Here is a 53,204-nt window from a genome sequence, read left to right on the forward strand (position 1 = left end):
ACCAACCAGAAAAACTGGCCAGCCCGGGAATCAAACAAATTTGGCACTGGCTTATCAAGCACCCTGTTGAGTTCTCAAAGAACAACCACACACCAAACTCGGCTTCACTTGGTGAAACCGCGTCCGGGGCAACCGCTCCAAACTATCCGAACCGCGCTTCGAGGTCAACCCGAGAGATCAGGCGTCTCGTAACTAGCTCGGGGCCCACGCCATCGCTCGCCTTTCGGCGCTAGCATCTGTCGTGGAGAACCGCAGACCGGCCGATCATCACTCAAGACAACCCGCCCGGCTCCTGCCGGCTCCAGAACCTTACCCGGTCGGCTTCGCGATCGCAACTCCATCTTCAAAGTTGCTCCGCACCGCCCGGCCTCAGCCTCGCGTCGACATGGTCTTCGCGTTGCTGGCGCCCGTTGTCAGCCGGTTTGCTCCGGCCTCCCGCGTGCAGAGGGAAAGTTACGCGGACACCCCGGAGAAGGCAAATCATCCATCATCGATATCCGTCCAACGTTCGGCGAACGCTGGCCGGGCCGGCGCTCTCCGGGCGCGCGAACGGCCCCGGTCCAACGGCTCGGCTGACCGGACCCGGGTCGGGTGCAGCCCGCTGCCTCGCCCCCTACTGGCCAGCGCATCGGCATGGTCGCTAAGGAGTGGTCTTCGCGCCAACGACCACGAGAGGTTCCGACGTGCCAGAGTGTCTGGCATGGATGACGTGTCCCGGCCCCTAAGCCCGGTCCTCGCCGAGGACGCGCTACTCGGCCTCCTGTTACCGATATGGCAACTGCTCATCGGGGCTTTTGTGCTCTTCGCGGTCCTGGTCTCGATCGGCCGCCTGGCCCGGCGCGGCCCGTCCCGGATGAGTACCGCCCTGCTGATCACCGCCGCTGCCATCGCCGGCTTCGCGCTGGTCGGCGTACTGCTTCAGGGGTAAGGGCGTCAGAGACGGCGGTTCGCCAGACTTGGCAGCTCGGCACGGATCCGGTCCAGGCAGCTCAGGTCGATGTCGGTCACCGCGAGCCCCGGGCCGTCGGGCACCTGAGAGAGCACCGTCCCCCAAGGATCGATCACCATGCTCCGCCCGAAACAGGTCCGGCCGGGTTCGTGATCACCTGTCTGCCCGGCCGCCGCGACGAAACACTGGTTCTCGATCGCGCGGGCCCGCAGCAGCACCTCCCAGTGGTCCCTCCCGGTATGCATCATGAAGGCCGCCGGCACCACCAGCAGGTTGGCTGCGCCAACGGTGGCAAGCTGTCGGTAGAGCTCGGGGAAGCGCAGGTCATAGCAGATGGACAGGCCCACCCGTAGCCCCTCGACGTCCACCACGACCGGCCGGTCCCCGGGGGCCACTGTCGCGGACTCCCGATAGGAGACGCGGCCGGGAATCTCCACGTCGTACAGGTGGATCTTGCGGTAAGAGGCGGCGAGCGTGCCGGAACGGTCGAAGACCAGCGTGGTGTTCCAGGTGCGGTCCGGGTCGGGGCCCGCCTCGTGGAAGGAGCCGGCGATCAGCCAGACCCCGCGCCGGCGCGCGGCGGCGGCGAAGAACCGGCCCACCCGGCCGTCCACGGACTCCGGCGCCGGCATCCCGGCGCCTGGACCGAGATAGTCGACGTACTCAGGCAGCAGCACCAGGTCCGCGCCGGCCTCGGCGGCGCGATCGATCAGAGTCTCCGCAGCGGCGAGGTTCGCCTCTCGATCGTCCCGGGAGTTCAGCTGGCAGACGGCAACGCGCATGGCTGCCAGCGTACGGGTGGACGGCGGCCGGCCGCAGCGTGCGGTCGCGGCGCCGGCCGGGATCAGGCGGACTTCTCCTCGCGCTCGCGCCGGGCACGGCGACCCGTGAACTCACGCGGAACGATCGTCGGGTTTACGTTCTCCAGTACCGCCTCACGGCTGATCAGCACCCGGGCGGCATCAGGATTGCTGGGTACCTCGTACATCACGGAGAGCAGCACCTCCTCCATGATGGCGCGCAGCCCGCGAGCGCCGGTGCCGCGCAGCATGGCCTGGTCGGCGATTGCTTCGAGAGCGGGCCGCTCGAACTCCAGCTCGACGCCGTCCAGCTCGAACAGGCGTTGATACTGCCGGACCAGGGCGTTACGTGGCTCGGTGAGGATCCGTACCAGCGCGGTGCGGTCCAGGCTCCGGACACTCGTGATCACCGGCAGCCGGCCGATGAACTCGGGGATCAACCCGAACTTGAGCATGTCCTCCGGCATCACCTGGCTGAAGATGTCGTCGGTGGAGCGGTCGGAGACCGCGCGGAGCCGAGCGCCGAAGCCGGTGCCACCGTGCCCCGTACGTGCCTCGATGATCTGATCCAGACCGGCGAAGGCCCCACCGCAGATGAACAGCACGTTCGTCGTGTCGATCTGGATGAATTCCTGGTGGGGATGCTTGCGACCGCCCTGCGGGGGCACGTTTGCGACAGTGCCCTCAAGCATCTTCAGCAACGCCTGCTGGACGCCCTCACCGGAGACGTCACGAGTGATCGAGGGGTTCTCCGACTTGCGGGCGATCTTGTCGATCTCGTCGATGTAGATGATGCCGGTCTCGGCCCGCTTGATGTCGTAGTCGGCAGCCTGGATCAGCTTCAGGAGGATGTTCTCCACGTCCTCGCCGACGTAGCCAGCCTCGGTCAGGGCGGTGGCGTCGGCGACGGCGAAGGGGACGTTGAGCATCCGGGCGAGGGTCTGCGCCAGGTGGGTCTTGCCACACCCGGTCGGACCGAGCAGCAGGATGTTCGACTTGGCCAGTTCCACGCCGTCGTTACCGGCGCCCGGCGCATTGGCCGCCTCGGCCTGGATCCGCTTGTAGTGGTTGTAGACCGCGACGGCGAGCGCCTTCTTGGCCTGCTCCTGGCCCACGACGTAGTTGTCGAGGAACTGGCAGATCTCCATCGGCTTGGGAAGCTCTTCCCACTTCACCTCACCGGACTCGGCCAGCTCCTCTTCGATGATCTCGTTGCAGAGATCGATGCACTCGTCGCAGATGTAGACCCCGGGGCCCGCGATGAGCTTCTTGACCTGCTTCTGCGACTTCCCGCAGAAGGAGCACTTCAGTAGGTCGCCGCCGTCACCGATCCGTGCCACCTACGTTCTCCCTGCACTCATCGGCCGGAGCCCCGGCCACGACCTGCGGACGCTGACGCTCCGCTCGTCTTTCTCTCGCCCGCCGGTCGCCCGGCGAGGTGGTACGGACCCGACGTTACCCGCTGCCGCAGGTTTCTCCGACCCCCAAAACGGGTGTGTCAGAGGTCGGCCGGCAACGAGCCCGACCGACCTCTGACCCGGTAGCGGTCAGCTGGCCGCGTTCGCGGCCAACAGACCCTTCTTACGACTGGTGAGGATCGTGTCGACAAGCCCGTACTCGCGGGCCTCCTCCGCCGTCATGATCTTGTCACGGTCGATGTCTTTACGAACCAGGTCGACCGGGCGGTTGCAGTGCCGGGAGAGCATCTCCTCCAGCTGGGTGCGCATCCGCAGGATCTCCTTGGCCTGGATCTCGATGTCCGAGCCCTGCCCGTAGCCGCCCTCGGTGGCCGGCTGGTGGATGATGATGCGCGAGTTCGGCAGAGCCATCCGTTTGCCCGGGGTGCCCGCCGAGAGCAGCACCGCGGCGGCCGAGGCGGCCTGGCCGAGGCAGACCGTCGAGATGTCCGGCCGGACGTACTGCATCGTGTCGTAGATCGCCGTCATCGCGGTGAAGGAGCCACCCGGCGAGTTGATGTACATGATGATGTCCCGGTCGGGGTCCGTCCCCTCCAGGGTGAGCAGCTGGGCCATCACGTCGTTGGCCGACGCGTCGTCCACCTGCACGCCGAGGAAGATGATGCGGTCCTCGAAGAGCTTGTTGTACGGGTTGGACTCCTTGACCCCGTACGACGTGCGCTCGACGAACGACGGCAGAACATAGCGGTTGTGCACGGCCGCGAACTGGGGCGGCAGGCTCAGGTCGGTCATCGTCTGCTCCTCGATCAGCTCAGGGTCCCGGCGCCTTCGGGAACCTGAGCGGCCCCCGTGATCACCTTGTCGATGAAGCCGTAGTCGACGGCCTCCTGGGCGGTGAACCAGCGGTCCCGGTCCGAGTCCGCCTCGATCTGCGCCGGCTGCTGACCGGTGTGGAAGGCGACGCGCTCCTGGAACATCCGCTTGGTGTACAGCATCTGCTCGGCCTGAATCGCGATGTCGGCGGCGGTGCCGCCCATCCCGCCGGAAGGCTGGTGCATCATGATCCGGGCGTGCGGTAGGGCGTAGCGCTTGCCCTTCGTACCCGCGCAGAGCAGCAGCTGGCCCATGGACGCGGCCATGCCCATCGCCACGGTCGACACATCGTTGTCGATGAACTGCATCGTGTCGTAGATGGCCATGCCGGAGTAGACCGAGCCACCGGGCGAGTTGATCCAGAGGTTGATGTCGCGGTCCGGGTCTTCCGCGGCGAGCAGCAGCAGCTGCGCGCAGATGCGGTTGGCGACCTGGTCGGTCACCTCGCTGCCCAGGAAGACGATCCGCTCCTTGAGCAACCGGTTGTAGACCGAGTCGTCGAGGTTGCCAATGGTGTCACCGCCGCGGGCGTCGATCGCCCGAAGCGGCTTCGCTGGGATGTGCATGTCGGTCATGGCAGCCCTTCGCTCTCCGTACCGTCGTGTCCGACACTAACCGCTGGGCCGGTCGCCAGACTCCCGGTCCGGGCACTGTTCGCTCTCAGCGCAGCAGGCCGAAGGCGTACCCGGAAAAGGGATCGGGCCACCACCCACCGCGACCGGCGGACGGTGGCCCCACCCGGCGATCAGTGCTCGTGCGAGTGCTCCTGCTCGCTCGCCTCACGCAGCGCGTCCATGGTCACCACGTTGCCGGCCGAGTCCTTGATCGTGATGCGCTCCATCACCGAGGCCAGGGCCTTGCCCCGCCGGACGTCGCCGTAGACCGCACCGGCGGTGCCGGAGCGGACAAGCTGGTCGTAGTACTGCTGGGGGGCCATGCCGGCGCGCTGGGCGCGGTGGACGATCTCGTGACCGAACTCGTCGTCGGAGACCTGCACGTCCTCGGCGTCGGCGAGGGTGTCGAGCAGCAGCTGAACCTTGACGCCCTGGGTGGCGGCGTCGGTCAGCTCGGCGTCGATCTGCTCCTCGGTCTTCTCCTCGGCGGCGAGGTAGTCCTCCATCGAGGCGCCGATGCGCTCCAGCTGGTCGGCCATCGCCTCCTTGCGGCTCTCCACCTCGTCACGGATCACGCCCTCCGGCGCCGGTACGTCGGCGGCCTCGACGAGCTGCTCCAGGGCCTTGTCACGGGCGGCGTAGATCTGCTCGACCCGCTTGCCCCGGGTGACCCGCTCGCGCAGATCCGCCCGCAGCTCCTCGATGGTGTCGAACTCGCTGGCGAGCTGGGCGAACTCGTCGTTCAGCTCCGGCAGTTCCTTCTCCTTGACCGTACGCACGGTCACCAGGACCTCGGCGTCACGACCGGCGAAGTCGCCGCCCACGAGCTGGGTGGTGAAGGTGGTGTCCTCGCCGGCGGACAGACCCACGACCGCCTCGTCCAGGCCCGGCAGGAGCTGCTTGCTGCCCACCTCGTGCGAGATGTTGCTGGCCGAGCCGCCCGGCACCTCCTCGCCGTCGACGGTCGCCCGCAGGTCGATCTGGACGTAGTCGCCCTCGGCCGCGGCGCGCTCGACGGTCTTCAGGGTGGCGAAGCGCTCACGCAGGCCGTTCACCTGCTCGTCGATCTCGCTGTCGTCGATCTGCAGCTCGTCGACGGTGACCTCGATCGAGGCCAGGTCGGGCACGGTAATCTCCGGCCGGACGTCCACCTCGGCGGTGAAGTTGAGCGAGTCGCCGTCGTTGAACTCGGTGATCTCGACCTCGGGACGCCCCAGCGTCTTCAGGTCGTGCTCACGTACGGCGGAGAGGATGTTCTGCGGGATCGCCTCCTGCACCGCCTCGTTGAGCACGGTGCCCCGGCCGACCCGCTGGTCGATGATCGCCGGCGGCACCTTCCCCTTACGGAAGCCGGGGATCTGGATCTGCTGGCCGATCTCCCGGTACGCCTTCTTGAGGCTCGGCTCGAGCTCGACGAACGGCACCTCGATGGCGAGCCGCACGCGCGTCGGGCTCAGAGTCTCGACGGTGCTCTTCACAGGCGTACTCCTTGACGGATCTCGGTTGATTCTGGGCGCACTTTCGGCCCATCGAGTGTAGGCGAGCCGACACGGCGGACCAGCAGCACCCGGTACCGACGGCGGGCCTGCCCCGCGTGCCGGTCCCCCGGGTGCCGCCGTCCGGTGCTTGCGGCAGTCGGGGTGGCGGGATTTGAACCCACGGCCCCTCGCTCCCAAAGCGAGTGCGCTACCAAGCTGCGCCACACCCCGTGGCGACGAGCAGTCTATGCCGTCCCTCCGACAACCGGATGCCGGGGCGTCACCCAACGCGCCGAACGAGGACGAACCGGACACCAGCGCTCCGGGTCGCCGGGTCGGCGGGTCGGCGGGTCGGCGGGTCGGCGGGTCGGCGGGTCGGCGGGTCGGCGGGTCGGCGGGTCGCAGTTTGCGGGATGTTGCTGCCTCGAAGCGAGTGGCGGCGCGAGACGACAACTTCCCGCATGTTGCGAGGATCGACGCGGCGCGGGCGCGGCACGGGGATACGGCCGCGCGGCCGCCGTGGGTATTGGGTAGGCTGTCGGGCGCACCCGGTCGTTCGGGTGTACGCGGGCGTAGCTCAATGGCAGAGCTTCAGTCTTCCAAACTGACGGTGCGGGTTCGATTCCCGTCGCCCGCTCCACCGAACTCCGGCCCAGGTCAATGGCATGATCGCCGAATCTGGGTCGATCTCGTCTCAGCCTTCTTTGATCTTGCGTGCCAAGGGCGTGCCGGTAACGTCCGAGGCCGCTTCACGTGGCGTCCGAGCGGCCTTCTTGCCCTTGGCCGCCTTCCGCTTGGTCGACTCGTCGCCAGCCGCGCCGGTGGCCGCTGTGTCCTTGGGTTGCTTGGAGTTGGCCTTGCTCGTTGCGCTTGGTCTGCTTGGTGATTCAGCGGTCCACGACGTCGGCGATTTCCCGGTCACGCTCACTGTTGGCGTGCTGATAGATCAGCGCCGCGCATGCTGGCGTGCCCCATCCGGTGCATCATGTCCCGGGGTGCTGGCCCCGGTCGTCGCCGCCAGGTTGTTGCCCTTGTGCCGCAGGTCGTGGAGGTGGAATCCGGCTGGCATGCCAGCCGCCCGCAGCGCCGCCGCCTAGCCGACCGCTCGCCAGCTGCCAAAACGCAGCACCGCACCTTTCCCCAGCAAGACACCGCGCAAGCACGGGCAACCCGCCCCACTCGGCCTGCTCGCGGCCTGCGGGGCGGGCTTTCTGGTTATCCGCGTTGTTCTGACGCTCGACGACGATCCGCGTCCTCAAGGGCGTGGCGCACAGCTGTCCGGATCACGATGTACAGGACGGCCTGCCCGGCCAGCCATAAGACCATGGCGAAGAACATCTGTGTGAGCGGGAGACCATCAAACAGCATGGGCGGCACGATAGTTCGGAGCGGCCCTGCTTGCTGCCCCTGCGTGACCAGCGCCCACTTGCATCCGCTTTGCCCTCGAGACTGTCGATGTCAGGGCCGGGGGCGATCGCGGAAGTGGTCGTCCACCGCCGAGCTCAGAGCGATCGGCTGCCACGCCGCTCCGCGGCCTGCCACCTGGCTATATGGGTCCGGCCAGTTGCCGACCGCGCCAGCGTCAGTCACCGCCGTTCGCCTATGGCGGGCCGAAGGGGTGCAGCTACGAGACGTCGAACAGGCGTAAGCCGTCGTACTCGGCGAGGTCGGCGTAGTCCTTGCCGTTGAAGGTCGCCAGCGGCAGCCGGTCGAGCAGGCAGCAGGCCGCGATTTAGGAGTCGTTCGTCGGGCGGGGACGCCCCCGATGCTGCGCCCGTGCCTGGAGCCGGCCCCAGGTGGTCGTTACTGCCTCGTCAAAGGGCAGCAGCACGACCCCGGATCGCCACTGCGCGAGGTGCGTGGCCCCCAACTCCGCAGCACGGTCCACTTAGTCAACTCGCCGAGCGTGACGAACGTGATACACAGGGTCTTACCGGCCGGCCGAGCCCGAAGCCGATCATGCAGGCGGCCCCGCAGGATCGCCGACGCCACGTCGGTGTCCAGGACGACCAGGCTCACGCGGCGCTGGCCCGCCGAGAGGCGTACAGGTCGGCGAGGAAGTCGTCCAACTCTTCATCGGACTCGAACAGATCCGGCCGGGCCAGGTCGTCAACGGAGGACGACCGGCAACACACCCTGCCGGCGGGACAACTCCTCCGCCGGCACATGCTCAGCGGTCGGCCACTCGGGCATCCGCTCGGCGTTGCTCGACATCCCGGCCCACCTCCTCCAACGCACCGCCACTCATTGTCGCATGGTCAGCACCGGCACTACCGTCACTCGGCCGCGCGGAGAGCCGGCGACACGGCAAGCCGCCCCCGGCCCGACAGGCCGGGGCGGTGGGCCGCACACCGCCGGACAGCCACCCGCCCACCGCGCAACCGTGCCAGCCACGTGTCTGTCGCCGGTGTCCCAGGCGGTCAACAGCGGTCATGATCGGGCACGACCGCACCCCAGCTGACCAGGCGATCCGGGCAGATCAGGACAGCCGGAAACAATCGTTCAACTGACGGTGCGGGTTCGAGTCCCGTCGCCCGCTCCACTTCATCACCTGACCGGAAGAATCTGGTCGCCCCGGTCCGTATGGTGCTGCCACGATTGCCACCGTGACTGGCGACTCCCCGACCGGCGACTCCGGCACCTGGCGTAGCGCGCTTCTCGCTCGCGTGGTCGGTGAGATCGAGGCGGAGATTCGTCAGGCGTGGGAGCGACTTGCCGTCGACCTCGATGTCGACCCCGATTCGTCCGAGGCGATCGAATTGGCCTGGCTGGTGGTCAACGACCCGGCGGCGTACGACTGGCGGACCGTCGACGCCGCGATTGACCGGCTGCGCTGTCCGGCGTGTGGGTCACGGCTGACCCGGGGACCGGCCGCGTGCGAGACGTGCGAGTTCCATCATCGGATGCGGTTCGGTGCCCGGGAGGTGGACCGTCGGCAGGTTCCGCCGGGCAACGAACATGCTTTGCGGGTGGCGAGTGCGGTGGCGCGTACCCGTCATCGCTATTCGGCCAGGGCTCGGGTGGGTTACGAGTTGGTGCTGCCGGAACTCGTTGCCGGTGCGCTGCCCATCACCCGGCAGGCTCAGGCCGGCAAGGCCCTGATCAACAAGCTGACCGATGATGAGTGTGACCGCGTCGGGAGCTTCGCCCAGGTCGAGGAGTTGGCGCGCGGTCGCTGACCCCCACCGTCCACGACCTTCTGGAGCCGCCATGTCCGGCGAACCGGAGCCGGGTGTACAGCCCGAGTGGCTGCGGCCCGGCCACGAGCGGGGTGATCCGGTGATGCTGACGGTCGACGGGCAGGACTTCTTCCGGGTTCAGGCCAGGGCGGGCGCACCGGCTGCCAGTGGCGGAGCTGGCACCGTCACCGGGAGCAGAGCCGGCGTTGCAACCAGGTGACGACAAGTTCGTCGAAACCGGGAGCGCGGTCGGCACCGATCCGGAGGTTGTGGTCGGCACCGGGGAACACCACGATCTCGTGGTCGTCGTGGCCAGCCTCCCGAAGGACGGCGGCGACGACCCGGGCGCTCTCCCAGACCGGTACGAGCAGGTCCTCGGCGCCGTAGATGGCAAGCATCGGGCAGGTGAGTGCCCTGAGCGCAGCGGTCGGGTCGTGGTCGGCTATGCCGGCGAGGAAGGCGATCGACGGGGGTGTCGTGCCGGCCAGCAGCGCGTACCACGGTGCGGTGTGCCAGGGTGCCTGGGCGGCGTGGACGCGTACCGGATCCTCGCCGGACCGTACCCGGCGGACCTGCTCACGGAGCAGCGTCAACGCCTGCTCGACGTCCGCCTCGGTGAAACCCTCGGCGGGAAGCTGGTGGCGGAGCCGGTGCTCCTCCTGGGCCAGCACGCCCACGCCCGGGCCGGACACGCATACCACCGCCGCGACCGTGTCGCTGCGGGAGGCGGCGAGGGGGGCCACCCAACCACCCTGGCTGTGGCCGACCAGGGCGACCGCGTCGGCCCGTACGCCTGGCTGCTGGCGCAGGGTGCGGACCGCCGCCAGGGTCTCCTCGGCGCGGTCAGTGAGCCGCTGGCGGGTCCAGTCTCCGGTCGAAGCCCCCGAACCTGGCTTGTCGTAGGCGAGGCTGGCGAATCCGGCGGCGGCCAGCCGGGTCGGCCACTCCCCCAGGTCGCGCCCGCCGGGCCCCGAGCCCTCGACGAAGACCACCGCCGGGTACGGACCTGGCGCGGGCGGTCGAACCAGGTCACCGACCAGTTCGTCGCCGTCGTGCCGGAAGGACAGTTCCGTCGACACCGGCTCGAACAGCACACCGTCACGATATCCAGGCGGTGCCGGGGCTCAGCGTGCCGCGTGTTCGGCGCGGGCGGGGGCGCCGACCTCGTGCAGGTGTCGTAGGGCCTGGCGGTAGGAGTCGATGAGGCCGGTCTGTTCGTAGGGCACGCCGATCTCGGCACAGTACGCCTGCACGATCGGTTGGGCCTTGCGCAGGTTGGGTGTGGGCATGCCGGGGAACAGGTGGTGTTCGATCTGGTAGTTCAGGCCGCCGAGCGCCACGTCGGTGAGCCAGTTGCCACGGACGTTGCGGGAGGTCAGCACCTGCTTGCGCAGGAAGTCCTCGTCGCCGGTCGGGTGCGGCATGCCCTTGTGGTTGGGGGCGAACGTCAGACCCAGGTAGACGCCGAACAGAGCCTGGTGCAGCAGCAGGAAGGCGACGGCCTGGAGCGGCGTGAGGACCACCAGGAGCGCCGCGAGGTAGCCGACGGCATGCAGCACCAGCAGGGCGCTCTCGACACCGCGGCGCCGCACCGTGCCGTCGCGCAGGGCCTTGACGCTTGACACCTTGAGGCTGACGGCGAGCAGCGCGAGGAGCGGGAAGAACAGTGCGGCCTGGTGCCGGGTGATGAAGCCCTTCAGTCCGCGCCGGCCGGTGGCTGCCTCGGCGGCCCAGATGAGCACCTCGGGGGCCACGTCCGGGTCGAGGTCGTCGTGGTTGGGGTTGTTGTGGTGGCGGGTGTGCTTGTCCATCCACCAGCCGTAGCTCATCCCGACGCCGAGGTTCCCGGCGAGCAGTCCGGCGACTTCACTGGGTCGTTTGGTGCGGAACACCTGACGGTGCGCCAGGTCGTGCGCCACGAGTGCCACCTGGGCGAACGTGACGGCGAGGAAGACAGCCGTGATCATCTGCCACCAGGAGGAGCCGATGACGAGGAAAGCCGTCCAACCGCCGAGATACATGAGCGCGACGACGCCAAGCCGGAGGGCGTAGTAGGCGGGCCGGCGTTGCATAAGTCCAACTCCGATGATCCGGCGGGAGAGCGCGGCGAAGTCGCTGCCGGTCGTCGTGGTAGTCATGGCCTTAGCAAACCGTCTCACGACCTGCGTGTCAGGAGTTCTACCCTCTCTGCGGAGGGGGTGCTGGCACCACCGACGGACGGCTGCCACGGTGGGCAGAATATGACCCGTGGACGTGGCCGGAGCTTTCGAACGGATGGGCCCGTGGGTCCGCCGAGGGGTGCGTTCCGTGCTGGCCGGTGTGGCCGCGATCGGTCTGGCACTCACGAACTTTCCGCTGCTCGTCCTGTCGATTGTCGCGCTGGCGCTGATACCGGTGCCCTTCCTGGGCATGGCGCTGGTGACCTGGACGACGACGTTTGTCAGAAAGCGCACCGATCTTGAGCGGAGGCGCGCCTCCCGCGCTGGTGTCCCGGTGGCACGTCCGTACCATCCGCCTCCCGAGCGGGCCCTGCCCGGCGGTTGGCGCCGCTTCCGGTGGACCGTCACCGACCCGGCCACCTGGCGCGATCTCGCCTGGCTGGTGCCGGGTGCCATCGTCGGGATCGTCCTCGGCATGATCGCGCTGGCCATACCGCTTTACGGGCTGGCCGGGCTGACGCTGACGCCGTTGTGGATCTGGCTGGGTACCGGCTGGTACGGCTACGGCACCGTCTGGTCCATCGACACGTTCGGTGAGGGCCTGCTCTGCCTGCCGCAGGGCGCCGCCATCCTGGCCGGCGGCCTCTGGGTGGCGCCGTGGCTACGTCGCGTCGACGCCTCCTTCACCCGACTTCTGCTCAGACCGACCCGGGCCGCCGAACTCCGGCTGCGCGTCACCCAGCTGACCGTGACCCGCGCCGACACGGTGGACGCGCAGGCCGCCGAGTTGCGTCGCATCGAGCGCGACCTGCACGACGGCATCCAGGCGCGGCTCGTCTCGCTGGGCATGATGATCGGGCTCGCCGACGAACTGATCGACCGGAATCCGGCCGCGGCTCACGAGATGCTCGCCGAGGCGCGTGAGTCGAGCGGTACGGCGCTGGTCGAGCTGCGGCACCTCGTACGCGGAATCCATCCGCCCGTACTGGCGGAACGTGGTCTGGAGGGCGCGGTGCGGGCACTGGCGCTCAGCCTTCCCGTGCCGATCACGGTCGACGCCGACCTTCCCGGCCGGCTCGACACACCGGTCGAGTCGGCGGCGTACTTCGCCGTGGCCGAGACCCTGACCAACGTGGTCCGGCACAGTCGCGCGCACCACGGGTGGGTGTCGCTGCGCCACGTCGAGGGACGGTTGACGATGGTGGTGACCGACGACGGTGCCGGCGGTGCCGACTCCGCCGCCGGCACCGGTCTGCACGGTATCGAGCGTCGCCTCGCCGCCTTCGATGGCACGATGGCGCTGTCGAGCCCGCCCGGCGGGCCCACCGTCGTCACCATGGAGCTGCCGTGCGCGTTGTCATCGCCGAGGACCATGCACTCCTTCGTGACGGACTGACCCGCATCCTTCAGGCCTTCGACTTCGACGTCGTCGCGGCCATCGACAACGGCCCGGCCCTGCTACCCGCTCTGGTCACCGAGAAGCCCGAGGTGGCGGTGGTCGACGTCCGCCTCCCACCGACCTTCACCGACGAGGGCCTACAGGCCGCGATCGCGGCCCGGAACCGGATACCCGGACTGCCGGTCCTCGTGCTCTCCCAGCACGTCGAGCCCTTGTACGCCAGGGAGCTGCTCAGCACTCCCCAGGGTGGCGTCGGTTACCTGCTCAAGGATCGGGTCTCCAACGTCGGCGAGTTCATCGACGCCGTCCGCCGCGTCGCCGCGGGCGGCAGCGCCATGGATCCCGAGGTGATCACACAGCTCCTCGCCCGCCGGGAGCCGCTGGCCGCCCTCACCGTCCGGGAACGGGAGGTGCTCGGCGAGATGGCCGAGGGCCGCTCCAACGCCGCGATCGCCACCAAGCTCCGCATCACCGAGAAGGCGGTGAGCAAGCACATCAACAACATCCTCACCAAGCTGGACATGCCGCCCTCCGACGACCACAACCGCCGGGTGCTGGCCGTGCTGGCCTACCTGAACGCCTGAGGCGGAACGCGTACCGGCTCCGATCAGTCGGCGGTGCGGTGTGGCTCCGCGGCAGCCGACTCCGGCGGCAGGTGGCGCAGCGCCCGGAAGGCCCGTACGGCCAGGGGCACGCCGACCGCCAGGACGGCGGCGGCCTGCACCGAGGCGATCGTCAGCAGTGCCGTGCGCTGCGTCTGGCCGACGATGTCGGGCAGGGTCGCGGTGCGCAGGACAAGTGCGGTCGCGGCGAGCATGACCAGCGCCAGCGACCAGGGCAGTGTGCGAGCCGGTGGACGGAATGCACATACGCCCAGGTGGACCACCATGGCAACGACGACCAGCGCACAGCACAGGCCCGGCCAGTCCAGCAGCCGTAGGGCCGGCGTGGTCGCCTGGGCGACGAACAGCGGTACGGGAACCGCGAGGATGCCCACCGGTAGGGCCAGGAGCCAGCGTCGGCGTGCCACCGGCGCACCGTCGCGGTGGACGGCCGACATCGCGACCAGCAGGAGAAGCTCGATGAGCAGCATCGCCCACGACGCCACGGTCACCGGTGCGGGGCCGCTGCCCTGCTCGACGGCGATGGCGATGGCCTGCGGCACGATGGCGATCACGGCGACGGCCTGGGCTACGCGCCGGTGACCGAGGACAAGGGCGAGGAAGGCCGGCAGCCAGGCGTACCCGGCGACGTGCAAGGTGGCCTGCCAGGTGCTGCTGGGCGGGACGGGAGCCCATTCGGACGTGGGCACGGGCAGCCAGCTCAGCGCACCGGTGAGCCACAGCGTGACGGCGAGGCCGACGGCGGCCATGGCCGCCTGGGTCAGCACTCCGGCCAGGACCGCCAGGCGGACCGCCTGCCCCCAGGCGTACGGGCGCGGTGGCGCGTCAGGCCCGCCGATCCGTAACCCGACGGCGAGGGACAGGATGCTGGTCACCTCCGCCAGGCTCGGGCGTCCGTGGTCCGCGAGGTATTCGTCGGTCTCGGCGTCGCCGGTCTGCATGGTTTCCAGGAAGGCGGCGACCATGTCGTCCTCCCACTGCCGCCGGTATCCGGCGGGCAGCAGCCGCAGCACCCGGCGGTAGCGCTCCTCCAGCCGGCTCATGCGGACGTCCCTTCGATCGGGCTCTGTCGGCGCAACCGGGTCGAGGCGAGCCGGGCGTTGGCGGCCAGCCGTCGAGCCTCCGCGTCGAGGGCGTGGCGTCCCCGTTCGGTCAGCCGGTAGTACCGGCGCAGCCGGCCCTGCCAGGTCTCCTCGCGGTCCAGCTCGATCAGGCCGCCACCGACGAGCCGGTCCAGCGCTCCGTACAGTGACCCGATCTTCAGCCGCACCCGGCCCTGCGACAGGTCCGTCACCTCGGCGACGATGCCGTAGCCGTGACGCGGGCCGTCGAGCAGCGCGGTGAGGACGAAGAAGGTCGGTTCGGTCATCGCCCCGGGACTCATCAGGTCAATATAGTGGCCGGCAATATATCTTGGCCAGCATCACCTCTGAAAATGCCCCGAGACCTGGATGCGTCGCGGCACCACACGCCGGCAGGTGGGGCGGCATGTCCGGTGCACCGGCCGGGTATGCCGCGGCGGTGACCTTCTCGATCGTCGCCCGCTGCGGGCGTACCGGACAGTTGGGTGTGGCGGCGCTGACCGCGAAGCCCGGTGTCGGCAAGCTGGTGGCTCACGTCCACCCCCACGGCGCCGTGGCGACCCAGGCACTGCCCAACCCGTTCCTCGCCTACGACGGCCTGCCGCTGCTCGACGACGAGCGCACACCCGAGGACGTGGTGACCGAGCTGCTCGACCGCGACCCGGGTCGGGACGTACGGCAGGTCGGCATGGTCGACCGGGAAGGACGCTCGTACGCCTTCACCGGTGCCCGCACCCTGGACTGGTCGGGCCATCACATCGGTACGGGCTACGCGGTGCAGGGTAACCGGCTGGTGGGCGCGGAACCTCTCGACGAGATCGTGCGGGCGTACGAAGACAGCGAAGATCTCGACCTGACCGAGCGGCTGCTGCTCGCGATCGAGCTGGGTGAGGACGCCGGCGGCGACCGGCACGGGGCACGCTCGGCGACCGTCACGGTGATCGGCGAACAGCCGTATCCGCTGTGGGATCTCCGGGTCGACGACCACGATCATCCGGCAAAGGAGCTACGCCGGCTGTACAACGTCTTCCACGAGGAAGTGGCCACCGCCGTACGGCAGCTGCCGACCCAGGACGACCCGATGGGCGAGGCCGCCCGGCGGGCGCTCGGTCCATGTGGTGGCCCGGACGATGCTTGCGGAGAACCGCACCGGCGGGGATGAATCGCGCCGGTCTGGGTAAGCAGGCCGCCGTCCTGGTGGAGTGACGACCTCGGTCGCGGTGCCGCGGCCACCTCCCGGGCGGGCCGGCCGACGGGCTGGCCCGCCCGGCGGCCGGGAACCTCGCGCGGGCATCCCGCAGCGGCCTAGTTGGTCAGCCAGTTCCAGGCGTCCATGATCCACTGCGTCTGTTGCAGGAACGCGACACCGAGGCCGGTCAGGAACACCGCCGTGACCAGGTGCGCACCACGGGCGGTGCGCCGGACCCGGCCCAACTGCCGTTCCAGCACCACTCGGCCGAGCAGCCGGGCCAGGGTGAACAACCCGGCCGCGACCAGCAGGCTCAGCACGAAGATCACGACCGGTCCGACGAGGTCGCCGCCACCGGAGATCGCCCAGATCCCCCAGCAGACGAACGCGAACAGCGCCCCCGCGAAGCTCCACTCGCCGCCGCGCTTCAGGCGTGCCACATGCCAGCTCAACGGCTGACGCGGCACCGGTTCGCCCGGCCAGCCGGTGCCGGTCGGCGCGTGCTCCACCGTCGGGAACGGCTCGGTACGTGGCGCCCGGGCACCGACCTGGGCAACACCCCGGCGGTACGGGTCGCGCTGCGGCGGCACCCCGCCATCGGGCTGCGGCGGCACCTCGACGGTCCGCTCCGCCCACGGCTGCGTCTGCTCGGCCATGTCGTTCCCTCCTCTTTCACCGGCAGCGCCCCCCGGACGCTGCTGGAGACTTCGAGGGTAGCCAGCCCGCAAATCGGTCGCCGTACCCACACCGATCGGCTAGACACGAGCGGTGACCACCTCCACCCTGGCGATCGAGACCGCCAACGCCGACGACTTCGACGAAATGAACGGCTTCCTCGGTTCCCTGTTCCACCATCCGGTCGACAGCGAAGCCCAGGATGCCGAACGTCCGATCTTCGAGCCGGAACGCGCCCTGCTGGTACGCGACGGATCCGACCTGGTGGCCACCGCCGCCGCGTTCACCCGCAAGCTCGGCGTACCCGGCGGGGACCTGGCCGCCGCCCACGTGAGCATGGTCGGGGTCGCGCCCACCCATCGTCGGCGGGGCCTGCTCACCGCGATGATGCACCGCCAGCTACGTCAGATCTACGACAATCGCCGGGAGCCGGTCGCGGTGCTCTGGGCCAGCGAGGGCCGGATCTATCCGCGCTTCGGCTACGGCCTGGCCTCCCAGCGGTTCCACGTCTCCGGGGAAACCGCCGAACTGCGGCTGCCGCCACCGTTGCCGGACGAGGGCCGGCTGCGCCTGGACCGACCGGCCGACCGGCAGGCCGACCTGGCTCGGGTGTACGACCGGGTCCGCCTCGAACGTCCCGGCTGGTCGGCACGCGACGACCGGTGGTGGCGGTACGTGCTGGTCGACCCGGAGGCCCACCGTGGCGGGGCCACCGAGCGACGGGTGGTACTACACGAGGGCTCCGACGGTGTGGACGGCTACGGACTGTTCCGCACCAAGGCCGAGTGGGACGACGCCGGCCCGAACAGCCTCACCACCGTCGACGAGGTGGTGGCGAGCACCTCGGCCGGGTACCGGGCGATCTGGCGGATGCTGCTCTCGCTCGACCTGACCCGGCGGCTGAACTGGATGCGGGCCGCGGTGGACGAGCCGCTGCTGCGGTTGCTGAACGAACCGCGCCGGCTCGACTTCCGGCTGGTCGACGCGCTGTGGATACGGGTGGTGGACGTGCCGGCCGCGCTCGCCGCCCGGCGCTACGCCACCGACGTCGACGTGGTCATCGAGGTGACCGACCACCTGCTGCCGGAGAACACCGGCCGGTGGCGGCTGCGGGGCGGACCGGCCGGGGCCACCTGCACACCGGCGAGCGGACCGGCCGACCTGGCCTGCGACGTACGCTGCCTCGGCGAACTCTTCCTCGGCGGGGTGACCCCGGCCGCGCTGGCCGACGCCGGCCGGCTGCGCGAGCTGCACCCCGGCGCACTCGCCGCCTCCGGCCCCGCCTTCACCTGGCACCGGGCCCCCTCCGCCATGGAGATCTTCTGACCCGTCCCGCCCGCCGATGGTGCGGAAATGGTCGTTGATTCGGGGCCTCCAGCGCCGTCTGTCACTGCCCCAACTGCACGATCGGCGAAGCGGGCAGGTGGCTGGCCGTGGGGGTACGGTCGGGGGGTGGCGGATGGCGGGGAACGGCGGCGACGACGGCATCGGCACCACGGTGCCCAGGGTGGCGGGGTCGACGGTGGCGCCGCGGCCACCACGGCCGGGGTGCACGACGGCGGTGAAGTCCCGCGTGGGCGACGCAACGGCGCTCCCGAGGACGGTGAGCGAGGGCTGCGTGGGCTGGTCGGGTCCGGTTCTTCGCAGGTGAGCGTGACCGCCGCGATGCGGGCCCGGGACGCCGCCCGGCCCACCGACGAGGATCTCGCCGCGGCGGCGGACCGGGTCGTCATCGTCCGCCGCAACTGGACCCCCCGCGACGAACTGCCCCGCCGCTGACCCGTCCCGATCCGGGGTCGAGCGGTCTCCCCCACCCCGGATCGGGCGTGATCGTCCCCGCCTCGGGTCAGGGAAGGTCGGGCAACTGCCGGGTGCGCTCGTACTCGGCGACCTGGGCGATGCGGCGAGCGTGCCGGTCACTGCCCGAGAACGAGGTGGTCAGGAACGCCTCGACGATGGCGGTGGCCTCGTCGAGGGTGTGCTGGCGGGCGCCGACGGCGACCACGTTGGCGTCGTTGTGCTGCCGGCCCAGTTGGGCGGTCTCGACGTTCCACGCCAACGCCGCCCGCACCCCCGCCACCTTGTTCGAGGCGATCTGCTCGCCGTTGCCAGAGCCGCCGATGACCACGCCCAGGCTGCCCGGGTCGGCCACCACCCGGGTGCCGGCGTGCAGACAGAAGGCCGGGTAGTCGTCCTCCGGATCGAAGGCGTGCGGGCCGATGTCGACCACCTCGTACCCCTGCTTGGCGAGGTGGTTGGCCAGGTGCACCTTCAACTCGAAACCGGCGTGGTCGGATCCCAGGTAGACGCGCATACCGCGCAGTCTGTCAGGCCCGTCCCACCGGGCACCGCCGGGGCGGGTGGCAGACAGGACGGGCCGGACGGGTCAGGACCGTTCGGGCAGTTCGGCGACCACCAGACCGCCGCGCGCCTTCGGGGTGAACCAGGTGCTCTTGCGGGGCATCTTCTCCCGAGCCAGGTTCACCGCGACGAAGTCGTCGACGGTCACCGGCGCGATGAGGATGGCCAACTCGGCCCGACCGGCCTGGACCTCACCGGTGAGCCAGCTGGCCGGGTAGTCACCACCGACGTAGGTGATCCGCTTGTCACCCGGATCCAGACCGAGGGCGTCGCGCAGCAGCAGCCGCTCGACCAGGGCGTGGTCGAGATTCTCCAGGCGACCGGCGCCGGTGTGCGGCAGCGTCACCGCGTACGCCTGGTGCGGAAGCTGGAGCACGACGCTGCCGCCGGTCGCCGGGACCTCGGCCGGGCCGTCCAACGCGGTGATCCCCGCCCCGGCGGCGGCCAGCCGCTCCAGCAACTCCTCGGGGGTGGTGGTCAGCTCGCTGACCAGGCGGTTGTACGGCTGGATGGCCACCGAAGCCGGGGTGGTGACGACCGCCAGGAACCGCGACATCCCACCGGTCTGCGCGGCCAGGCTGCGGTGGTTGCCGTCGGCGACGACCAGATCGCCCCCACCGGCCAGCGCGGTCAGCTCGTCCTGCTGCCGGCCGGGACCGACCAGCCAGATGGCGTGGGTGCGGCCGGCCTGGTCGGTGTCGGTGGCGGCGGGCACCCCGGCCGTGTCGGTGACGGCCGCGAGGGCGGCGTGCAGCTCGTCGCCGCGCCCGGTCTGCAGCAGCAGTACGGGTGAGAGCAGATGCCCCAACGCCTCGGCCAGCGCGACCCGTTCGCGCACCTTCGCGATGAAGACGTCCTCGTTGCGGATGACCAGGCCGGGTTCGTCGGCCCGGGTGGAGATCTGATCGGTGTCGACCATGGCGAACAGCCCGTAGGCCGGCTCCTCGCCCGGGGCGCTGATCCGGTACAGCACCACCACCTGTTCGGCCGGGGTGTAGCTGCCGTCGGCCTTCGCCTCCGCGAGCCGGCTTACCGCGTCCGGCAGGGCGTCGACGAACGACCTGCCGAGGCTCTCCGGGGCCTTGTGCGGCATCTCGATGCCGAGGGCGCTGTGCGGATTCGCCTCGATGATCGCGGTGATCTCCGCGTCGTCGGCGAACTCGTCGTAGTTCTGGGCGCCGGTACCACCGGTGGTGATCCAGGCGCGGGTGATCGGGTGCACGACCGTCATGACCGTTGACGCTACCGGCGGCGCATCGGGTGCCGCCGCCGGACCCGCCCCGAGCCCACCAGATGAAAGCAGGGTCGCCTGCTCAACGTTCGGCCTCGGCCGCCCGTCGATGCCGGCCGGTGAGCGCTGGTGCCACGGTGGGGCGACGCGCCATTGCCGGCCGAGGCCCCTGGTTGCGGACCTCGCGACCGGGAGGGGTCAACCGCGAGGTGGCGGGGACTGAGGCGACGCCCACCGCGCCATTGCGCCCGAACCGGCTGGCTGCATTCGGGCTGCGATCCTGCCGGGGAGCGGACCAGCCGCCGGCCCGACCGTTTCCGGGGGTCGGCGCCGGCCGTGGCACTTCCCCGCCGGCGCCCTCCTCCCGACTCCAGCGATCGTCGACCGGGGCACGATGCTTGGCCACCAGGCACCTCCACGAGCGGTGGGCTGCGGACATCGGGACAAACGAGTCCGTAACCGCACCGGTGACGCCGGACCCGGCAGCAGCGGCGCTGCCGGGCGTCGGAGCGGCCGTGTCACAAGCGTCGCCAAGGTGCCCTTCCCGCACCTCAGTCGAAGATGGGGTCGAGGTCGCGACTGCGTTTGAGTTCGAAGAAGCCCGGGGTGCCGGCGACCAGCAGGACACCGTCCCAGAGACGACCCGCAGCCTCGCCCTTGGGCGCCGGGGTGACCACCGGCCCGAAGAAGGCGACCTGCCGGCCGTCGGGGCCGGGTGCGTGGATGACCGGGGTGCCGACGTCGGTGCCGACCGGCCGCATCCCGGCCTCGTGACTGGCTCGCAGCGGCGTGTCGAGCTCGCTGTCGCCGGCCGCTTCGGCCAGTGCCGGGTCCAGTCCGGCCTCGGTCAGGGCGGCGACGTACAGCTCCGGTCCGAGCGGCTCCTTGCCGAGATGGATCCGCGTACCCAGGGCCGTGTAGAGCGCCCGCACGGCGTCGGCGCCGTGCCGCTGCTGCACGGCGACGCAGACCCGCACCGGCCCCCACCCGTTGCGCATCAGCTCCCGGTAGTCGTCGGACAGTTCCCGACCCTCGTTGAGCACCGACAGGCTCATCACGTGGAAGCGGACGTCGACCGGGCGGACCCGCTCCACCTCCAGCAGCCATCTGGACGTCAGCCACGCCCACGGGCAGATCGGGTCGAACCACATGTCTACGGTGACGCGCTCGTTCACGACGGGATCCCTTCGCAATGGTCACGCCGGCTCACCGGCGTACCTCCGATCTTTGCTCTGCCCCCTGCCACCTGCCCGGGGATCGAGCCGTGACCTCGCCCACCACCGCCTACCCGTACATGGAAGACTCAGGCCCGGACCGGCCGTCACAAGCGGTCGACGGAACGTGCGACCGTGACGACGGCGAGAGTGGGATGGAGACGAACAGTGCCGGGAGTGCGCAACCTGACACAGGTCGAGGCGACCGAGCGGGCCCGCCTGCTCGACGTGACCGGGTACGACATCAGTCTGGACCTGTCCAGTGCTGTTCACGCCGCTGACGGTCGTACCTTCCGGTCGACCACGGAGGTGCGGTTCCGCTGTGCCGAACCGGGGGCCAGCACGTTCATCGAGGTGGCGGCCGACTCGGTGCGCTCGGCGACGCTCAACGGCGCCCCGGTGGACCTGGCCGACTTCACCGCCGAGAAGGGGCTCACGCTGACCGGGCTGGTCGGCGAGAACACGCTTGTCGTCGACGCGGACTTCGCGTTCTCCAACTCTGGGCAGGGGCTGCACCGCACCGTCGACCCGGTCGACGGTGAGACCTACCTCTACAGCCAGTTCGAGACGGCCGACGCGCAGCGGGTCTTCGCCTGCTTCGACCAGCCGGACCTGAAGAGCGTCTACACCTGGCACGCCACCGTCCCGGATCACTGGAAGGTGGTCTCCAACATGCCGGTGGAGCGGGAGGAGGCGTCCGGTGAGGGCCACAAGACCGTGCACTTCGCCACCTCCGCCCGGATGAGCACCTACATCACCGCGCTGTGTGCCGGGCCGTACCACGAGGTCAGGTACACCCACGACGGCATCGACCTGGGCTACTTCTGCCGGGCGAGCATGGCGCAGTACCTCGACGCCGACGACCTGAACCTGGTCACCACGCAGGGCTTCGACTTCTTCCACGAGCAGTTCGGCGTGCGGTACCCGCTGCCCAAGTACGACCAGCTCTGGGTGCCGGACTTCAACGCCGGGGCGATGGAGAACTTCGGCTGCGTGACCCACGCCGAGTCGCACTACCTGTTCCGCTCACAGGTCACCGACTTCGAGTACGAGCAGCGGGCCAACACCGTCCTGCACGAGCTGGCGCACATGTGGTTCGGCAACCTGGTCACCATGCGCTGGTGGAACGACCTGTGGCTGAACGAGTCGTTCGCCGAGTGGGCCAGCCACTGGTGCAACACGCACGCCACCCGGTTCACCGAGGCGTGGACGACCTTCCTGTCCATCCGGAAGAACTGGGGCTACCGGCAGGACCAGCTCTCCTCCACCCACCCGGTCTACTGCGAGATGCCCGACCTGGAGGCCGTCGAGGTCAACTTCGACGGCATCACGTACGCCAAGGGCGCCAGCGTGCTCAAGCAGTTGGTCGCCTACGTCGGCGAGGAGCCGTTCCTGGCCGGCCTGCGCACCTACTTCGCCCGGCACGCCTGGGGCAACGCCACCTTCGACGACCTGCTGTCCGAGTTGGAGACCGCCTCCGGCCGCAAGTTGACCACCTTCGCCTCACAGTGGCTGGAGACCGCCCAGGTCAACACGCTGCGCCCGGAGCTGACCATCGCCGCGGACGGCACCTACCAGCGGGTGGCGGTCCGTCAGGAGGCGCCGGAGGGTCACCCGGCCCTGCGTACCCACCGGATCGGGGTGGGGCTCTACGACCTCACCGACGGTCGGTTGATCCGCCGCGAGCGGTACGAGGTCGACGTCGACGGCGAACTGACCGAACTCACCCAACTCACCGGCGTGCCCGCGGCCGACGTGCTGCTGCTCAACGACGACGACCTCAGCTACACCAAGCTGCGGTTGGACGAGCGATCCATGGCGACGGTGGTGCAGCACATCGCCGGCCTCGAGTCGTCGCTGGCGCGGGCGCTGTGCTGGACCGCCGCCTGGGACATGACCCGCGACGCCGAGCTGGCGACCCGCGACTACGTCGCCCTGGTGCTGGCCGGTCTGCCGGCGGAGACGGACATCAACCTGGTCACCGCGACGCTGCGTCAGGTCAGCAGCGCGCTCACCTTCTACGCCGACCCGGCCTGGGCGCCGACCGGCTGGGCCGACCTGGCCCGTACCGCGAAGACCGCGCTCGCCGCGGCCGAGCCGGGCAGCGGCTTCCAACTGGCCTGGGCCCGGGCGTACGTCTCCGCGGCCCGGTCCGGCGAGGACCTGGCCGTGCTGCGCGGCTGGTTGGAGGGCACCCAGGTGACCCCGGGGTTGACCATCGACACCGAGCTGCGGTGGAGCGTGTTGCAGGCGCTGGTGGCCAACGGCGTGGCCAAGGCGTCGGAGATCGAGACGGAGCTGGCCCGGGACAAGACCTCCAGCGGTGAGCGGGAGGCCGCCTACGCGCACGCGCTGGTACCGACCGAGGCGAACAAGGCCGCCGTCTGGGCGCAGTTGACCGGCCCCGAGGCGCTGCCGAACTGGCGGCACCGGGCGCTGTTGCAGGGCTTCAGCCACCCCACGCAGGTGGAACTGGTGACGCCCTACCGGGACCGCTACTTCGCCACGGTCGGGCAGGTCTGGGCGACCCGGGACAGCGAGCCGGCGCAGGAGTTCGCCATGCTCATGTACCCGGCGTACCTGGTGGCGGACGACACCGTCGAGGCCACCGACGCCTGGCTGGCGCAGGAGGGCCACCCCGGGCCGTTGCGGCGGCTGGTCGCCGAGGGTCGCGACGGCGTGGTCCGGGCCCTCGCCGCGCAGGCCCGGGACGCCCGAACGGCCTGATCGGACGCGGACCCTGAAGCCGGCGTGGGTATGAGCCTGCGCCGGCTTCGCCGGTTATGGTGACGGAAGGAGGTGGACGTGATGGCACAGCCGATTCACGAGCGGCGCCCCCCCGAGCGAAGCTGGCGGGAGCAGGATCTCTCTGAGCTGCCAGAGGACGGAAGCCGCTACGAAATCATCGACGGGAGCCTCCACGTGACCCCACCCGCCGGTCCCTATCATCACGAGTTGGCCGATGACATTCGGATGGCGATGCGTCAGGCGGCCCCGAAGGGGTGGCGGGTGATCCGGGAGATCGGGGTGCAGGTGCCGGCAGGCAACCTGATTCCAGACATCACGGTGCTCAAGGTAGGAGCCCCCCAGGACCGGATGTGGGCAGCACCGGCGGACGTCGCCCTCGTCGTCGAGGTCGAGTCGCCCAACAGTCGCCGACACGACCGGTTTGCCAAGCCCGCCCTCTACGCCGAGGCAGGCATTCCCTACTACTGGCGAGTGGAGCGGGGCGACTTCGGGCCGGTGGTATACCGCTACGAACTGGTCAAGGAGGTCCACTACAACCTTCTCGGCACGGTCGGGCCGGACGATCCGGTCGAGGTGACCGAGCCGTGGCCGATGCGGCTCGATCCGTCCACCTGGCCACGGTGAGAATGGGCGCATGATCCCGGTCACGCAAAAGCCCGGCCGCGTACGACGCGGGCCGGGCTTTTGTCGTAGGAGGTTGGGTTCAGCCCTTGCCGGCGTAGCGGGAGAGCTGGTCGAGGCCCTGGATGATGCCGCCGGCCAGGTCGCCGCCACCGAACGCGGCCACCATCGACAGGGCGGCGATCTTGGCGTACGTGTCCGGGACGCGCTTGCGGGCGTACCGGCCGGTGACGATCTCCAACTGACGCTGGTTGGGTGAGATCGCGATCAGCACCGACCGGTCGGGCTCGGCGAGCTGCCGGTGCAGCCGCTCTGCGTGCTCCCGGATCGGCTCGTCGAGGCCGCCGACGAAGACGGAGAAGACCAGGCCGGTCGTCCGGTCGGCCAGGCGCAGCGCCTCGTCGATGCGCAGCAGCTGGCGGGTCGAGAACGGCCCGTCGAGCACGTCCGGCGGGGTTTCCGTCCCGGCCGCGTGCTGCTTCTCACCAACGGTCACTTGCGCCTCCGGTTCCACCGGTCGGCGCCTCGACGCCGGCCTGTTCCTGCGTGCGGCTGGTCAGCGCGGGCGCCTGTGCCCCCACCGACAGCGCGGTACCCGCGGAGTCGGCCAGTTCCTCAGGGCGGCCGAGGAACCACACCGGCGTGAAGTTGAACGGTCGGCCCGGCCGGTAACGCTTGGCACCGCCACCACCGCCCTGGCTACCCGCGTAGACGAGGCCGGCGATCACCAGCACGATGGCTGCCGGGATGCCGACGAAGACCAGCAACGTGTCGGTTACAGACAATCCCAACGCCCCCAGGCGGAAAGAGAGATCTTCGATCGGGTCGGGTGGCGGATCACCGCGGTGACCTCCCGACTCCGCTGTCATTCACGTTAGCGGAGCCGACGCTCCGCCAGACTGCGGGGTGCCGATCCCATCCGCCACTGGAGGCCTCCAGTTGCGCAGCGGTCGCGATCAGTCTCGCGTCGTCGCCGTAGCGGCCGGTGAGCAGCACGCCGACCGGCAGCCCTTCGGCGGTCACGCCGACCGGCAGCGAAACCGACGGTTGACCGGTGACGTTGAAGACCGCGCAGTACGGGGAGAAGCGCCGTTGCCGGTCGAAATCCTCCGCCGGGGTACGTCCCTGGGTGAACCAGCCGACCGGCGCCTGTGGGGCCGCCAGGGTGGGACAGAGCAGCAGGTCGCAGCCGGCGGTACGGCGGACACCGAGGCGTACCTGCGCCTGAATCTCACCGAGGGTCGCGGTGAGCGTGCCGGCGGAGATCCCGGCGGCCTGGGTCCGCAGGAAACGGGTCAGCGGCAGCAGCTCGGACTCCCGCTGCGGCGGCACCGGGGCGAGCGCGAGGACGTACCAGATGATCTCGAACAGCGGCCAGACTTGCGGACCGAGCGGCGCCGGCACCTCGACGACCTCGTGCCCGGCGGCGGCGAGCAACGCGGCGGCCCGGTCGACCGCGGCGACGCAGTCCGGATGGACCGGCTCGTCGGCGAGCATCGGGGCGGTGAACCGGCCGACCCGTAGCGGGCCGGGCTCGGCGGCCCGGGCGGCGGCAAGATAGCCGCCCGGCGGCGATGACGGTGGCAGGTACGGCTCGCCGGGCACCGGCTCGGCCAGCACGTCCAGCAACGCGGCCACATCGGTGACGGTCCGGCCGAGCGGACCGCTGGTCGGCAGGCCGAAGGCACCGAAACCGAGCGGACCGCCGGAGACCAGGCCGCGACTGGGCTTGTAGCCGATCAGCCCGCACAGCGACGCGGGGATCCGCAAAGAGCCGCCGCCGTCGGAGCCCTGCGCCACCGGCACCAGGCCCGCCGCCACGGCCGCCGCCGCGCCGCCACTGGATCCGCCGGCGGTGTACGCCAACGCCCACGGATTGCGGGCCGGCGGCGCCACCAGGGTCTCGGAGTACAGCGAACAGCCCAACTCGGAGGTGGTGGTCTTACCAAGACTGACCAGGCCCGCAGCTCGGATGAAGCGCACCACGTCGGCGTCGACGGACGGAACGAAGTCAGCGAAGGCGGCCGAACCAAAGGTGGTGCGGACACCGGCTGTCAGGGTCAGATCCTTTATCGCGGTCGGCACCCCGTGCAGTGGCCCACGCCGGTCGGCCGGCGTCGCGTCAGCGGCGCGGGCGGCTTCACGCGCCAGTTCGGCGGTGACGGTGACGAAGGCACCTACCGTGTCGCCGAGCGCGTCGACCCGCCGCAGGTGATGTTCGACGAGGTCCAGGCTGGACAGTTCGCCACGGGCTAGCGCGGCAGCCTGTTCCAGCGCGGTCAGGTCGTGCGGCTCGGCCATGCCGCCATCCTGCCCGCTCAGGCCACTCGTTGCCGCCTCGACACGAGTGTCGCGGCCGCAGCAGGCGTTCGACGTCGCCTGTGGGACGCGACCCGCTACGGGCGAGCCACCCCAAACCCGCTCTCACTCAGGAGAGGGTTCCCGGTGGCGACACCCACTCGGACCGTGGTCCACCGACCTCCGCCAACAGGTCGAAATCCCGGTCGTAGTGGAGAACGGTGGCGCCGTACTCAGCGGCAGAGGCCGCCACCATGAGATCCACCGGGCTCGCTGCCCGATGGTGTCCCCGGGCGGTCAACGCGAGTTGCAGGTCTCGCGCTCTCGTGGCCACGGCCTGGGTGATCGGAAGGTCGATCATCAGCTCCGCGCGCCGGGCACGTACCGTCATGGCATCCCTGAAGTCGCGGGCGCTACGCCCGTCCTCCAGATCCAACGGAAGGCAGGTCGCGGCCAGCCTCTCCTCGAGCAGCGCCAGGATCCGCTTTCCCACGACCGGCTGGCGGAGGCGACCCCAGGCCGAGGTGTCAATCAGGTACAGGCCGGGTGGAGGGGTCACGCGGCATCCCGCTCGCCGCCGGGTGTCTTGTCATCCTCCAGCAAGCCGGTCCAGTCCCGATCGATGGAGAGCAACTCCCGGATCGCCTCCATCCGCTCGCTGCGCTCGGCGACCATCCGGAGCGCAGCATGAATGGTGTCCTTCTTGCTCTTGGTGCCCAGCTCACGACGGGCTCGTTCGAGCAGGTCATCATCGAGATCAATAACCGTCTTCACCAGCCGAGTATATACGATCCGCCCTTCTTTATATACCGCTACGACCGAGGAAGCGGAGGGCGTTGGTGGAGAGCAGGTTGGTGCGCTGGGCATCGGTGAGGAAGTCGGCCTGGCGGACCACCGCACCGGCCGGGCGTTCGCCCAGGGGGTAGGGATAGTCGCTGCCCACCAGCACCCGCTCCGCGCCCATGGTGTCCACGAGCAGCCGCAGCGCCGGAGCCGAGAAGACCACCGAGTCGACGTAGAACCGGTCGACGTAGCAGCTGGGTGGGGCGGCGGAGGCACCGCGTACCAGATCGCCGCGGCGGTGCCAGGCGTTGTCGGCGCGCCCGAGCCAGAACGGGAAGCTGCCGCCGCCGTGGGCGAAGCAGATCCGCAAGGTGTCCGGCACCCGATCGAACACCCCGCCGAGGATCATCGCCAGCACCGACAGGTGCGTCTCGGCAGGCATGCCGGTGAGCCACCGGGCCATCCAGCGGTTCAGCCGGGGACTGCCGGCCATGTCCCAGGGGTGGACGAAGACCGGCGCACCGACCTCGGCGCAGTGGGTCAGGAACGTCACAATGCCGGCGTCGTCCAGGTCCCGCTCGCCGACGTGATTGCCGATCTCCACGCCGACGTGGCCGGCCGCGAGGCAGCGGTCCACCTCGGCGCAGGCCGCGTCCGGGTCCTGCAACGGCACCTGGCAGAACGGCAGCAGCCGGCCCCCGCCCGCGGCGGTGACTTCCAGGGCCAGGTCGTTGAAGATCCGGGCCACCTTCACCGCCTGGTCGGCCGGGCGGTCGTAGCAGAAGAAGACCGGGGTGGGCGACACCACCTGCACGTCGACCCCGTCGGCCGTCATGTCGGCCAGCCGGGTGTCGGCGTCCCAACACTCCGCGCCGACCGGGCGGAACGGCGTCTCACCGACCATGATCATGGCGTCGCGCTCCGAGTCGATTCGGAGCCAGGGCCAGCCGGACCCGCCGCACGCGGCGGCCAGGTCCGGCCATCCCTTCGGTACGACGTGCGTGTGCACGTCCACCACCGGCGACACCGACGGCACCATCAGCCCTTGCCCGGGTGCAGGGCGCCGCAGTTGTCGCAGGTACGCGCCGACTCGTCGGCGTAGAACGCCGCGAAGACCGGTGGCAGGTCGGCGGCGATGTCCCGCACCTGCAACTCGACCTCGTGCACGTGGTGAGAGCACTCGGGGCAGTACCACTGGAACTTCTCCAGCGTCCCCTCCTCGCGTACCCGCTCGATCACCATCCCGATCGAGCCGGCCTCCGGTCGCTGCGGCGAGTGCGGCGTGTTCCGCGGCAGCATCCACATCTGACCCTCGCGCACGTGCACCGTACGCGGGCCCTCGGGCAGCATCAGGTTGATATGCATGTTGCCCTTGACCTGGTAGAAGAACTCCTCGTACGGGTCGACGTGGAAGTCGGTGCGCTGGTTGGGGCCACCAACCACCATCACGATGAAGTCCTCGGAGCCGGGCAGCATCTCCTTGTTGCCCACCGGTGGCTTCAGCAGGTGCTGGTTCTCCGCGATCCACCCGGGGAAGCTGAACGGCTCGGCGATCTCACTCATGACTGGCCTCCTTCTGGGAGCAGGGCGACGGCCTGCATCTCGATCAGCAGGTGCGGATGCGGCAACTGGTGCACGGCGACCGTCGTCCGGGTCGGCCCGGTCGCGTCGAAGAACTCCGCCCACACCTCGTTGTATCCCCCGAAGTCATTCATGTTGACCAGATAGCTGGTCACCTGGACCAGGTCGGTCAGTTCGGCACCGACCGACCGCAGCAGGTCCGCGATGTTCTCGATCACCGCCCGCGTCTGCGCCCGGATGTCCAGATCGGTAGTGCCGAACTCGTCGACCGACACACCCGCGAACGTATTGTCCGCCCGCCGCGACGACGTCCCCGACACGAACACGAACCCGCCCGCCACCTTCACATGCGGAAAAGCCCCCCGAGGCACCGCCTTCCCGGCAACAACCCGAGCCCCGTCACCCCCACTCACGACAGACCTCCCCGAGAACCGGACGGACAGCACCCACCCCAGACCCCCACCCAGCCGACACCGCCACCGACATCGGCATCGGCACCAGACCCCACCCACCTGGCACCGGCGCGCGAAGCCCGACCACGTCGGGGGTTCCGGGCAGCCCGACCGGCGCAGGGATCAAGCCTGACCGCCCGGAGCCGGTCGGGCTGCCCGGAACCCCCACACCGTCACCACTCACGAGGAAGTCCGCAACGAAGCCGTACCGAGCTTCTCGACCACCGCCCGGACATGAGCACCAGCACGCAACGGAACAGCAGCCGTCGCCGCGCCGGCCAGGAACACCCACCCTTCGCGCAGCCGCACCCCGTGCCGCCCCGCCAGCCGGATGCCCTCGTCGAGCGCCCGTCGCGGGTCACCGAGGATGGCCGCCGTGGAGCCGACCTGTGCCACCCGCCCGTCGATCTCCAGCAGCACACCCAGGTTTTCCAGCCCGTCCGGCACCGGCGACCACGGTCCGATCACGAACGCACCGGCTGAGGTGTTGTCGGCGATGACGTCGGGCAGGGAGAAGGTGAAGTTCGCGTACCGAGAGTCGATCAGTTCGATCGCCGGAGCGACCGCCCGCACCGCGTCGGTGAAGTCACCGACCGGTTCGCCGGCCTCGGGAAGCCGGTCCAGCAGGAACGCCACCTCCGGCTCGACCCGGGGATGGATGAACTCGGCCACGTCGACCGTGCCGCCGTCGGGAACCCGCATCACGTCGGTAAGCCGGCCCCAGATCACCTCGTCCACACCGACCTGGGCCATCTTCGCCTTGCTGGTCAGCCCCATCTTCAACCCGACCAGCCGCTCCCCCCGGGCCAGCCGACGCTGCACCAGGGCGGTCTGCACCGCGTACGCGGCGTCGACGTCCAGTCCGGTCTCGGCGGCGAGTTGAGCGGTCGCGGTGGCCGTGTCGGCAGCCGTACCGAGGGTCTCGGCGATCCCCGCGATGTCCTGCCCGATCATGATTTCTCCTTGCCGGCCAGGTCCAGCGCCACGTCGACGATCATGTCTTCCTGCCCGCCGACCATCCGGCGTCGGCCGAGTTCCACCAGGATCGAACGGACGTCCACGCCGTAGCGCGCCGAGGCCCGTTCGGCGTGGCGCAGGAAGCTGGAGTAGACCCCCGCGTACCCGAGGGAGAGGGTTTCCCGGTCGACCTGGACGGGTCGGTCCTGCAACGGGCGGACGATGTCGTCGGCGGCGTCCATCAACGCGAAGACGTCGCAGCCGTGCTGCCAGCCGTGCAGCTCGGCGACCGCGACGAAGACCTCCAAGGGCGCGTTGCCGGCGCCGGCACCCATGCCGGCGAGGGAGGCGTCCACCCGGACGGTCCGGCCGGCCGGCGACCCGGCCGGGCCGTCGCCGGCGACCCGGCCGTGTTCGACGGCGATCACGCTGTTGGCCACCCCGAGGGAGAGGTTGTGGTGCGCGTGGATGCCGATCTGCGTGGTCGGCGCGAGCACCTGCCGGTACGCGTCGACACGCTGCACCACGTCGGACATCAGCAGCCGGCCACCGGAGTCGGTGACGTAGACGCAGTGCGCCCCGTACGACTCCATCAGTTTGGCCTGGGCGGCCAGCCCGGCCGGGTCGTTCATGTGGGACATCATCAGGAAGCCGGCCACGTCCATGCCGTTCTCCCGGGCCCAGGAGATGTGCTGGGCGGAGATGTCCGCCTCGGTGCAGTGGGTGGCGATCCGTACGCTTGTCACCCCGAGCGCCCGGGCGGCCTTCAGGTCGGCGATGGTGCCGATGCCGGGCAGCAGCAGGGTGGTCAGCTTCGCGTTCGTCATCACCTCGGCCGCCGCCGCGATCCAGTCGGCGTCGCTGGCCGCGCCGTGGCCGTAGTTGACGCTGGACCCGGCCAGACCGTCACCGTGGGCGACCTCGATCGCGGCGACCCCGGCGGCGTCGAGTGCGGCGGCGATGGTGCGGACCTGGTCGACGGTGTAGCGGTGGGCGATGGCGTGCATGCCGTCGCGCAACGTCACGTCCTGGATGTACAGCTCCGTCACTGGGCCAGCACCTCCGCCCGCAGGGCGACCAGCCGCTGCGCGGTGCGCAGCGCGGCCGAGGTCATGATGTCCAGGTTCCCGGCGTACGCGGGCAGATAGTGCCCGGCACCGGAAACCTCCAGGAAGACCGAGACCTGCAACCCGGTGAGCTGCCGCCCCAGCGACGGCACGTAGGTGTCGACGCGGTCGAACTGCACATCCTGCTTCAGCCGGTAGCCGGGCACGTACTCCTGCACGGTGGTCACCATGTCGCCGACGGAGGCGGCGATGGCCTCGCGGTCGGCGTCGGGGTCCGGGCAGAGGCAGTAGACGGTGTCGCGCATCAGCAGCGGCGGGTCGGCCGGATTGAGCACGATGATCGCCTTGCCTCGATCGGCGCCACCGACCACCTCGATCGCCCGCGCCGTGGTCTCGGTGAACTCGTCGATGTTGGCCCGGGTGCCCGGGCCGGCCGACCGCGAGGCGATCGACGCGACGATCTCCCCGTACGCGACCGGGGTCACCCGCCGTACCGCGGCGACGATCGGCACCGTCGCCTGCCCACCACAGGTGACCATGTTGAGGTTGGTCTCGCCCAGGTGCTCCTCCAGGTTGACCGGCGGTACGACGTACGGGCCGATCGCCGCCGGGGTCAGGTCGATCACGGTCCGCCCGTGCGCGCGCAGCACGGCGTCGTTGTGCCGGTGGGCACCCGCCGAGGTGGCGTCGAAGACCAGGTCCACGTCGGCGAACTCGGGCATCGCGACCAGACCCTCGACACCCTGCGCGGTGGTGGCCACGCCGAGCCGGCGGGCCCGGGCCAGCCCGTCGGAGGTCGGGTCGATACCCGCCATCGCCACCATCCGCAGCGAATCCGACAGCCGCAGAACTTTGATCATCAGGTCGGTGCCGATGTTGCCCGACCCGATCACTGCCACACCCGTCATCCGTCAACCTCCCTGGAGGAGAAGCACGCCCGTACCGAGCCGAGACCGGAGATCCGCGCCTCGTACGCCGCGCCCGGCGTCACCGGCACCATCGGGCCGAGTGCGCCGGACAGCACCACGTCACCGGCGCGCAGCGGATCACCGGCGCGGGCCATCGTGCCGGCCAGCCAGGCCAGCGCGTGCAACGGATTGCCCAGGCAGGCCGCTCCGGCCCCCACCGACACCGGCTCACCGGCATGTTCCAGAACCATCCCGCACAGCCGCAGGTCGACCTCGGCCGGCCGGCGGGGCGTGGTGCCCAGCACGAACAGGCCGCTGGAGGCGTTGTCCGCCACCGTGTCCACGATGGAGATGTCCCAGCCGGCGACCCGCGAGTCGACGATCTCGATGGCCGGCAGCAGATGGTCCACGGCGCGCAGCAGGTCAGCGGTGGTGACCCGTTCGTCGGGCAGGTCGGCGCCGAGCACGAAGGCGACCTCCGCCTCCACCCGGGGTTGCAGCAGGCGGCCGATCGTCACCTCGGCGCCGTCGGACACCGCCATCGCGTCGGTGAGCACCCCGAAGTCCGGCTCGTACACCCCGAGGCTCTCCTGGACCGCCCGAGAGGTCAGCCCGATCTTCGCGCCCACCCGGCGCTGCCCGGCCGCCAGCCACTCGCCCACCTGGCGCTGCTGCACCCGGTACGCGGCACCGACGTCGCCCTCCGGAAGAAGTCGCCCGCGCAGCGGCGGGCAGGGCTTGCCGGTGTCTCGCGCCTCGGCCAGTTCCCGGGCCGCCGACTCAAGATCGCTCATGACGCCACTCCGCTTCGCTGCGTGCCGCCATGAGACACGGCCGCACTGAGCCTGATGATTCGCTCGCTACGCTCGCTCATGACAGGTCTACGCAGACGTTCGTCAGTTCGGAGTAGAAGTCCAGCGAGTGCACGCCACCCTCGCGACCGATGCCGGAGGCCTTCACCCCGCCGAACGGGGTCCGCAGGTCGCGCAGGAACCAGGTGTTGACCCAGACGATGCCGGCGTCCAACCGGGCACCGGCCCGGTGCGCCCGGCCCACGTCACGGGTCCAGACCGTCGCCGCCAGGCCGTATTCGGTGCCGTTGGCCAGGGCGTACGCCTCGTCCTCGTCGTCGAACGGCGCCACGTGCACCACCGGACCGAAGATCTCCTCGCGGTTGGTCCGCGCGTCCGGGCCGAGCCCGGTCAGCACCGTCGGCTGCACGTACGCGCCGCCGTCGCGGGCGTCGTCGAACCGAGGCACCCCGCCGCCGGCGAGCACCCGGGCGCCCTCGGCCCGCGCCAGGTCGTAGTGCCCGAGCACCTTGTCCCGATGGCCGTGCGAGATCAGCGGCATGTTCACCGTCGCCTCGTCGGCCGGCCAGCCGTACGCCAACTCGCCGGCGCGTTCGGCCAGCCGCGCAGTGAACTCCTCGAACACCGGCCGCTGCACGTAGATCCGTTCGGTGCAGAGGCACACCTGCCCGCCGTTTGTGAAGCTCGACCGCACCGACCCGGCCACCGCCGCGTCCAGGTCCGCGTCGGCGAAGACCAGCCCGGCGTTCTTGCCGCCCAACTCGAAGCTGACCGCCTTCACCCCGTCGGCGGCCGCCCGCATGATGGCACCGCCGGTGGCCGACTCACCGGTGAAGGTGATCGCGTCGACGCCCGGATGGCGGGTGAGGAACTCGCCGGCCGAGCCGGGCCCGAAGCCGTGCACCAGGTTGAACACGCCGTCCGGCACCCCGGCCGCCACCATCACCTCGGCGAGCAGCGTGGCCGACGCGGGCGTCTCCTCGCTCGGCTTGACCACCACCGTGTCACCGCAGGCCAGAGCGGGGGCGACCTTCCAGGTGAGCAGCAGCAGCGGCAGGTTCCACGGCACGATCACCGCGACCACGCCGACCGGCTTGCGCACCGCGTAGTTGAGGGCCCGACCACCGGTCGGTGTGACGGTGGTGAACGACTCGGTCGGCGCGGTCGCCGCGATCTCCGCGAAGGCCCGGAAGTTCGCCGCGCCGCGCGGAATGTCCAGGGTGCGGGCCTGCGAGATGGACTTGCCGGTATCGGCGACCTCGGCGGCCACCAGGTCGTCGAACCGACGCTCCAGCTCGTCGGCGATCCGACGCAGCACCTCGGCGCGTTCCCGCTCCCCCGCCCGGCCCCACGGGCCCCGCAACGCCGCCCGCGCCGCCGCCACCGCGTCGTCCACCGTGGCCATACCCGCCTCGACCACCTCGAAGACCGGCTCGCCGGTCACCGGGCTGCGCTTGGTGAACCGGTTTCCGGCGTCGACGAACTCGCCGCCGACGAAGTTGCGGAGCAGACCGGGACCGTCCGGTGCCCGTCCGGCCATCAGTCGGGGATCCCAGAGCGTCATCCGCGCCTCCTGAACCCGAGCGCCACCGCCGCGCCGGCCACCGCCGCCAGGCCGGCCGCTGCCAGGCCGACCACCTGGTACTGCCGGCGGACCCGACGCCGCACCTGGGCGTACGGGACGGTCGAGAACGACACCAGCTCGTACTGGGAGACGTACCGGCCGGGCAGGGCACGCTCCAGCGCGTGCTCGACGCGCTTGCGGGCCCGGAAGACCGGGGAGGCGACCTTGTCGCGCATCTCCACGAAGTTGGCAAGCGCCATCCGGGCGATCGCCTCGGCGTTGTCCTGCCGGCGGTGCTGGAACAGCGGCAGCGCCGCCGACCAGTCCCCGGCACACTCGTCGAGGCAGCGGTCCAGCTCCACCACGTCCTCGAAGGCACAGTTCGCGCCCTGGCCGTAGAACGGCACGATGGCGTGCGCCGCGTCGCCGAGCAGGGCGACCCGCCCGTCGACCTGCCACGGATCGCACCGCACCGTACCGAGCACCCCGACCGGGTTGTGCTGGTAGTCGTCGACCAGGTTCGGGGCGATCGGCGGTAGGTCCGGATAGTGCTGCGCGAAATGCCGCTCGATCGCCGCCGCGCTGCCCAGCGAGGCGAAGCTGGCGGTGCCGTGGGTGGGCCAGAACAGGGTGCAGGTGAACGAGCGGTCCGGATTGGGCAGCGCGATCATCATCGAGGTGCCGCGCGGCCAGATGTGCAGCGCACCCGGGTCCAGGGCGAAGTCGCCGCCCAGCGGCGGGATGGTCAGTTCCTTGTAGCCGTAGTCGAGGAAGTCGACGCTCTCGGTGACCAGGTCGTGGGCGAGCAACTGCCCGCGTACGGCCGAACCGGCGCCGTCGGTGCCGAGCACCACCCGCGCACCCGCGGTCACCGCGCCCCGCGGCGTCTCGAAGGTCATCGTCGCGGTGGCCGGGTCGAGGCCGACCAGCCGGTGCTCGAAGGCGATCCGCACCCCCGGCAGCTTGGCGGCGGCTTCCAGCAGGGCGTTGTTCAACGCGCCCCGGCTGATCGAGTTGATCGCCCGGTCGCCGGAGACGCTGTACGACTGGAATCCCGGTGCCCCGGCCACCGGATGGATCATCCGGCCCCGCATCGGCAACGCGTCCACCATCACCTGCTCGGCCAGGCCGATACGACGCAGCGCGTCGAGTCCCCGCTCGGAGAGCGCCAGGTTGATCGATCGACCCCGCTCGGGGGTGCCGCTGCGCGGGTCCGGACGCCGCTCGTAGAGCGCCACCTGATGACCCCGGCGCGCCAGGAAGCAGGCCAGTAGACAGCCGGCCAGCCCGGCACCGACGACCGCGATCTCGTCGCGTTCCCGGGTCACCGGGCCACCTCCGAAACCGTCGCGGCCAGCGCGTCGGCGACCCGCCAGCAGTCGTGGTACGTCGAGTAGAGCGGTACCGGGGCGAACCTGACCACATCCGGTTCCCGGGCGTCGGCGACCACCCCGTGCTCGTGGCGCAGTCGCTTTGTCAGCTCGTTGGCGCTGCCCTCGCCGATGCGTACCGACAGCTGGCAACCGCGCCGGCTCGACTCACGCGGCGTGATCACGCTCAGTGGCCGGTCGGCGGTGACCTCGTCCAGCAGCCGCTCCAGGTAGCCGGTGAGCCGGAGGCTGCGCGCCCGCAGCGTCGGCATGCCGACCGAGTCGAACAGTTCCAGCGAGGTGCGGACCGGACCCATCGCGAAGATCGGTGGGTTGGAGATCTGCCACGCCTCGACGGTGGTCGGTGGCCGACTGACCGGAGCCATCTCGAACCGGGTCTGCGCCGCCGTGCTCCACCAGCCCTCGAAGCGGGGCAGGCTGGCGTCGCCGTGGTGCCGCTCGTGCACGAAGACCCCGGCCAGCGCGCCGGGCCCCGAGTTGAGGTACTTGTACGAGCACCAGGCGGCAAAGTCGACGTCCCAGTCGTGCAGCGACAACGGCACGTTGCCCGCCGCGTGCGCCAGGTCCCACCCGACGACCGCACCGGCGGCGCGGCCGGCCGCGGTGATCGCCGGGACGTCCATCAGCTCGCCGGTGAGGTAGTTGACGCCGCCGAGCAGCACCAGCGCCACGGCGTGGCCCTCGGCCGCCAGGTAGCCGGTGACGTCCTCGGTGCGCAGGGTGTCCTCACCGGGACGTGGCGCGAGCCGGACGATCGTGCTGTCGGGGTCGAGGCCGTGGAATCGTGCCTGGCTGCGCACCGCGTAGCTGTCCGACGGAAAGGCGCTGTCCTCGATGACGATGCGGGTCCGCTCGCCCGTCGGCCGGTAGAAGCTGACCATCAGCAGGTGCAGGTTGACCGTCAGCGAGTTCATCACCACGGTCTCCGTCGGCAGGGCGCCGACCAGCCGGGCGGCCGGCGCCGTCAGCAGTTCGTGGTACGGCAGCCAGGGCCGTTCCGCCGCCAGATGCCCCTCCACGCCGAGCCGGCTCCAGGCGTCCAGATCTGCCAGGAGTTCGTCGCGGGTGGCCCTTGGTTGCAGGCCGAGCGAGTTGCCCGCCAGATAGGCGGCCTCCGGATAGCGACCACCGTCGGCCGGCGGCACGTGGAACAGGTGCCGGTGCCCCGGCTCCGCCGCGTCGAGGCGGAGTGCTTCGGCCTCGGTGTCGTTGCTCATCGTCGTCACGACCGCCTCACATCGCCGTCCGGGCGGACCACAGCTCCGGGAAGACCACCCGGGCCATGCTGCGTTGCAGCCACGCCAGCCCGGCGGAGCCGCCGCTGCCCACCTTGGCACCCATGGTCCGCTGCACCGCCTTGATGTGGTGGTGCCGCCAGTCGCCGAACTGCTCGGCCACCTCGGTCAGCGCCTCGCCGAGCAGCCGCAGGTGGTTGTCCGGGCCGGTGTTGGCGTAGATCTCCACCCAGGCCGCCTCGACGGCGGGGTGCGACTCGTGTTCCGTGGCCACGTCCCGCTCCCGCAGGTCCGCCGGCAGGTCGTGACCGTGCCGGGCAAGCAGGGCGACCACCTCGTCCCAGACGCTCGGCGTGGCCAGGGCGTCGGTGAGCTCGGCGTACACCTCGGTCTGCCGACGGAACGGGCGGATCAGTGCCGGGTCCCGCAGCCCGAGCAGGAACTCCAGGTGGCGGTACATCGCCGACTGGAAGCCCGACCCCTCGCCGAGCAGGTTGCGGAAGCGGTTGAAGTCGGCCGGGGTCATCCAGCGCAGACCCCGCCAGGCGGCGTTCAGCCCTTCCAGGTGCAGCGCGGCTCGCCGCAGCGGGGCCAACGCCTCCCACACCCGATCGGCGCGCAGCAGCCGGGACGTCTCCCGCAGTTCGTGACAGGTCAGGCCGAAGTACAACTCCATGATCTGGCTGACCATCAGGAAGGACATCTCGCCCGGGTCGGCGCTGAGCGGCTGTTGCAGGCGATGCAGCGTGCTGGCCTGCACGTACGCGTCGTACGGCACCCGCTCGGCGAATTCCAGGGTGGGCTCGCCGCCGTTGCGTGCGGCACGGGCCACGCGCTGCCGTGCAGTGACCGGACGCACCTCCGTCCGGGGGCGCAGATCCGTCTGCTCCATGCGTCCGCTCCTTCCGGGTCGCCCGTCCAGTCATGATCTCCCGCGAGGTTGGCCGGACGGAATGCCTCTTCAACGGCGCTTTCCGTGTCCGACCTGCGGAACGAAAGCCGCTCGCCGGGTTCGACCTGTCGGACGTAAGGTCACGTGCATGGACGAGATGGACTGGGCCCTGCTCCGCGAGTTGCAGGCCGACGCACGGTTGTCCTTCAGCGAGCTGTCCCGGCGGGTGCACCTGTCCCCACCCGCGGTCGCCGAACGGGTGCGCCGGTTGGAGGAGACCGGCGTGATCAGCGGGTACCACGCCCACGTCGACCTGGCCCGGGCCGGTCGCACCGTGGTCGCGCTGATCCGGATGTCCTGTTACGGCGCCCGCTGCATCCTGCACGACCCCGACGTCGCGCGGTGGCCGGAAATCCTGGAGATCCACCGGATCACCGGCGACGCGTGCAGCGTGCTGAAGGTCGCGGCCGGTTCGATCGGAGACTTCGAGGCGGTCATCGACCGCCTCGCCCCCTACGGCCAACCGTCGAGCACGATGGTGCTCTCCACCCCGCTCGCCTGGCAGCCCGTCACCTCGAAGGAAGAACCCCCGGTCAACGCCTCCGGTAGAGGGAAGGCTCCTTCCTGACGTTCGTCCCCGTCGCCGGGAGCCGGGTTAGCCGCCGGAGCAGGGGGAAAGCCAGCCGGGTCGCCCCAACAGGACCGGTACGCCGGTGCCGGGAGGGAGGGGATCATGCGAGGTCTGCAACCGTACGGAGGCGTCCACCGCGCCCCGTCGACCATCGCCCGACTGTTCGGGGCGTTCGTCCTGATCGCGGCGTTCGCCCTGGTCGGGCTGCTGGTCCTGCCCGGTGCCGCGCCCGCCAGAGCGGGTGAGAACACCTTCGTCGAGGTGACACCGAACAGCGTCCAGGCCGGCTCCCGGGTAAGCATCCGGGCCAGCTGCGACAACGCCAACGACCGCCAGGCCGAGGTGACCTCGGACGCGTTCAACCGGGTCTTTCTCCGGCCGGACAACGGCTTCCTCACCGGCTCGGCCACAGTGCCCGGCAACAAGGCGGCCGGCGACTATCCGGTGCACCTGCGCTGCGACAACGACCGGACCGCCAGCACCACGCTGACCGTGCTGAACATGGAACAGCCCACCAAGGGGCCGGCGACCGGTGGCGGCGGTACCGCCGACCGGGGCACCGGCTCGATGCTGCTGCTGGGCGGCGTCGCCACGGTGACCGCGGCGGTGGTCTTCGGACTGCTGAGCAGCCGGCGCCGGGCCGGTTCCTGACCCACCGTCGCCATGGCCGGCTTCCGCGTACCCACGCCGGAACCGGGCCCCGGTCCACGCCGGACCACCACCCGTCGGAGCCAGCGTGCCTGGCGGCGAGTGGTCGCGGCGACCGGCCGGCTGGTCCGGGTCGCCGCGCAGATGGGTTCAGCCAGCGTCGCCACGCCCGATCCCGCGGCGGCGCCGCTGCCGCCCCGGCGGCCTCGCGGCTGGGCGGTGGGGACCAGACGCTCCGGTCACTCCGGCCCGGGGCTGCCGGTACTGGTGATCGGCTCGCTGATGCTGCTGATCGTCGCGATGCTCGGCGTCGAGCGACTGACCGGGCTGAGCCTGCTGCCGGACCGCTTCATCGCCGGACTCGCGCAGCCACCCAAGAAGTTCCCGCTGCTGGCGGCGAGCGAGCCGGTCGGCATCGAGATCAACAAGATCGACCTGGCGGCACCGGTGCACAACGTGGGCATCGCACCCGACGGCAGCATCGCCGCACCGCCGGCCGAGCGGGCCCAGGAGGCCGGCTGGTACGACCAGGGGCCCACCCCCGGCCAGTACGGCCCGGCCGTCATCGTGGGGCACGTAGACACCACCACCGGCCCGGCCGTCTTCCATCAGCTGCCGCAGTTGCGGGCCGGCGACCGGGTCGAGGTCGCCCGCTCGGACGGCTCGGTGGCGGTCTTCGAGGTCGACCGGGTCGACCGGTTCGACAAGGAACAGCTGCCCAGCGACGACGTCTTCGGCGACTTCAGCCGTCCCCAGCTGCGGCTGATCACCTGCGGCGGGCGGTGGGTCGGTGGGGAGACGGGGTACGCGGACAACGTGGTGGTGTTCGCTTCGCTTGTCGAGGCTCGTTAGGGCTCGCTGTGGGGTTTTCGGGGGAGCCCGACCCGCTCCGGGCGGTCAGGCTTGATCCCTGCGCGCGTCGGGCTCCCCCCGAAAACCTGTTCGGCGCACTCGCCGCGCGGGAGGCGCGGGGTCCTCCGCGAGCGCGGGTGGGCATCTTGAGGGGTTGAGCTGGGCGGACAAGCGAGCCGTTGACAGGTCAGGCGGCTTCGGGTTCGCGGAGATCCAACCAGTCGGCCCAGCGCGGGTCGGGGGCGCGGTGGCCGAGCACCCGCCAGGCGATCCCCTTCGGGGCGGTCGGCAACGCGTGCAGTCGCCAGCCCAGCTCGGCCGGGGTCTTGTCGCCCTTGGTGTGGTTGCACCTGGCGCAGGCGGCGACCACGTTCTCCCAGGCGTGCCGGCCGCCCCGGCTGCGGGGAAAGACGTGGTCGATGGTCTCCGCCGGGCCCCGGCAGTAGGCGCAGCGCCAGCCGTCCCGGGCGAAGATCGCCCGGCGGGACAGGCCCACGTGGGTGCGGTACGGCACCCGGACGAAACGGGTGAGCCGGACGACCGACGGCACCGGCAGCGCGCTGCGGGCACTGTGCAGAATGCCCTCACCGTCGGCGACACAGATCGCTTTGGCGGAAAGTACGAGAATCGCGGCACGACGTACCGACACGACACACAGCGGCTCGTAGGTGGCGTTGAGAACCAGCGCGCCGGAGCCCACCGTGGGTCGTATGTCAGGCATCGCGTCACCCTCCCGGTCAAGCGGCTTACCACTCGCCACCGCCGACCGGCGTCGGGCACAGCCCCACACCACGTCGACGCCGGCCGGATCACCGACGTCCGCTGCGCCAATCGTCCCTGATCGGACCCGCGAATGCACGTACTAATCCTGGCTACCCCCGGCGCTTTCCCCCCGGCCGCGCTCGCCGGACCGGGCGGCACCGACCGGTGGGTCGACGGCGGACCCGCCGGTCGGTTGCGGTACGAAAACAGGGTGACCGTCAGCAGCCTCAGCCCCACCCCCGCCCCATCCAGTCCGGAGCCGGTCGACACACCGAGCCCGGAGTGCCTGGACGAGGCCCTGTGCAAGATCGTCTGGAACTGGACCGACTCGGTGTGGTTCGCCGAGGGCAGCTTCTGGATCCTCGTCAAGCCGCTACGGATCATCGTGATCCTGCTGCTGGCGTTGGCCGCCCGATGGCTGGTGCACCGCACGATCCGCCGGCTCGTCCGCACCACCAGCGACGCCGGTGTGCCGACCATGCTCCGCCCGCTGCGCGAGCGCATCCCGACCGCCGCCACCGAGTCCGGCGAGTTCGTCCCGGAGCGTCGCCGGCAGCGGGCCGAGGCGATCGGCTCGGTGCTACGGAGCCTGAGCACCGCGTTCATCTTCGGCATCGCCCTGCTGATGCTGCTCAAGGAGTTCAGCTTCGATCTGGCACCGCTGCTGGCCAGCGCGGGCATCGCCGGCGTGGCGCTCGGCTTCGGCGCGCAGAGCCTGGTCAAGGACCTGATCGCGGGGCTGTTCATGCTGATCGAGGATCAGTACGGAGTGGGCGACAACGTCGACCTCGGCGAGGCGACCGGCGTGGTCGAGGCGGTCGGACTCCGGGTCACCACCGTCCGGGACGCACGGGGGGTCCTCTGGTACATCCGCAACGGCGAGATCATCCGGGTGGGCAACAAGAGCCAGGGGTGGGCGTTGGTGGTGGTCGACCTGCCGATCGGTTTCGCCGGCACCGAGGAGGCGACGGCCGTGCTGCGGACCGCCGCCGCCTCGATCGCGGTGGACCCGGAGCTGACCCAGTCGATCGTCGAACCGCCGGAGGTGCTCGGCGTCGAGCAGGTCACAGTGGAGGGCACGGTGATCCGCACGGTGGTGAAGACCACCGCCGACGGTCAGTTCAGCGTGGCGCGGGAGTTGCGTCGCAGGCTGGCCGAGGCGTTGGAGAACTCGGGTATCACGGCGAGGATCGCGGCGGGCCGGCTCTACCCCGGCATACCTACTCGATCTGCCTCCGAGACCGGTCAAGGTGGCGCCACCTGAGCCGACCGGCGGGGGTCGCGGCTGAGCGGCCCCCTCGGGTATCGTCCGTTCGTTCAGTCGGAGATGCGACCAACCAGCCGTTCGCCCTAGCCAGTTGTCAGACGATCGGGCAGAATCCGGTGCACGCGCTTACCGAGCGGTGTCACGTCCTCGCTGATCCGCAGACCTGACGATGGTCCCGGGCCGCCATCACGAGTGGCCAGACACCGGGACGATGGAGGCGATGGTGTCCGACGAGCGACCTTCTCCGGAAGGGCCGGCCACCTTCCGGGAGGTTTTCGCCCAGCGTGAGTACCGCGCCGTTTTCGCGGCCAGCACGCTGACCTGGATCGGTGACTACGTCGCCAGGGCGGCCGTCACCCTCCTGGTCTACCGGGAAACCGAGTCCGTGGCGCTGTCGGCCGCCGCCTTCGCGGTCAGCTATCTGCCCTGGCTGGTCGGCGGCCCACTGCTGGCCACGATCGCCGAGCGACACCGGTACCGACAGGTGATGGTGGTCTGCGACCTCGTCCGGGTGGCGCTGATGCTGCTCGTCGCCATTCCCGGGATGCCGGTGCCGGTGATCCTGGTGCTCCTGTTCGCCACCACGCTGGCGAATCCACCGAGTCAGGCTGCCCGCTCGGCGCTGCTGCCGCTGATCCTGCCCGGGGACCGACTCGTCGTCGGGCTGTCCGTCAACGCCAGCGTGGGGCAGGCCGCCCAGGTGGTCGGCTACCTGCTCGGCGCCGCCATCGCAACGGTCAACCCCACCGCCGCGCTGCTGATGAACGCGGCTGCCTTCGCGCTGTCGGCGGTGCTCGTCCGACTCGGGGTGCACGACCGGCCACCGGCGATGAGCACCGCCCACCGCAGTCACCTGCTCCGGGAGACCGCCGCGGGCATTCAGATGGTCTTCAGGACGCCGGTGCTGCGGGCAATCGCCGTCCTGGTCTTCAGCGCCATGCTCTTCTCCATCGTGCCCGAGGGGCTGGCCGCCGCCTGGGCCAACGAACACGCGGGCGAGAGCATGGACCCGGGGCTGGCACAGGCGATGATCATGGCAGCCACCCCGGCGGGCTTCATCCTCGGCGGGCTGATCATCGGCCGTACCGTCGCACCGGCCCGCCGACTGCTCCTGCTCCGGCCATTGGCCGTGGCCGCACCACTGGCGCTGGTGCCCGCGTTGCTGGACCCGCCGCCGGCGGTGGTGGCGCTGCTCGCCGCCGTCTGTGGATTCGCAGTGGCCGGCATGATTCCGACGGCCAACGGGCTCTTCGTCCAGGCCCTGCCGGACGGCTTCCGGGCTCGGGCGTTCGGTGTCATGGCGACCGGCATGCAGGTCATCCAGGGTGCGGCCGTACTGGTGACCGGGTTGCTCGCCGAGCGGTTCCCGATTCCGCTCGTGGTGGGCGTATGGAGCGTCGCCGGGGTGGTGCTGATGTCGATCGTCGCCCTGCGCTGGCCCGACCAGCAGACCGTGGCCGCCTCCGTCGACGCCGCCCGAGCCGCCTCCGCCGCGAGCGGCGGGACCACCGCCCCCGGCGGATCGTCGGAGGACGCCTCTCCCGAGGATCCCGGTCCCGGGCACGTGGGTCCGGGGCGGCCGCGGCACGCGGTGACCTGAGCCACCCTCGTTCACCCCGTGCCGACCGGGCGAGCGCCCCGGCGGGCCTGGCAGGATGGAACGGTGAATCCCGCAGATGAGTCCGAAGGCCACGGCGAAGCGGTCACGTTCTTCGACGCCGTCGGCGGTGAGCCCACGTTCCGCAGGCTGGTCGAGGAGTTCTACGCCGGCATCGCCGCCGATCCACTGCTGCGCCCGATGTATCCGGAGGAGGACCTGGGCCCGGCCGCCGACCGGATGCGGCTCTTCCTCATGCAGTACTGGGGCGGCCCGAACACCTACTCGGCGCAGCGGGGCCATCCCCGACTACGGATGCGCCACGCCCCGTTCCGGATCGGCGCGGCCGAACGCGACGCCTGGCTGCGTCACATGCGCCGGGCGGTCGACAGCCTCGACCTGCCCCCGGCACTCGCCACGGAACTGTGGAACTACCTCGAACGGGCGGCGTACTTCATGGTGAACGACATGGCGGACCCGGCCGCCCACGGCTGACCTCCACCGCCCCGCCACTCCCGGCGGGGCGGATGACCGCTGCTCAGAGCAGGGCGCCCTCGTCGTGCAGCCAGTCGACGAAGCTGGTGGCCACGGCGGCGCCGCAGTCGAGCAGCTCGACCAGGAGCGCGTCGTGGGCACCGGCCGCGAGCGGGACCTGCAATTCGGCGTAGATCGGCAGCTGACCGCGCTCGGTGGGGTCACCCACGTACGCCTTGCAGAAGCGTCGGGTGTGGTTCCACTCGTTGACCACCCGGTAGGCCCGGTCCGCCCAGTCCGGCGGCACCGTCGCGTGTGGTCGGGCCCGCAGCACGAGGATCTCGTCCTCCGGCCCTTCCAGGGTCACCAGCACCGCGTGCCGTTCCCACATGGCCAGCAGGTTGCCGTCGCCGTCGGCCAGGTAACGCACGTCGAGCAGGTCGAGCGCGTCGCAGATCCGACGCAGGGTGACCTGTTCGACGGTGGCTGGCATGTCGGCGATCAACGGACGCTCCGCAGCCGGGCAGTCGTCGCCCGGTTGGCGGGGCGCCGGCGGGCCGACCCGGACGGTACCTTCCACCATGATCCTGCTTCGAGTTTCCGGGTCACCGCCACTGGCGGGACCTGGACGCCATGACCACCACGGCATCGCTCGCGCACCTCACTCCCCAGCGGATCCGGTCGCCTACAGTGGGTGGATCCGAGGATGGACGGTACCCGGACAGCCGGAACGAAGCACCCCCCCAACGCCACCACCAAGCCGGAAGGATGAGTAGCGGTCATCCTTTCGCATGAGCCGCGGATGGCCGTACGAAAATATCGGTGGCCTTCTGCGACCAAATGGCTCCGTACGGTCCCACCAATCCGACCCATCGGCCAGCCGCACGTACCTGCACGCCGTCACCACCCGCCGAATCCTCGGACACGCCGAGGAAACCCATGCGAACCAGACCCTGCACCATCCGCTGAGTCACCTCCACCGGACGGTCAGGCTCGTCGTCGGGGGTGACCACCACCGCCACGTGGTCCAGCAGGGCGTCGCGCAGCACCCGTTGCCCCACCGTCCGGCCACCGACCCCGTGCTCGGCCGCCTCGCGCAGGGTGCCCGCCGCCGCCTCAGCCAGCCGGCGCAGTTCCCCGCCCGGCAGCGTCTCGACCCGACGGCTGACCGCCGGCGGCAGGGCCCACCGCCACTCCGCGTCGCGGCGGGCCGGCAGGTCCGCGCGGCCGGCCGCGAGTTCGGCGAGCAGTTGCCCGGCGGCGACGGTCACATCACCGGGACCCGCGCCGGCCACCGTACGCACGGCCAGCACTTCCCACGGCAGCCGCGCCCAGAGGGCGGTACGCGCGCCGACAGCGGCCGGCCTCAGCCGGACCAGGGCGGCGCTCTCCAACCGGACGAGGCGCGCCAGGAACGCCCCCGCATCGGCGACGTCGACGAGGCCGTGTCCGACGCTCACGACGCACCCGCCGGGGCGTAGCCGAGCAGGAACGTCCGCTCCGGCTCGCTGAGCCGCCGGGGCACCTGCCGGGCCAGGTCGAACGGCACCAGCACCGAGCGCGCCCGGCTGATGAGCAGTTCGCCGTCGTACATCTCGTATCCGATGGTGAAGGACGCGGCCCGCAGCTGCTCCACCCACAGCTCGATCCGCACGGTGGGCGCGGTCTCGACGGTGGCCCGGTCGAGGGCGTAGTCCACCGGCCGCAGGTAGTCGACCTCGTGCCGGCGGATCACCACGCCCTCGGCGAAGGTGTCCACCCCGTACGCCCGGGCACCGACGAACATCAACGCCACCCGGGCCTCCTCGTAGAGGGTGAGGAAGCGGGCGTTGTTGACGTGGCCGTACGCGTCCAGGTCGGACCAGCGCAGGGTGCAGTGGTAGACGAACCGGTCAGCCACGACAGACCGCCCGGTCAGTCGCGGGTCAGCTTGCGGTACGTCACCCGGTGCGGACGGGCCGCCTCCGCGCCGAGTCGGTCGATCTTGTTCTTCTCGTACGCCTCGAAGTTGCCCTCGAACCAGAACCACTTCGACGGGTCCTCGTCGTCGCCCTCCCAGGCCAGGATGTGCGTGGCGACCCGGTCCAGGAACATCCGGTCGTGGGAGATCACCACGGCGCAGCCGGGGAACTCCAGCAGCGCGTTCTCCAGGCTGGAGAGGGTCTCCACGTCCAGGTCGTTTGTCGGCTCGTCGAGCAGGATGACGTTGCCGCCGATCTTGAGCGTCAACGCCAGGTTGAGCCGGTTGCGCTCGCCGCCGGAGAGCACCTTTGTCGGCTTCTGCTGGTCGGGGCCCTTGAACCCGAACGCCGCGATGTACGCCCGCGAGGGCATCTCGACCTTGCCCACCATGAGGTGGTCCAGTCCGTCGGAGACGACCTCCCAGACGGTCTTGTCGCCGTCCAGGCCCTGCCGGTTCTGGTCGACGTAGGACAGCGAGACGGTCTCGCCGACCCGGACCCGGCCGCCGGTCGGCTCCTCCAGCCCCACGATGGTCTTGAACAGGGTGGTCTTGCCGACGCCGTTCGGGCCGATGATGCCGACGATGCCGTTACGCGGCAGCGAGAAGGAGAGGTTCTCGATCAGCAACCGCTCGCCGAAGCCCTTGGTCAGGCTGTTCGCTTCGATGACGGTGTTGCCCAGGCGCGGGCCCGGCGGGATCTGGATCTCCTCGAAGTCCAGCTTGCGGGTCTTCTCCGCCTCGGCGGCCATCTCGTCGTACCGGTCGAGGCGGGCCTTGGACTTGGTCTGCCGGGCCTTGGCGTTGGAGCGCACCCAGTCCAGTTCGTCGGCCAGGCGCTTCTTCATCTTGGCGTCGCGGCGCCCCTCGACCGCCAGCCGGGCCGCCTTCTTTTCCAGGTAGGTGGAGTAGTTGCCCTCGTACGGGTAGGCGCGGCCACGGTCCAGCTCCAGGATCCAGTTGGCCACGTTGTCCAGGAAGTAGCGGTCGTGGGTGATGGCGACGACGGTGCCGGCGTACTTGGCCAGGTGCTGCTCCAGCCACTGCACGCTCTCGGCGTCCAAATGGTTGGTGGGCTCGTCGAGCAGCAGCAGGTCGGGGGCCTCCAGTAGCAGCTTGCACAGGGCGACCCGGCGGCGCTCACCGCCGGAGAGCTGGGTGACGTCGGCGTCCGGCGGCGGGCACCGCAGCGCGTCCATGGCCAGTTCGAGCTTGGAGTCGATGTCCCACGCGTCGGCGTGGTCCAGCTCCTCCTGGAGCCGGCCCATCTCCTCCATCAGCTCGTCGGAGTAGTCGGTGGCCATCTGCTCGGCGATCTTGTTGAACCGCTCCAGCTTGACCTTCGTCTCCGCGACCGCCTCCTCGACGTTGCCGAGCACGGTCTTGGCGTCGTTGAGCGCCGGCTCCTGCGCGAGCATCCCCACGGTGAAGCCGGGCATCAGACGGGCCTCGCCGTTGCTCGGCTGATCCCAACCCGCCATGATCTTGAGCAGGCTGGACTTACCGGCGCCATTCGGACCGACCACCCCGATCTTGGCGCCCGGCAGGAAGTTCAGCGTCACATTGTCGAGCACGACCTTGTCGCCGTGCGCCTTACGCGCCTTGTCCAGGACGTAGATGAACTGGGCCACGGTGCGGGCTCCTCCGTCGCTTTCGATCGCCGATTTCGCGTGCCACGGGCGCGGGCCAGGGCCGCCGTCCGTCGCCGTCGGCCGGGAGCCGGCCGCGCGCACGCCGTTGTCAATCCTGACAGGTACGCCGGGCCGCGCCCACATCGCCCCGCCAGACCGGGTCCGCCGGGGCCGGGTCACCGCCCCGAAGGCCGGTCGGGGCGGCTCACCTGTCAACATGATCACGTCCAGGGTTCGCCGAGTTCGGGGCGGGTAGGTGAGTCCGGCACAGGGGAACAGACGCCGCAGCTACGCTCAGTACGCTCATCGCGGTGGACCCGTCAGCACCCGGAGGTGGCCGATCGTGACCGTCCGTAGCTCCTTTGTCGTAGTGGCAAACCGACTGCCGGTCGACGAGGTGAGCACACCCGAGGGACGGCAGTGGCGACGCAGCCCGGGCGGGCTGGTCACCGCACTGCATCCCGTTCTCGCCGAGCACCAGGGCACCTGGGTCGGCTGGGCAGGCGGCACCGGCGCGGCCCCCGAGCCGTTCGACCTGGAGGGTATCCGGCTACATCCGGTGCCACTGAGCGCGGAGGAGCTGGAGCGCTACTACGAGGGGCAGTCCAACGCGACGATCTGGCCGCTCTACCACGACGCCGTCGAGACGCCCGCCTACAAGCGCCGCTGGCGTGAGGCGTACCGCCTGGTCAACGCCCGGTTCGCGGAGGCCGCGGCGGAGGTCGCCGCCGAGGGGGCGACGGTCTGGGTCCAGGACTACCAGCTCCAACTGGTGCCGGCGATGCTCCGGGAGCTGCGCCCCGACCTGCGGATCGGCTTCTTCCTGCACATCCCGTTCCCGCCGATCGAGCTGTTCATGCAGATGCCGTTCCGCACCGAGATCCTGCGCGGCCTGCTCGGTGCCGACCTGGTCGGCTTCCAGCAGCGGCTCGCCGCGCAGAACTTCGTCCGGCTCGCCCGGCACCTGCTGGGGCTGCGGTACGAGGGCCAGATGATTCAGGTGGACGGCCGTCAGGTCAAGGCCGGTGCCTTCCCCATCTCGATCGACACCAAGGAGATGGAGCGGTTGGCGGCGGACCCGGCCATCCAGGCGCGGGCCAAGGAGATCCGCGAGGAGCTGGGCAACCCCCGGACGATCATCCTCGGCGTCGACCGGCTCGACTACACCAAGGGCATCGAACTGCGCCTCAAGGCGTTCCGCGAGTTGCTGGCTGACGGAAAGTTGACAGTGCCCGACGCGGTTATGGTGCAGGTCGCCACACCGAGCCGCGAGCGCGTGGAGCACTACCAGGCACTTCGCGTCAAGGTCGAGCGCGAAGTTGGTCGGATTAATGGCGAATTCGGCCGGGTTGGCGTGCCGGCGGTGCATTATCTGCATCAGTCGTACAGTCGGACCGAACTGGCTGCGATGTACGCCGCCGCCGACGTGATGATGGTTACTCCGCTGCGAGACGGAATGAACCTGGTGGCCAAGGAGTACGTCGCATCAAGGGCGGACCACGGGGGCGCACTCGTACTCAGTGAGTTCGCCGGCGCCGCCACCGAGCTGCGTCAGGCGTTCCTGTGCAACCCGCACGACCCCGACGCGGTCAAGGACGCTCTGCTACGGGCCGTGCATGTGGAGAAGCCGGAGGCTCGTCGCCGTATGCGGACAATGCAACGCCATCTGCGCACCCACGACGTGGGGCACTGGGCGAAGTCCTTCCTCACCGAACTCGGTGTGCCCGACATGGAGGCAGCGTGAACGCGGCGTCCACCGAGAACGTCACGCCCGTCGCGGGCCCGATGGATCCGGAACTGCGCGCCGCCATCGGGCGGATCGCCCGGGTACCCCAGCTCCTGGTGGCCTGCGACTACGACGGCACGCTCGCACCGATCGTGGAGGACCCCAGCAAAGCCGTACCGCTGCCGGAGTCGGTGGCCGCGGTGCGGGCCCTGGCGGCGCTGCCGCAGACCACCGTGGCGGTCGTCTCCGGCCGCGCGCTGCGCGACCTGGCCGCCCTCTCCCGGCTGCCAAGCGAGGTTCACCTGGTCGGTAGCCACGGCTCCGAATTCGACATCGGCTTCGTCGAGCGACTCTCCCCCGAGCTGATCGCCGTACGCACCCGGCTGCGCGACGCCCTGCGGGACATCGCCGCGGCCCACCCCGGCGTCCGCCTGGAACGCAAGCCGGCAAGCGTCGCCGTGCACACCCGTGGGGTGGATCCCCAGGTCGCCGCCGCCACCATCGACGCGGTCCGCAGCGGCCCGGCGACCTGGCCGGACGTCACCGTCACCCAGGGCAAGGAAGTCATCGAGCTCTCCGTCGTGGCCACCCACAAGGGCACCGCCGTCGACCAGCTACGCACCCAGCTCTCGGCCAGTGCGGTGCTCTTCATCGGTGACGACGTGACCGACGAGAACGCCTTCGGCAACCTGCACGGTCCGGACGTCGGCATCAAGATCGGCCCCGGTGAGACCAAGGCCGGTTACCGGGTGGCCGAGCCGATCGAGGCCGCCCGAGCGCTCGGGCTGCTGCTGGAGACCCGACGGCACTGGCTGTTCGGTGAACGGGCGGTACCGATCGAGCGACACTCGATGCTGGCCAACGGTCGAACGGTCGCGCTACTCACGCCGGACGCCAAGGTGAGCTGGCTGTGCAATCCCAAACCCGACTCGGCGGCGATCTTCGCGGATCTGGTCGGCGGCAGTCCGGCCGGGCACTTCAGCATCGCACCCGAACGGGGCGGCATTCCCCTGGGCCAGCGCTACCGGTCGGGCACGATGACCGTGGAGACCCGTTGGTCCGGTCTCACCGTCACCGACTGGCTGGACAAGCCGGACCCCAGGGCCACGCCGGACGGCCCGGCGATCATCTCTGGCGACTCGACCCTGGTCCGGGTACTCACCGGCACCGGTCGGGTGCGCCTCGAGTTCGCGCCCCGGCCGGAGTTCGCCCAGGTCGCCGTACAGCTCCAGCCGCTCGGTGATGGCCTGCTGGTGCTCGGCTCCAACGAACCGGTCGCGCTCTACTCCCCCGGCGTGCAGTGGGAGGTCGGCAACGACGGCGGGTACGAGACCGCGAAGGCGGTGGTGGACCTCGCCGCGCTCGGTGGTCAGGTGGTGCTGGAGCTGCGTTTCGGTACGCACAGCCTGGAGCATCACCGGCTGCCCATCCACGAACGGCAGGCAGCGGCCGAACGCCCTTGGAAGGACTGGGTGGCCTCGCTGCGACTGCCGACCACCGCCCGGGACCTGGTCGCCCGCAGCGCACTGACGCTGCGCGGCCTCTGCCACGAGGCCAGCGGCTCGATCCTGGCGGCGGCGACCACCTCGCTGCCGGAGGAACTGGGCGGAGTCCGCAACTGGGACTACCGCTACTGCTGGCTGCGTGATGCCGCGATGACCGCCCGAGCCCTGGTCGACCTGGGCTCGATCACCGAGGCCGAGGCATTCCTGCGCTGGGTGGACGGCTGCGTGGAACGCACCGGCGGGCACCCCGAGCGGCTGCACCCCCTCTACACGGTCGACGGCTACGAACTGGGTGCCGAGGCGGTCATCGACACCCTGCCCGGCTACGCCGGATCTCGCCCGGTACGCGTCGGCAACCTCGCCAACCACCAGCTCCAACTCGACGTCTTCGGCCCGATCGCCGACCTGATCGCCGCCACCGCCGACGTACGCGGCTCGGTACGCGCCGAGGAGTGGCGGGTGCTGGAGAACATGGTCGAGGCGGTCCGCCGCCGCTGGCACGAGCCGGATCACGGCATCTGGGAGGCCCGCCTACCACCCCGGCACCACGTCTTCTCCAAGGTGATGTGCTGGATGACCGTCGATCGGGCGCTGCACGTGGTACGCCAGCACGGCGGCGAGGACCGGCCGGAATGGGTGGAACTGCGCGACCGGATCGGTGCCAACGTGCTGGAGTACGGCTGGCACGAGCACGCCGAGGCGTACAGCGTCGCGTACGGCGACGAGGACATGGACGCCTCGTCGCTGTGGATCGGGATCTCCGGACTGCTGGCCGGCGACGACCCCCGCTTCCTCTCCACCGTGTTGAAAATCGAGGCGGACCTGCGCAGCGGCCCGGTCGTCTACCGCTACCACTGGGACGACGGCCTGCCCGGCCGCGAGGGCGGCTTCCACATCTGCACGGCGTGGCTGATCGAGGCGTACCTGCGCACCGGCCGGCGCACCGACGCCGAGGAACTGTTCATGCAGATGATCGACACGGCGGGCCCGACCGGACTGCTCCCCGAGCAGTACGACCCGCTGGCCGAGCGCGGCCTGGGCAACCACCCGCAGGCGTACAGCCATCTCGGAGTGATCCGCTGCGCACTGCTCCTGGACAACATGCTCAAGCAGTAACCAATGGTCAGATCGGAGCGGCCAAAGACCCCTGACCTCCGCCCGCTCCGCCTTGCGCCCTCCGGCCCCCACTTGCCCCGTTGATCATGAGGTTAGCGGCAGTTTTAGAGATCAAGTGCGCCGCTAACCTCATGATCAACGCTCAGGGCTGGGGTTGGGGGGGCAGCCCGGGTGTGGGATTTCGTTATGTGTGGGCGGTTTGGGACCAGGGTCGTACGGTGTCGGGGGTGGGGGCGTTGAACACTTGCGAACGGCCGTGGACGACCGCCCCCGGGGTGGGGGTGGCCCGGAATGTTGGCGGGTCGGTGGTCGTTACATATCCCTGAACGGCCGAGGTAGACCGCCTGCCGCAGGCTAGGTGGGTGGGTGTGGCCCGGGAATGATGGCGGGCCGCCGGTCGTTGGACATGGTCCCGGCGACGTGCAGCGGCCTTTGGCCCCGCGTGCCGGATGATTTCCCCCTTGTTTTTGAGCGCCCTTTTG

At 70.3% G+C, this 53,204-nt stretch carries 52 protein-coding genes and 2 tRNA genes; 18 read left to right on the forward strand and 36 right to left on the reverse strand.

The features are described from left to right. The first annotated feature begins 700 nt into the window (after positions 1-700). Entirely contained in the window at positions 701-928 is a 228-nt protein-coding gene (locus AB0J93_RS28590; RefSeq protein ID WP_363925443.1) for a hypothetical protein, read from the forward strand. Between the two features lie 5 nt (positions 929-933). Here the strand turns inward: AB0J93_RS28590 and AB0J93_RS28595 are convergent, their stop codons facing one another. From AB0J93_RS28595 to AB0J93_RS28620, 6 genes are all read right to left on the reverse strand, one after another. Further along, positions 934-1,731 (reverse strand): carbon-nitrogen hydrolase family protein, encoded by a 798-nt coding sequence (locus AB0J93_RS28595; RefSeq protein WP_363925444.1) that lies wholly within the window; start codon positions 1,729-1,731, stop codon positions 934-936. 62 nt (positions 1,732-1,793) lie between these two features. Beyond that, complete coding sequence (gene clpX / locus AB0J93_RS28600) at positions 1,794-3,089, reverse strand: ATP-dependent Clp protease ATP-binding subunit ClpX (RefSeq protein WP_204015394.1); 1,296 nt, start codon at positions 3,087-3,089, stop codon at positions 1,794-1,796. 207 nt (positions 3,090-3,296) lie between these two features. After that, on the reverse strand, positions 3,297-3,959 hold the full coding sequence (locus AB0J93_RS28605; RefSeq protein ID WP_093411492.1) for an ATP-dependent Clp protease proteolytic subunit: 663 nt from the start codon (positions 3,957-3,959) through the stop codon (positions 3,297-3,299). A gap of 14 nt (positions 3,960-3,973) precedes the next feature. Next, positions 3,974-4,615 (reverse strand): ATP-dependent Clp protease proteolytic subunit, encoded by a 642-nt coding sequence (locus AB0J93_RS28610; RefSeq protein ID WP_169600058.1) that lies wholly within the window; start codon positions 4,613-4,615, stop codon positions 3,974-3,976. A gap of 170 nt (positions 4,616-4,785) precedes the next feature. Beyond that, positions 4,786-6,132 (reverse strand): trigger factor, encoded by a 1,347-nt coding sequence (tig, locus tag AB0J93_RS28615; protein ID WP_363925445.1) that lies wholly within the window; start codon positions 6,130-6,132, stop codon positions 4,786-4,788. Between the two features lie 157 nt (positions 6,133-6,289). After that, positions 6,290-6,363: transfer RNA gene (locus AB0J93_RS28620), tRNA-Pro, on the reverse strand. Between the two features lie 335 nt (positions 6,364-6,698). Between AB0J93_RS28620 and AB0J93_RS28625 the strand changes: the two genes are divergently transcribed. After that, a tRNA-Gly gene (locus AB0J93_RS28625) sits at positions 6,699-6,772 on the forward strand. 54 nt (positions 6,773-6,826) lie between these two features. On the opposite strand, the gene AB0J93_RS28630 is transcribed toward AB0J93_RS28625, so the two are convergent. After that, the gene (locus tag AB0J93_RS28630) at positions 6,827-7,060 is read right to left on the reverse strand and encodes a hypothetical protein (protein WP_363925446.1); all 234 of its coding nucleotides are present in this window, start codon (positions 7,058-7,060) and stop codon (positions 6,827-6,829) included. A gap of 1,678 nt (positions 7,061-8,738) precedes the next feature. Between AB0J93_RS28630 and AB0J93_RS28635 the strand changes: the two genes are divergently transcribed. Then, the gene (locus AB0J93_RS28635; RefSeq protein ID WP_363925447.1) at positions 8,739-9,311 is read left to right on the forward strand and encodes a hypothetical protein; all 573 of its coding nucleotides are present in this window, start codon (positions 8,739-8,741) and stop codon (positions 9,309-9,311) included. 185 nt (positions 9,312-9,496) lie between these two features. On the opposite strand, the gene AB0J93_RS28640 is transcribed toward AB0J93_RS28635, so the two are convergent. Both AB0J93_RS28640 and AB0J93_RS28645 read right to left on the reverse strand, forming a co-directional pair. After that, positions 9,497-10,405 (reverse strand): alpha/beta fold hydrolase, encoded by a 909-nt coding sequence (locus tag AB0J93_RS28640; RefSeq protein WP_363925449.1) that lies wholly within the window; start codon positions 10,403-10,405, stop codon positions 9,497-9,499. A 30-nt stretch (positions 10,406-10,435) separates the two neighbouring features. Next, on the reverse strand, positions 10,436-11,449 hold the full coding sequence (locus tag AB0J93_RS28645) for an acyl-CoA desaturase (RefSeq protein WP_363925450.1): 1,014 nt from the start codon (positions 11,447-11,449) through the stop codon (positions 10,436-10,438). A gap of 136 nt (positions 11,450-11,585) precedes the next feature. Here AB0J93_RS28645 and AB0J93_RS28650 point away from each other — a divergent pair, with 136 nt between their 5' ends. Both AB0J93_RS28650 and AB0J93_RS28655 read left to right on the forward strand, forming a co-directional pair. Further along, on the forward strand, positions 11,586-12,866 hold the full coding sequence (locus AB0J93_RS28650) for a sensor domain-containing protein (protein WP_363925485.1): 1,281 nt from the start codon (positions 11,586-11,588) through the stop codon (positions 12,864-12,866). Further along, a complete protein-coding gene (locus tag AB0J93_RS28655) occupies positions 12,818-13,453 on the forward strand; it encodes a response regulator transcription factor (RefSeq protein WP_363925451.1) in 636 nt (211 codons plus the stop codon). Before AB0J93_RS28650 ends, AB0J93_RS28655 begins: the two co-directional genes overlap by 49 nt. Positions 13,454-13,476: 23 nt before the next feature. Here AB0J93_RS28655 and AB0J93_RS28660 read toward each other — a convergent pair whose 3' ends face one another. Next, positions 13,477-14,535, reverse strand: coding sequence for a hypothetical protein (locus AB0J93_RS28660; protein ID WP_363925452.1), 1,059 nt, complete (start codon positions 14,533-14,535; stop codon positions 13,477-13,479). Further along, entirely contained in the window at positions 14,532-14,861 is a 330-nt protein-coding gene (locus tag AB0J93_RS28665) for a PadR family transcriptional regulator (protein WP_363925486.1), read from the reverse strand. Before AB0J93_RS28665 ends, AB0J93_RS28660 begins: the two co-directional genes overlap by 4 nt. Before the next feature lie 119 nt (positions 14,862-14,980). On the opposite strand from AB0J93_RS28665, the gene AB0J93_RS28670 reads away from it, so the two are divergent. Next, a complete protein-coding gene (locus AB0J93_RS28670) occupies positions 14,981-15,736 on the forward strand; it encodes a DUF1028 domain-containing protein (protein ID WP_363925453.1) in 756 nt (251 codons plus the stop codon). A 143-nt stretch (positions 15,737-15,879) separates the two neighbouring features. Here AB0J93_RS28670 and AB0J93_RS28675 read toward each other — a convergent pair whose 3' ends face one another. Continuing rightward, the gene (locus AB0J93_RS28675; RefSeq protein WP_363925454.1) at positions 15,880-16,419 is read right to left on the reverse strand and encodes a hypothetical protein; all 540 of its coding nucleotides are present in this window, start codon (positions 16,417-16,419) and stop codon (positions 15,880-15,882) included. A gap of 112 nt (positions 16,420-16,531) precedes the next feature. Here AB0J93_RS28675 and AB0J93_RS28680 point away from each other — a divergent pair, with 112 nt between their 5' ends. Beyond that, a complete protein-coding gene (locus tag AB0J93_RS28680; protein WP_363925455.1) occupies positions 16,532-17,764 on the forward strand; it encodes a GNAT family N-acetyltransferase in 1,233 nt (410 codons plus the stop codon). Between the two features lie 126 nt (positions 17,765-17,890). Further along, the gene (locus AB0J93_RS28685; protein ID WP_363925456.1) at positions 17,891-18,217 is read left to right on the forward strand and encodes a hypothetical protein; all 327 of its coding nucleotides are present in this window, start codon (positions 17,891-17,893) and stop codon (positions 18,215-18,217) included. 67 nt (positions 18,218-18,284) lie between these two features. Here AB0J93_RS28685 and AB0J93_RS28690 read toward each other — a convergent pair whose 3' ends face one another. The 3 genes from AB0J93_RS28690 to AB0J93_RS28700 all read right to left on the reverse strand — a co-directional run bounded on the left by AB0J93_RS28690 (position 18,285) and on the right by AB0J93_RS28700 (position 21,205). Continuing rightward, positions 18,285-18,752 carry a ribose-5-phosphate isomerase gene (locus AB0J93_RS28690; protein ID WP_204014770.1) on the reverse strand — a complete coding sequence of 156 codons (468 nt, stop codon included), beginning with the start codon at positions 18,750-18,752 and terminating at the stop codon, positions 18,285-18,287. Between the two features lie 72 nt (positions 18,753-18,824). Next, positions 18,825-20,030 (reverse strand): DUF1015 family protein, encoded by a 1,206-nt coding sequence (locus AB0J93_RS28695; RefSeq protein WP_363925457.1) that lies wholly within the window; start codon positions 20,028-20,030, stop codon positions 18,825-18,827. Between the two features lie 551 nt (positions 20,031-20,581). Beyond that, positions 20,582-21,205, reverse strand: a complete 624-nt coding sequence (locus AB0J93_RS28700) for a disulfide bond formation protein DsbA (RefSeq protein WP_363925458.1) — start codon at positions 21,203-21,205, stop codon at positions 20,582-20,584. Between the two features lie 216 nt (positions 21,206-21,421). On the opposite strand from AB0J93_RS28700, the gene pepN reads away from it, so the two are divergent. Both pepN and AB0J93_RS28710 read left to right on the forward strand, forming a co-directional pair. Then, positions 21,422-23,971 (forward strand): aminopeptidase N, encoded by a 2,550-nt coding sequence (gene pepN / locus AB0J93_RS28705; protein WP_363925459.1) that lies wholly within the window; start codon positions 21,422-21,424, stop codon positions 23,969-23,971. Positions 23,972-24,052: 81 nt separating this feature from the next. After that, positions 24,053-24,616, forward strand: a complete 564-nt coding sequence (locus AB0J93_RS28710; protein WP_363925460.1) for a Uma2 family endonuclease — start codon at positions 24,053-24,055, stop codon at positions 24,614-24,616. A 79-nt stretch (positions 24,617-24,695) separates the two neighbouring features. On the opposite strand, the gene AB0J93_RS28715 is transcribed toward AB0J93_RS28710, so the two are convergent. From AB0J93_RS28715 to AB0J93_RS28790, 16 genes are all read right to left on the reverse strand, one after another. After that, positions 24,696-25,109: a DUF5130 family protein gene (locus AB0J93_RS28715; RefSeq protein ID WP_363925461.1), complete on the reverse strand. Its 414-nt coding sequence runs from the start codon at positions 25,107-25,109 to the stop codon at positions 24,696-24,698. After that, entirely contained in the window at positions 25,096-25,380 is a 285-nt protein-coding gene (locus tag AB0J93_RS28720; protein ID WP_363925487.1) for a hypothetical protein, read from the reverse strand. The genes AB0J93_RS28715 and AB0J93_RS28720 overlap by 14 nt, the downstream gene beginning before the upstream one ends. A 70-nt stretch (positions 25,381-25,450) precedes the next feature. Then, positions 25,451-26,914, reverse strand: a complete 1,464-nt coding sequence (locus AB0J93_RS28725; RefSeq protein ID WP_363925462.1) for an amidase — start codon at positions 26,912-26,914, stop codon at positions 25,451-25,453. Between the two features lie 127 nt (positions 26,915-27,041). Beyond that, the gene (locus AB0J93_RS28730) at positions 27,042-27,470 is read right to left on the reverse strand and encodes a PIN domain-containing protein (RefSeq protein WP_363925463.1); all 429 of its coding nucleotides are present in this window, start codon (positions 27,468-27,470) and stop codon (positions 27,042-27,044) included. Continuing rightward, positions 27,467-27,685 carry a type II toxin-antitoxin system VapB family antitoxin gene (locus tag AB0J93_RS28735; protein WP_363925464.1) on the reverse strand — a complete coding sequence of 73 codons (219 nt, stop codon included), beginning with the start codon at positions 27,683-27,685 and terminating at the stop codon, positions 27,467-27,469. The genes AB0J93_RS28730 and AB0J93_RS28735 overlap by 4 nt, the downstream gene beginning before the upstream one ends. 28 nt (positions 27,686-27,713) lie before the next feature. Beyond that, entirely contained in the window at positions 27,714-28,733 is a 1,020-nt protein-coding gene (locus AB0J93_RS28740) for an amidohydrolase family protein (RefSeq protein ID WP_363925465.1), read from the reverse strand. Beyond that, a complete protein-coding gene (locus AB0J93_RS28745; RefSeq protein WP_363925466.1) occupies positions 28,733-29,257 on the reverse strand; it encodes a 3-hydroxyanthranilate 3,4-dioxygenase in 525 nt (174 codons plus the stop codon). Before AB0J93_RS28745 ends, AB0J93_RS28740 begins: the two co-directional genes overlap by 1 nt. Further along, complete coding sequence (locus tag AB0J93_RS28750; RefSeq protein ID WP_363925488.1) at positions 29,254-29,718, reverse strand: RidA family protein; 465 nt, start codon at positions 29,716-29,718, stop codon at positions 29,254-29,256. The genes AB0J93_RS28745 and AB0J93_RS28750 overlap by 4 nt, the downstream gene beginning before the upstream one ends. Before the next feature lie 189 nt (positions 29,719-29,907). Beyond that, positions 29,908-30,681, reverse strand: coding sequence for a fumarylacetoacetate hydrolase family protein (locus AB0J93_RS28755; RefSeq protein ID WP_363925467.1), 774 nt, complete (start codon positions 30,679-30,681; stop codon positions 29,908-29,910). Next, positions 30,678-31,733: a 4-hydroxy-2-oxovalerate aldolase gene (gene dmpG / locus AB0J93_RS28760; protein WP_363925468.1), complete on the reverse strand. Its 1,056-nt coding sequence runs from the start codon at positions 31,731-31,733 to the stop codon at positions 30,678-30,680. Before dmpG ends, AB0J93_RS28755 begins: the two co-directional genes overlap by 4 nt. Then, positions 31,730-32,659 carry an acetaldehyde dehydrogenase (acetylating) gene (locus AB0J93_RS28765; RefSeq protein ID WP_363925469.1) on the reverse strand — a complete coding sequence of 310 codons (930 nt, stop codon included), beginning with the start codon at positions 32,657-32,659 and terminating at the stop codon, positions 31,730-31,732. The genes dmpG and AB0J93_RS28765 overlap by 4 nt, the downstream gene beginning before the upstream one ends. Then, positions 32,656-33,453, reverse strand: coding sequence for a fumarylacetoacetate hydrolase family protein (locus AB0J93_RS28770; protein ID WP_363925470.1), 798 nt, complete (start codon positions 33,451-33,453; stop codon positions 32,656-32,658). The genes AB0J93_RS28765 and AB0J93_RS28770 overlap by 4 nt, the downstream gene beginning before the upstream one ends. A gap of 76 nt (positions 33,454-33,529) precedes the next feature. Then, positions 33,530-35,011 carry a 2-hydroxymuconic semialdehyde dehydrogenase gene (locus AB0J93_RS28775; protein ID WP_363925489.1) on the reverse strand — a complete coding sequence of 494 codons (1,482 nt, stop codon included), beginning with the start codon at positions 35,009-35,011 and terminating at the stop codon, positions 33,530-33,532. Between the two features lie 20 nt (positions 35,012-35,031). Then, on the reverse strand, positions 35,032-36,363 hold the full coding sequence (locus AB0J93_RS28780) for an NAD(P)/FAD-dependent oxidoreductase (protein ID WP_363925471.1): 1,332 nt from the start codon (positions 36,361-36,363) through the stop codon (positions 35,032-35,034). After that, positions 36,360-37,643 carry a kynureninase gene (gene kynU / locus AB0J93_RS28785; protein WP_363925472.1) on the reverse strand — a complete coding sequence of 428 codons (1,284 nt, stop codon included), beginning with the start codon at positions 37,641-37,643 and terminating at the stop codon, positions 36,360-36,362. The genes AB0J93_RS28780 and kynU overlap by 4 nt, the downstream gene beginning before the upstream one ends. Before the next feature lie 16 nt (positions 37,644-37,659). Then, positions 37,660-38,553 carry a tryptophan 2,3-dioxygenase family protein gene (locus AB0J93_RS28790; RefSeq protein WP_363925473.1) on the reverse strand — a complete coding sequence of 298 codons (894 nt, stop codon included), beginning with the start codon at positions 38,551-38,553 and terminating at the stop codon, positions 37,660-37,662. Between the two features lie 148 nt (positions 38,554-38,701). Here AB0J93_RS28790 and AB0J93_RS28795 point away from each other — a divergent pair, with 148 nt between their 5' ends. The 3 genes from AB0J93_RS28795 (at position 38,702) to AB0J93_RS28805 (ending at position 40,684) form a co-directional block, all read left to right on the forward strand. After that, the gene (locus AB0J93_RS28795) at positions 38,702-39,181 is read left to right on the forward strand and encodes an Lrp/AsnC family transcriptional regulator (RefSeq protein WP_363925474.1); all 480 of its coding nucleotides are present in this window, start codon (positions 38,702-38,704) and stop codon (positions 39,179-39,181) included. A 105-nt stretch (positions 39,182-39,286) separates the two neighbouring features. Then, positions 39,287-39,835: a hypothetical protein gene (locus tag AB0J93_RS28800; RefSeq protein WP_363925475.1), complete on the forward strand. Its 549-nt coding sequence runs from the start codon at positions 39,287-39,289 to the stop codon at positions 39,833-39,835. A gap of 12 nt (positions 39,836-39,847) precedes the next feature. Beyond that, positions 39,848-40,684 (forward strand): class F sortase, encoded by an 837-nt coding sequence (locus tag AB0J93_RS28805; RefSeq protein WP_363925476.1) that lies wholly within the window; start codon positions 39,848-39,850, stop codon positions 40,682-40,684. A gap of 187 nt (positions 40,685-40,871) precedes the next feature. On the opposite strand, the gene AB0J93_RS28810 is transcribed toward AB0J93_RS28805, so the two are convergent. Beyond that, positions 40,872-41,405, reverse strand: a complete 534-nt coding sequence (locus AB0J93_RS28810; protein WP_363925477.1) for an HNH endonuclease — start codon at positions 41,403-41,405, stop codon at positions 40,872-40,874. A gap of 252 nt (positions 41,406-41,657) precedes the next feature. Here AB0J93_RS28810 and AB0J93_RS28815 point away from each other — a divergent pair, with 252 nt between their 5' ends. From AB0J93_RS28815 to AB0J93_RS28825, 3 genes are all read left to right on the forward strand, one after another. Continuing rightward, on the forward strand, positions 41,658-42,710 hold the full coding sequence (locus AB0J93_RS28815; RefSeq protein WP_363925478.1) for a mechanosensitive ion channel family protein: 1,053 nt from the start codon (positions 41,658-41,660) through the stop codon (positions 42,708-42,710). Positions 42,711-42,933: 223 nt separating this feature from the next. Further along, the gene (locus tag AB0J93_RS28820; protein ID WP_363925479.1) at positions 42,934-44,313 is read left to right on the forward strand and encodes an MFS transporter; all 1,380 of its coding nucleotides are present in this window, start codon (positions 42,934-42,936) and stop codon (positions 44,311-44,313) included. 63 nt (positions 44,314-44,376) lie between these two features. Continuing rightward, complete coding sequence (locus tag AB0J93_RS28825) at positions 44,377-44,805, forward strand: globin (protein ID WP_363925481.1); 429 nt, start codon at positions 44,377-44,379, stop codon at positions 44,803-44,805. Positions 44,806-44,848: 43 nt separating this feature from the next. Here AB0J93_RS28825 and AB0J93_RS28830 read toward each other — a convergent pair whose 3' ends face one another. The 4 genes from AB0J93_RS28830 to ettA all read right to left on the reverse strand — a co-directional run bounded on the left by AB0J93_RS28830 (position 44,849) and on the right by ettA (position 48,375). Continuing rightward, the gene (locus AB0J93_RS28830; protein WP_164447459.1) at positions 44,849-45,433 is read right to left on the reverse strand and encodes a YbjN domain-containing protein; all 585 of its coding nucleotides are present in this window, start codon (positions 45,431-45,433) and stop codon (positions 44,849-44,851) included. 130 nt (positions 45,434-45,563) lie between these two features. Beyond that, positions 45,564-46,244: a hypothetical protein gene (locus AB0J93_RS28835; protein WP_363925482.1), complete on the reverse strand. Its 681-nt coding sequence runs from the start codon at positions 46,242-46,244 to the stop codon at positions 45,564-45,566. Then, positions 46,241-46,684, reverse strand: coding sequence for a thioesterase family protein (locus AB0J93_RS28840; protein ID WP_363925483.1), 444 nt, complete (start codon positions 46,682-46,684; stop codon positions 46,241-46,243). Before AB0J93_RS28840 ends, AB0J93_RS28835 begins: the two co-directional genes overlap by 4 nt. Before the next feature lie 14 nt (positions 46,685-46,698). Next, positions 46,699-48,375: an energy-dependent translational throttle protein EttA gene (ettA, locus tag AB0J93_RS28845; RefSeq protein ID WP_363925484.1), complete on the reverse strand. Its 1,677-nt coding sequence runs from the start codon at positions 48,373-48,375 to the stop codon at positions 46,699-46,701. Between the two features lie 343 nt (positions 48,376-48,718). Between ettA and AB0J93_RS28850 the strand changes: the two genes are divergently transcribed. Then, complete coding sequence (locus AB0J93_RS28850) at positions 48,719-50,119, forward strand: trehalose-6-phosphate synthase (RefSeq protein ID WP_119579773.1); 1,401 nt, start codon at positions 48,719-48,721, stop codon at positions 50,117-50,119. Between the two features lie 41 nt (positions 50,120-50,160). Beyond that, positions 50,161-52,722 carry a trehalose-phosphatase gene (gene otsB / locus AB0J93_RS28855; RefSeq protein WP_363925490.1) on the forward strand — a complete coding sequence of 854 codons (2,562 nt, stop codon included), beginning with the start codon at positions 50,161-50,163 and terminating at the stop codon, positions 52,720-52,722. Positions 52,723-53,204: the final 482 nt, after the last annotated feature.

The organism is Micromonospora sp. NPDC049374, assembly GCF_040677165.1.
Taxonomy (GTDB): domain Bacteria; phylum Actinomycetota; class Actinomycetes; order Mycobacteriales; family Micromonosporaceae; genus Micromonospora.

Excerpts from the sequence above, each read along its gene's own strand:
- AB0J93_RS28590 (WP_363925443.1), top strand. The coding sequence starts at position 701 with ATGGATGACGTGTCCCGGCCCCTAAGCCCGGTCCTCGCCGAGGACGCG.
- AB0J93_RS28595 (WP_363925444.1), bottom strand. The coding sequence starts at position 1,731 with ATGCGCGTTGCCGTCTGCCAGCTGAACTCCCGGGACGATCGAGAGGCG.
- AB0J93_RS28605 (WP_093411492.1), bottom strand. The coding sequence starts at position 3,959 with ATGACCGACCTGAGCCTGCCGCCCCAGTTCGCGGCCGTGCACAACCGC.
- AB0J93_RS28610 (WP_169600058.1), bottom strand. The coding sequence starts at position 4,615 with ATGACCGACATGCACATCCCAGCGAAGCCGCTTCGGGCGATCGACGCC.
- AB0J93_RS28645 (WP_363925450.1), bottom strand. The coding sequence starts at position 11,449 with ATGACTACCACGACGACCGGCAGCGACTTCGCCGCGCTCTCCCGCCGG.
- AB0J93_RS28650 (WP_363925485.1), top strand. The coding sequence starts at position 11,586 with ATGGGCCCGTGGGTCCGCCGAGGGGTGCGTTCCGTGCTGGCCGGTGTG.
- AB0J93_RS28660 (WP_363925452.1), bottom strand. The coding sequence starts at position 14,535 with ATGAGCCGGCTGGAGGAGCGCTACCGCCGGGTGCTGCGGCTGCTGCCC.
- AB0J93_RS28665 (WP_363925486.1), bottom strand. The coding sequence starts at position 14,861 with ATGACCGAACCGACCTTCTTCGTCCTCACCGCGCTGCTCGACGGCCCG.
- AB0J93_RS28670 (WP_363925453.1), top strand. The coding sequence starts at position 14,981 with ATGTCCGGTGCACCGGCCGGGTATGCCGCGGCGGTGACCTTCTCGATC.
- AB0J93_RS28675 (WP_363925454.1), bottom strand. The coding sequence starts at position 16,419 with ATGGCCGAGCAGACGCAGCCGTGGGCGGAGCGGACCGTCGAGGTGCCG.
- AB0J93_RS28690 (WP_204014770.1), bottom strand. The coding sequence starts at position 18,752 with ATGCGCGTCTACCTGGGATCCGACCACGCCGGTTTCGAGTTGAAGGTG.
- AB0J93_RS28695 (WP_363925457.1), bottom strand. The coding sequence starts at position 20,030 with ATGACGGTCGTGCACCCGATCACCCGCGCCTGGATCACCACCGGTGGT.
- AB0J93_RS28710 (WP_363925460.1), top strand. The coding sequence starts at position 24,053 with ATGGCACAGCCGATTCACGAGCGGCGCCCCCCCGAGCGAAGCTGGCGG.
- AB0J93_RS28725 (WP_363925462.1), bottom strand. The coding sequence starts at position 26,914 with ATGGCCGAGCCGCACGACCTGACCGCGCTGGAACAGGCTGCCGCGCTA.
- AB0J93_RS28740 (WP_363925465.1), bottom strand. The coding sequence starts at position 28,733 with ATGGTGCCGTCGGTGTCGCCGGTGGTGGACGTGCACACGCACGTCGTA.
- AB0J93_RS28745 (WP_363925466.1), bottom strand. The coding sequence starts at position 29,257 with ATGAGTGAGATCGCCGAGCCGTTCAGCTTCCCCGGGTGGATCGCGGAG.
- AB0J93_RS28755 (WP_363925467.1), bottom strand. The coding sequence starts at position 30,681 with ATGATCGGGCAGGACATCGCGGGGATCGCCGAGACCCTCGGTACGGCT.
- AB0J93_RS28765 (WP_363925469.1), bottom strand. The coding sequence starts at position 32,659 with ATGACGGGTGTGGCAGTGATCGGGTCGGGCAACATCGGCACCGACCTG.
- AB0J93_RS28770 (WP_363925470.1), bottom strand. The coding sequence starts at position 33,453 with ATGAGCGATCTTGAGTCGGCGGCCCGGGAACTGGCCGAGGCGCGAGAC.
- AB0J93_RS28775 (WP_363925489.1), bottom strand. The coding sequence starts at position 35,011 with ATGGCCGGACGGGCACCGGACGGTCCCGGTCTGCTCCGCAACTTCGTC.
- kynU (WP_363925472.1), bottom strand. The coding sequence starts at position 37,643 with ATGAGCAACGACACCGAGGCCGAAGCACTCCGCCTCGACGCGGCGGAG.
- AB0J93_RS28790 (WP_363925473.1), bottom strand. The coding sequence starts at position 38,553 with ATGGAGCAGACGGATCTGCGCCCCCGGACGGAGGTGCGTCCGGTCACT.
- AB0J93_RS28795 (WP_363925474.1), top strand. The coding sequence starts at position 38,702 with ATGGACGAGATGGACTGGGCCCTGCTCCGCGAGTTGCAGGCCGACGCA.
- AB0J93_RS28800 (WP_363925475.1), top strand. The coding sequence starts at position 39,287 with ATGCGAGGTCTGCAACCGTACGGAGGCGTCCACCGCGCCCCGTCGACC.
- AB0J93_RS28805 (WP_363925476.1), top strand. The coding sequence starts at position 39,848 with ATGGCCGGCTTCCGCGTACCCACGCCGGAACCGGGCCCCGGTCCACGC.
- AB0J93_RS28810 (WP_363925477.1), bottom strand. The coding sequence starts at position 41,405 with ATGCCTGACATACGACCCACGGTGGGCTCCGGCGCGCTGGTTCTCAAC.
- AB0J93_RS28820 (WP_363925479.1), top strand. The coding sequence starts at position 42,934 with ATGGTGTCCGACGAGCGACCTTCTCCGGAAGGGCCGGCCACCTTCCGG.
- AB0J93_RS28830 (WP_164447459.1), bottom strand. The coding sequence starts at position 45,433 with ATGCCGTGGTGGTCATGGCGTCCAGGTCCCGCCAGTGGCGGTGACCCG.
- otsB (WP_363925490.1), top strand. The coding sequence starts at position 50,161 with ATGGATCCGGAACTGCGCGCCGCCATCGGGCGGATCGCCCGGGTACCC.